The 49,784-nt window shown below is 57.7% G+C and carries 43 protein-coding genes (1 of these 43 only partly in view); 23 read left to right on the top strand and 20 right to left on the bottom strand.

What is annotated here, in order from left to right:
* The first annotated feature begins 246 nt into the window (after positions 1-246).
* The gene (tcdA, locus tag G5154_RS13185) at positions 247-1,083 is read left to right on the top strand and encodes a tRNA cyclic N6-threonylcarbamoyladenosine(37) synthase TcdA (RefSeq protein WP_421251002.1); all 837 of its coding nucleotides are present in this window, start codon (positions 247-249) and stop codon (positions 1,081-1,083) included.
* A 21-nt stretch (positions 1,084-1,104) separates the two neighbouring features.
* Here tcdA and G5154_RS13180 read toward each other — a convergent pair whose 3' ends face one another.
* Positions 1,105-1,539 carry a SufE family protein gene (locus tag G5154_RS13180; RefSeq protein WP_179902894.1) on the bottom strand — a complete coding sequence of 145 codons (435 nt, stop codon included), beginning with the start codon at positions 1,537-1,539 and terminating at the stop codon, positions 1,105-1,107.
* Between the two features lie 13 nt (positions 1,540-1,552).
* A complete protein-coding gene (locus G5154_RS13175; protein WP_421251003.1) occupies positions 1,553-2,773 on the bottom strand; it encodes an aminotransferase class V-fold PLP-dependent enzyme in 1,221 nt (406 codons plus the stop codon).
* 181 nt (positions 2,774-2,954) lie between these two features.
* On the opposite strand from G5154_RS13175, the gene rep reads away from it, so the two are divergent.
* Positions 2,955-4,967 carry a DNA helicase Rep gene (gene rep / locus G5154_RS13170; protein ID WP_042059755.1) on the top strand — a complete coding sequence of 671 codons (2,013 nt, stop codon included), beginning with the start codon at positions 2,955-2,957 and terminating at the stop codon, positions 4,965-4,967.
* Positions 4,968-4,969: 2 nt separating this feature from the next.
* Here the strand turns inward: rep and G5154_RS13165 are convergent, their stop codons facing one another.
* From G5154_RS13165 to G5154_RS13145, 5 genes are all read right to left on the bottom strand, one after another.
* Entirely contained in the window at positions 4,970-7,246 is a 2,277-nt protein-coding gene (locus G5154_RS13165; protein ID WP_421251004.1) for a putative bifunctional diguanylate cyclase/phosphodiesterase, read from the bottom strand.
* An 84-nt stretch (positions 7,247-7,330) separates the two neighbouring features.
* Complete coding sequence (locus G5154_RS13160) at positions 7,331-7,786, bottom strand: c-type cytochrome (protein ID WP_058056430.1); 456 nt, start codon at positions 7,784-7,786, stop codon at positions 7,331-7,333.
* 197 nt (positions 7,787-7,983) lie between these two features.
* A complete protein-coding gene (gene tdh, locus G5154_RS13155) occupies positions 7,984-9,012 on the bottom strand; it encodes an L-threonine 3-dehydrogenase (RefSeq protein ID WP_005340852.1) in 1,029 nt (342 codons plus the stop codon).
* Positions 9,013-9,067: 55 nt separating this feature from the next.
* Positions 9,068-10,258, bottom strand: coding sequence for a glycine C-acetyltransferase (locus G5154_RS13150; RefSeq protein WP_421251005.1), 1,191 nt, complete (start codon positions 10,256-10,258; stop codon positions 9,068-9,070).
* Positions 10,259-10,373: 115 nt separating this feature from the next.
* A complete protein-coding gene (locus G5154_RS13145) occupies positions 10,374-11,018 on the bottom strand; it encodes a TetR/AcrR family transcriptional regulator (RefSeq protein ID WP_005340848.1) in 645 nt (214 codons plus the stop codon).
* Between the two features lie 158 nt (positions 11,019-11,176).
* Between G5154_RS13145 and rfaD the strand changes: the two genes are divergently transcribed.
* From rfaD to G5154_RS13115, 6 genes are all read left to right on the top strand, one after another.
* Entirely contained in the window at positions 11,177-12,136 is a 960-nt protein-coding gene (gene rfaD / locus G5154_RS13140; protein WP_021230709.1) for an ADP-glyceromanno-heptose 6-epimerase, read from the top strand.
* A 64-nt stretch (positions 12,137-12,200) separates the two neighbouring features.
* Positions 12,201-13,385 (top strand): glycosyltransferase, encoded by a 1,185-nt coding sequence (locus G5154_RS13135; protein WP_421251006.1) that lies wholly within the window; start codon positions 12,201-12,203, stop codon positions 13,383-13,385.
* Complete coding sequence (locus tag G5154_RS13130; protein WP_421251007.1) at positions 13,382-15,142, top strand: polysaccharide deacetylase family protein; 1,761 nt, start codon at positions 13,382-13,384, stop codon at positions 15,140-15,142. The genes G5154_RS13135 and G5154_RS13130 overlap by 4 nt, the downstream gene beginning before the upstream one ends.
* Positions 15,143-15,145: 3 nt before the next feature.
* On the top strand, positions 15,146-16,351 hold the full coding sequence (locus tag G5154_RS13125; protein ID WP_411241689.1) for an O-antigen ligase family protein: 1,206 nt from the start codon (positions 15,146-15,148) through the stop codon (positions 16,349-16,351).
* Positions 16,348-17,016: a glycosyltransferase family 25 protein gene (locus tag G5154_RS13120; RefSeq protein WP_216979751.1), complete on the top strand. Its 669-nt coding sequence runs from the start codon at positions 16,348-16,350 to the stop codon at positions 17,014-17,016. The genes G5154_RS13125 and G5154_RS13120 overlap by 4 nt, the downstream gene beginning before the upstream one ends.
* Before the next feature lie 8 nt (positions 17,017-17,024).
* Entirely contained in the window at positions 17,025-18,098 is a 1,074-nt protein-coding gene (locus G5154_RS13115) for a glycosyltransferase family 9 protein (RefSeq protein WP_216979750.1), read from the top strand.
* Positions 18,099-18,125: 27 nt separating this feature from the next.
* Here G5154_RS13115 and G5154_RS13110 read toward each other — a convergent pair whose 3' ends face one another.
* Complete coding sequence (locus G5154_RS13110; protein WP_421251008.1) at positions 18,126-19,187, bottom strand: glycosyltransferase; 1,062 nt, start codon at positions 19,185-19,187, stop codon at positions 18,126-18,128.
* Between the two features lie 236 nt (positions 19,188-19,423).
* Between G5154_RS13110 and G5154_RS13105 the strand changes: the two genes are divergently transcribed.
* Positions 19,424-20,623 carry a 3-deoxy-D-manno-octulosonic acid transferase gene (locus G5154_RS13105; RefSeq protein WP_421251052.1) on the top strand — a complete coding sequence of 400 codons (1,200 nt, stop codon included), beginning with the start codon at positions 19,424-19,426 and terminating at the stop codon, positions 20,621-20,623.
* A gap of 48 nt (positions 20,624-20,671) precedes the next feature.
* Here G5154_RS13105 and G5154_RS13100 read toward each other — a convergent pair whose 3' ends face one another.
* The gene (locus G5154_RS13100; protein ID WP_005342503.1) at positions 20,672-21,211 is read right to left on the bottom strand and encodes a hypothetical protein; all 540 of its coding nucleotides are present in this window, start codon (positions 21,209-21,211) and stop codon (positions 20,672-20,674) included.
* Between the two features lie 179 nt (positions 21,212-21,390).
* Here G5154_RS13100 and G5154_RS13095 point away from each other — a divergent pair, with 179 nt between their 5' ends.
* From G5154_RS13095 to G5154_RS13075, 5 genes are all read left to right on the top strand, one after another.
* Positions 21,391-22,212: a helix-turn-helix transcriptional regulator gene (locus G5154_RS13095; protein ID WP_288728174.1), complete on the top strand. Its 822-nt coding sequence runs from the start codon at positions 21,391-21,393 to the stop codon at positions 22,210-22,212.
* Between the two features lie 40 nt (positions 22,213-22,252).
* Positions 22,253-22,888, top strand: a complete 636-nt coding sequence (locus G5154_RS13090) for a LysE family translocator (protein ID WP_421251009.1) — start codon at positions 22,253-22,255, stop codon at positions 22,886-22,888.
* 57 nt (positions 22,889-22,945) lie between these two features.
* Positions 22,946-24,076: an ABC transporter substrate-binding protein gene (locus G5154_RS13085; protein WP_368173774.1), complete on the top strand. Its 1,131-nt coding sequence runs from the start codon at positions 22,946-22,948 to the stop codon at positions 24,074-24,076.
* A gap of 390 nt (positions 24,077-24,466) precedes the next feature.
* Positions 24,467-25,123 (top strand): DUF3313 domain-containing protein, encoded by a 657-nt coding sequence (locus tag G5154_RS13080; RefSeq protein ID WP_421251010.1) that lies wholly within the window; start codon positions 24,467-24,469, stop codon positions 25,121-25,123.
* A gap of 278 nt (positions 25,124-25,401) precedes the next feature.
* Positions 25,402-25,914, top strand: a complete 513-nt coding sequence (locus G5154_RS13075) for a cupin domain-containing protein (RefSeq protein WP_019445003.1) — start codon at positions 25,402-25,404, stop codon at positions 25,912-25,914.
* A gap of 103 nt (positions 25,915-26,017) precedes the next feature.
* Here G5154_RS13075 and G5154_RS13070 read toward each other — a convergent pair whose 3' ends face one another.
* The gene (locus G5154_RS13070; protein WP_421251011.1) at positions 26,018-26,518 is read right to left on the bottom strand and encodes a DUF1993 domain-containing protein; all 501 of its coding nucleotides are present in this window, start codon (positions 26,516-26,518) and stop codon (positions 26,018-26,020) included.
* A 311-nt stretch (positions 26,519-26,829) separates the two neighbouring features.
* Between G5154_RS13070 and ydfZ the strand changes: the two genes are divergently transcribed.
* The 4 genes from ydfZ to G5154_RS13050 all read left to right on the top strand — a co-directional run bounded on the left by ydfZ (position 26,830) and on the right by G5154_RS13050 (position 28,968).
* Positions 26,830-27,027, top strand: a complete 198-nt coding sequence (gene ydfZ / locus G5154_RS13065) for a putative selenium delivery protein YdfZ (RefSeq protein ID WP_005357022.1) — start codon at positions 26,830-26,832, stop codon at positions 27,025-27,027.
* Positions 27,028-27,231: 204 nt separating this feature from the next.
* Entirely contained in the window at positions 27,232-27,669 is a 438-nt protein-coding gene (locus G5154_RS13060; protein ID WP_017788673.1) for a DUF2846 domain-containing protein, read from the top strand.
* Positions 27,670-27,879: 210 nt separating this feature from the next.
* A complete protein-coding gene (locus G5154_RS13055; RefSeq protein WP_204384868.1) occupies positions 27,880-28,410 on the top strand; it encodes an REP-associated tyrosine transposase in 531 nt (176 codons plus the stop codon).
* Positions 28,411-28,821: 411 nt separating this feature from the next.
* Entirely contained in the window at positions 28,822-28,968 is a 147-nt protein-coding gene (locus G5154_RS13050; protein ID WP_158653277.1) for a hypothetical protein, read from the top strand.
* Positions 28,969-29,433: 465 nt separating this feature from the next.
* On the opposite strand, the gene uvrD is transcribed toward G5154_RS13050, so the two are convergent.
* Positions 29,434-31,605 carry a DNA helicase II gene (uvrD, locus tag G5154_RS13045; RefSeq protein WP_421251012.1) on the bottom strand — a complete coding sequence of 724 codons (2,172 nt, stop codon included), beginning with the start codon at positions 31,603-31,605 and terminating at the stop codon, positions 29,434-29,436.
* A gap of 507 nt (positions 31,606-32,112) precedes the next feature.
* Here uvrD and G5154_RS13040 point away from each other — a divergent pair.
* The 4 genes from G5154_RS13040 (at position 32,113) to G5154_RS13025 (ending at position 36,848) form a co-directional block, all read left to right on the top strand.
* Positions 32,113-33,111, top strand: a complete 999-nt coding sequence (locus G5154_RS13040) for a BMP family lipoprotein (RefSeq protein WP_005340803.1) — start codon at positions 32,113-32,115, stop codon at positions 33,109-33,111.
* Between the two features lie 85 nt (positions 33,112-33,196).
* Positions 33,197-34,762 carry an ABC transporter ATP-binding protein gene (locus G5154_RS13035; protein WP_216952620.1) on the top strand — a complete coding sequence of 522 codons (1,566 nt, stop codon included), beginning with the start codon at positions 33,197-33,199 and terminating at the stop codon, positions 34,760-34,762.
* Positions 34,762-35,880 carry an ABC transporter permease gene (locus G5154_RS13030; protein WP_005357011.1) on the top strand — a complete coding sequence of 373 codons (1,119 nt, stop codon included), beginning with the start codon at positions 34,762-34,764 and terminating at the stop codon, positions 35,878-35,880. The genes G5154_RS13035 and G5154_RS13030 overlap by 1 nt, the downstream gene beginning before the upstream one ends.
* 2 nt (positions 35,881-35,882) lie before the next feature.
* A complete protein-coding gene (locus G5154_RS13025) occupies positions 35,883-36,848 on the top strand; it encodes an ABC transporter permease (RefSeq protein WP_021230728.1) in 966 nt (321 codons plus the stop codon).
* Positions 36,849-37,113: 265 nt separating this feature from the next.
* On the opposite strand, the gene G5154_RS13020 is transcribed toward G5154_RS13025, so the two are convergent.
* The gene (locus G5154_RS13020; protein WP_335832612.1) at positions 37,114-39,105 is read right to left on the bottom strand and encodes a bifunctional 2',3'-cyclic-nucleotide 2'-phosphodiesterase/3'-nucleotidase; all 1,992 of its coding nucleotides are present in this window, start codon (positions 39,103-39,105) and stop codon (positions 37,114-37,116) included.
* A 359-nt stretch (positions 39,106-39,464) separates the two neighbouring features.
* Between G5154_RS13020 and G5154_RS13015 the strand changes: the two genes are divergently transcribed.
* On the top strand, positions 39,465-40,406 hold the full coding sequence (locus G5154_RS13015; protein ID WP_337073684.1) for a hypothetical protein: 942 nt from the start codon (positions 39,465-39,467) through the stop codon (positions 40,404-40,406).
* 81 nt (positions 40,407-40,487) lie between these two features.
* Here the strand turns inward: G5154_RS13015 and mgtE are convergent, their stop codons facing one another.
* The 8 genes from mgtE to G5154_RS12975 all read right to left on the bottom strand — a co-directional run.
* Positions 40,488-41,912: a magnesium transporter gene (gene mgtE, locus G5154_RS13010; protein ID WP_113740193.1), complete on the bottom strand. Its 1,425-nt coding sequence runs from the start codon at positions 41,910-41,912 to the stop codon at positions 40,488-40,490.
* A 146-nt stretch (positions 41,913-42,058) separates the two neighbouring features.
* The gene (gene cysG, locus G5154_RS13005; RefSeq protein WP_421251013.1) at positions 42,059-43,459 is read right to left on the bottom strand and encodes a siroheme synthase CysG; all 1,401 of its coding nucleotides are present in this window, start codon (positions 43,457-43,459) and stop codon (positions 42,059-42,061) included.
* Between the two features lie 12 nt (positions 43,460-43,471).
* Positions 43,472-44,284: a nitrite transporter NirC gene (nirC, locus tag G5154_RS13000; protein ID WP_245132734.1), complete on the bottom strand. Its 813-nt coding sequence runs from the start codon at positions 44,282-44,284 to the stop codon at positions 43,472-43,474.
* 57 nt (positions 44,285-44,341) lie between these two features.
* Positions 44,342-44,659 (bottom strand): nitrite reductase small subunit NirD, encoded by a 318-nt coding sequence (gene nirD / locus G5154_RS12995; RefSeq protein ID WP_041202829.1) that lies wholly within the window; start codon positions 44,657-44,659, stop codon positions 44,342-44,344.
* Positions 44,659-47,205 carry a nitrite reductase large subunit NirB gene (nirB, locus tag G5154_RS12990; protein WP_421251014.1) on the bottom strand — a complete coding sequence of 849 codons (2,547 nt, stop codon included), beginning with the start codon at positions 47,203-47,205 and terminating at the stop codon, positions 44,659-44,661. Before nirB ends, nirD begins: the two co-directional genes overlap by 1 nt.
* Positions 47,206-47,501: 296 nt before the next feature.
* Complete coding sequence (locus tag G5154_RS12985; protein WP_421251015.1) at positions 47,502-48,590, bottom strand: ABC transporter permease; 1,089 nt, start codon at positions 48,588-48,590, stop codon at positions 47,502-47,504.
* A 3-nt stretch (positions 48,591-48,593) separates the two neighbouring features.
* Entirely contained in the window at positions 48,594-49,703 is a 1,110-nt protein-coding gene (locus G5154_RS12980) for an ABC transporter permease (protein WP_421251016.1), read from the bottom strand.
* Positions 49,700-49,784 carry the 3' end of an ATP-binding cassette domain-containing protein gene (locus tag G5154_RS12975; protein ID WP_421251017.1) on the bottom strand. 1,685 nt of this gene lie beyond the right edge of the window, so 85 of the gene's 1,770 nt are visible here — the last part of the coding sequence; the start codon falls outside the window, past its right edge — the gene reads right to left on this strand; it ends in the stop codon at positions 49,700-49,702. Before G5154_RS12975 ends, G5154_RS12980 begins: the two co-directional genes overlap by 4 nt.

Raw genomic sequence — 49,784 nt, 5'->3', positions numbered from 1 at the left:
TAGCGCCGATGGTAGTGTGGCATTCGCCATGCGAGAGTAGGACACTGCCAGGCACCCAATACAAGAAACCCCGCTCAATGAGCGGGGTTTTTTATTAGCTACAACTCAGAAAATCGTCTAATAATTGACCTTTATTCTCTCTTCTCTGCCATTGTCTCTGTTTGTCCTTCCCGATTTTCTCCGGTTCTGCCATCGCCGCTGGCGTTGGTTGTCGTTATAATGGCCGCCCTCAAGCAAGGTGGTGGTATGAAAGCAGAATATCTACAGCGATTCGGGGGCATTGCCCGTCTTTATGGTCAGAACGCACTGCGTTCCTTTAGCCAGGCCAAGGTCTGTGTTGTGGGGATCGGTGGCGTAGGCTCCTGGGTGGCGGAGGCGCTGGCCCGTGCCGGTATCAACCAGATCACCCTGATCGACATGGACGATATCTGCATCACCAACACCAATCGTCAGATCCACGCCATGCAGGGGACGGTTGGTCGCCTCAAGACAGAAGTGATGGCCGAGCGCATTCGCACCATCAATCCGGATTGCGATGTGATCGAGGTGGACGATTTCATCACTGCCGATAACCTGGCTGAGCATATCAAGCGGGAGTTTGACTATGTGGTGGACGCCATTGACTCGGTCAAAGCCAAGGTGGCGCTGATTGCCTTCTGCAAGCGCAACAAGATTCCGGTGATTGTAGCGGGTGGTGCTGGCGGGCAGATGGACCCGACCCAAATCACAGTGGCGGATCTGGCCAAGACCATTCAGGATCCGTTGGCCGCCAAGGTGCGCTCCGACCTGCGCCGGTTGCACAACTTCAGCAAGAATCCTGCACGCAAATTCGGAGTGGAGTGTGTCTTCTCAACCGAGCAGCTGAGCTATCCGGATGGCAATGGCGGTACCTGTCAGGCCAAAGCGGCCAGCGATGGCACCATGAAGATGGATTGCGCTTCCGGTTTTGGCGCTGTGACGCCAGTGACGGCAACCTTCGGGCTGGTTGCCGCGTCCCGGGTATTGAAGAAGATTGCCGAGCGGGGCGCCCGAGCCGAGAAAGAAGCCGGGAATGAAAACGCCGGGTCGATTGGTGAAGCCTAATCGACCTCTGCACAAGGCGGGTTAGACCGCTTGTTCCCGGATCGCCAGTACGATCGCTCTGAGCCCGTTACCTCGTGACGGGCTCAAGTGTTTCTCAAGCCCCAGTTCGCTGAAATAGCCTTCCATATCAAAAACCTGGATCGCCGCAGACGATTGGTGGTTGAGCGCCGCCAGCACGATGACGATAAGGCCCCGAACGATGCGGGCATCGGAATCACAGGCAAAGTGCCAGCAACCATCTTCGCTTTGTTCCCCCTTCAGCCAGGCCAGGCTTTCACACCCCTTGAGGCGGAACTCCTCCTGCTGCCATTCGCTGGGTAGCACCGGCAACTGCTTGCCGAGCTGGATGATGAGCCGGTACTGGTTCTCCCAGCCGTGAGCGGCGGCAAACTGCTGGCGGATGGTGTCGGCGTTGGGCTCAAGGCCAATCTGGGTATATCTTGCGAGGTCACTCATTCGGTTGTCTGCCTTAGAAGAAGTCACTGAGTTTGTGCAGGGCGGCCAGCAGGGTATCGACATCGTCCCGATTGTTGTAGCAGGCCAGCGAGGCGCGCATGGTGCCGCCGATCCCGAGGGATTCCATCAGTGGCATGGCGCAGTGATGGCCGACTCGCAGGGCGATCCCCTGCATATCGAGCAGGGTAGCAGCATCTTGCGGGTGGATGTCGTCGAGCAAGAAAGAGACCGCACCGGCGCGTTTGCCGGGTTCGCCGATCAGACGCAGCCCCGGCACCTGTTGCAGACCAGCGGCCAGATAGTCGGTCAGTGCCTGCTCATGTTGGGCGAGCCATTCCCTATCTTGCCCCATCACAAAGTCGATGGCGGCGGCGAGGCCGATAGCGCCAGCGATATGGGGGGTGCCCGCCTCGAATTTGAAAGGCAGGGTATTGAAGGTAGTGCCGCTGAAACTGACCCGATCGATCATCTCGCCACCTGCTTGCCAAGGCGGCATCCGCTCCAATAGCTCGGTGCGGCCCCACAACACACCGATGCCGGTCGGGCCATAGAGCTTGTGGCCGGAGAAGGCGTAGAAGTCGCAACCGATGGCTTGCACATCCACCTCGAGATGAGCCACTGCCTGGGCGCCGTCGATTAGCGTCACGGCGCCAACCGTTTTGGCGGCAGCCACTATCTCTTTGACCGGATTGACTGTACCGAGGGCATTGGAGACGTGAGCTACGCTCACCAGTCGGGTGCGTGGCCCCAGCATGGCGTGATAGGCGGCCAGATCGAGATCGCCTCGCTCATCGAGCGTGATAACCCGGATCTCCGCCCCGGTGCGCTGGGCGACCAGTTGCCACGGGACGATATTGGCGTGGTGCTCCAGCGTACTGAGGATGATTTCATCCCCCGTCTTGAGCTCGCTCATCCCCCAGCTCTGGGCAACCAAGTTGATCGCTTCCGTGGTGCCGCGGGTCCAGATCACCTCGCGAGAGTAAGGCGCATTGATAAAGCGGGCGACCGTCTCGCGGGCTGTTTCGAAGGCCCGGGTCGCGCGGCCACTCAGGGCGTGGGCGGCGCGGTGCACGTTGGCGTTGTCGGCCCCATAGTAGTGAGCGATGGCATCCAGTACCGCTTGCGGCTTCTGGGTGGTGGCGGCGTTGTCCAGATAGACCAGAGGGTGGCCGTTCACCTCCTGCGCCAAGGCCGGAAACTGGCTGCGCAGTTGGTCGTGCTGTTGCTGATTCATGCTCCCCTCATCATCCGGAAAAAGTCATCATCTCGAAAGGTCGGCCATGATCCTGAAAATAGCGCCCGAACACAAGGTGCGATAAGCCCGATGAGCGGCTGCCTGCTGTGCAGCAGGTACGGCTCATCGGGTGATTTCTGGTACAATGCCGCCCCTCATCATAAGCCAAGAGATCCGGCCCATGAAGCTCAACCCCAATCAGAACGAAGCGGTCAAGTATGTTTCCGGCCCTTGCCTGGTGCTGGCGGGTGCCGGATCGGGCAAGACCCGCGTCATCACCAACAAGATTGCCTATCTGGTGCAGCAGTGCGGCTACAACGCTCGCAACATCGCCGCAGTTACCTTTACCAACAAGGCGGCACGGGAGATGAAGGAGCGGGTTGGCCAGACTTTGGGTCGCAAGGAAGCGCGGGGGCTGATGGTCTCCACCTTCCATACACTGGGTCTCGATATCATTCGTCGGGAGCACAAGAGCCTGAATCTCAAGGCGAACTTCTCCCTGTTCGACGACACCGACCAGCTGGCGCTGCTGAAAGAATTGACTGAAGACGAGCTCGACAACGACAAGGACAAGCTCTCGGCACTGATCAGCCAAATCTCCAACTGGAAGAACGACCTCATCCTGCCAGCCCGCGCCATGCGCATCGCCCGTGGGCCGGAAGAGGTGCTGATGGCTCAGCTCTACGAGCGCTATCACCGCCAGATGGTGGCCTATAACGCGCTGGATTTTGACGACCTCATCGTGATGCCGACCCTGCTGCTCAAGAGCAATCAGGAGGTGCGTGAGCGCTGGCAGAACAAGATCCGCTATCTGCTGGTCGATGAGTACCAAGACACCAACACCAGCCAGTACGAGCTGGTGAAGCAGATCGTCGGCGAGCGTGCCCGTTTTACCGTGGTAGGGGATGATGACCAGTCCATCTACTCCTGGCGCGGTGCCAAGCCGCAGAATCTGGTTCTGCTGAGTGAAGATTTCCCCAGCCTCAAGCTGATCAAGCTGGAGCAGAACTACCGCTCCAAGCGGCGGATCCTCAAGTGCGCCAACATCCTGATCGCCAACAACCCGCACGTCTATGACAAGGCGCTCTTCTCCGAGTTGGATGAAGGGGTGAAGCTCAAGGTGCTGTTCGCCAAGAACGAGGAGCACGAGGCGGAGCGGATTGCTGCCGAGATGATGGGCCACAAGTTTATGAACCGCACCCGGTTCAAGGATTACGCCATCCTCTATCGGGGCAACCATCAGTCGCGCATCTTCGAGAAGGCGTTGATGACCAACCGGATTCCTTACCGTATCTCCGGCGGCACCTCATTTTTCTCCCGCACCGAGATCAAGGACATCATGGCCTACCTCAAGCTGCTGGTGAATCCGGATGAGGACACAGCCTTCCTGCGGGTGGTCAACCTGCCGCGCCGCGAGATTGGCCCCACTACCCTCGAAAAGCTCGGCCAATACGCCAATCAGCGGGGCAAGAGCCTGTTTGCCGCCAGCTTCGAGCTGGGGCTGGAGCAGCACCTCTCTGGCCGTGGCCTCACTGCATTACAGGCCTTTACCAACTGGCTGGTTCGCCTTGGCGATCAAGCGCTGCGGGGCAATCCGGTGGAGGCGGTGCGGGACATGATCAAGGAGATCCACTACGAAGAGTGGCTATACGAGACCTCCCCCAGCCCGAAAGCGGCCGAAATGCGGATGCAGAACGTCTCCACCCTCTATCGCTGGATCACCGAGATGCTGGAAGGGGATGAGCTGGAGGAGTCGATGACGTTGGCTCAGGTGGTCACTCGACTCACCCTGCGCGATATGATGGAGCGCAATGAGGGGGAAGACGATGCCGATCAGGTGCAGTTGATGACCTTGCATGCCTCCAAGGGGCTGGAGTTCCCCTATGTCTACATGGTGGGGATGGAGGAGGGTTTGTTGCCTCACCAGACCAGTATCGACGAGGATAACGTGGAGGAGGAGCGGCGTCTCGCCTACGTGGGTATCACTCGTGCTCAGACCGAGCTTACCTTCACCCTCTGCAAGGAGCGACGCCAGTTTGGCGAGTCGGTACGGCCAGAGCCGAGCCGCTTCCTGCTGGAGCTGCCGCAGGACGATCTGGAGTGGGAAAACCAGAGGAAGGTGACTGCCGAGGAGCGCCAGCAGAAGGGGCAGGTCGGTGTTGCCAACCTGCGGGCGCTGTTCAAGAAGGATTAACGTTAAGGATTGGCCGGGGTAAGCAGCGGCACTATGTCTGCTCCCGGCATCGGGGGAGAGATATAGCGCCCTTGCCCCATCCGGCAGCCAATATCGATTAGCTTCTGCAACTGCTGCTGGTTCTCGATCCCCTCGACTACAAGGGTGTAATCGAGATCCTGACAGATATCCCGCATGGCGCGGATCAGAGCCAAATCTTTGGGCGATTGCAGCATCCGCTGGGTAAAGCTGTCATCCACCTTGATGTAATCTACCGGGAAGTGGAACAGGGCGTTGAGGGAGGAGAAGCCGGTACCAAAGTCGTCCAGGCTGATCTGAATGCCCTTGGCACGCAGTTCATGCAGGGAGGCTAGCGCATCGGAATCCTGGCGTGATAGCTCCCGTTCATTGAATTCAAAGATCAGATAGCCAGGTGCTATCCCTTCCTCATCGATAATGTCCACCAACCGCATGATGTGTTCATGGTTGACCAGATGTTTGCCGGAGAGGTTGATGGCGACCTTGAACTTGCTCTGGCCCGAGATTGGCAGCCACACTTTCAGTTGCTGGCAGGTGTGGCGCAGGATCTGATAATCCAGCTCCAGAATAAGGCCACACTGTTCCGCCAGCGGAATAAAGTCGAATGCATCCTTGAGAATGCCCTCTTCGGTCAGCCAGCGCGCCATTACCTCCAGCCCGGTCAGACGGCTATCCTGTAGCCTGATAACTGGCTGGTAGTAGGGGACGATGCGTCCTTCCCGCAGAGCCCGAGCCAGCATCTCTTCCGGCGAGTTCCAGTTTTGATGAACACAATCCTCTGAATAGCTGACGATGCGGCTACGGCCATTACGTTTGGCCTGGTACATGGCCAGATCGGCCTGATGGAGCAACTGGCTGATATCCGATGTCTGTTCGGACACACTCGATACCCCCAGGCTGACGGTAATACTCAGCTCATTGCCGAGCAGCCGGAACGGATAGGAGAGACGGCTGATGATACGGTTGAGCACCGGGCTGATGTCATCTTCATGTTTGCTGCTATCAAGATAAATAACGAACTCGTCGCCCCCCAATCTGGCCACCATATCGTTTTGCCGGATGCAGGTCTGCAGGCGGCGGCTCACCTCTTTGAGCAGTTGATCGCCGGCACTGTGGCCCAGGGTGTCATTAATCTGCTTGAAGTGATCCACATCGATGAAGATCACTGCAAATCCCGGCGACTTGTAGCGGTTGTAGTGGGTCATGGCTTGATTAAGGTGGTTCATCAGCAGTGCCCGATTCGGTAGCTGGGTCAACGGATCATGCAGGGCATCAAATTGCAGCCTGCGCTCCAGCTCCTGATGCTGCTTGAGCTGCTTTTGCAGCCGAAGATTGGTCTGGCGTAGTTGCTGCAAGCGCTGGTTGATGGAGTCTTCACTATTGATGTCGTTGAGCTGCTGGCGGATCCGCCTCAGCTCCAGCAGCAGGGTCAGCTGACCACGCAGGAAGTCGAGAAAGAGCTTGTCGTCTGTCTCCAGCGGTTGCGCTGTGCTGATGATGAAGTGGGCGAAGTACTGTTGTTGCAGCCGTAGCGGCATGCTGTACCAGTAGATCGCCTCTCTGTTCACCTCGATATTGCTGGTGCTGTGGCACAAACTGCTGATGAATTCATCGCTTTGGCGAGGATGTACTGGATAGGTCTTCTCAAGAGCATGGCTGTGGACCCTGACTAGCAGCATATCCTCGATGGCAAGCATCTGGCGCAGCACAGCCTCCAGCTGGGAGAAGAGCGCCTGACCGGGCAAGGTGTTGGCGAGCCGCATGATGCGGCTGATGCTTTCAATTTTCTTTTTCCAGTTCGGGTCTTTGCGGATCAGGGGTGAAGGCAACTCGGTGAGATGGGAGCCCGCCTGGGTTTCGGTCAGCCGCTTGGAGAGACACTCCAGTAGCAGGCGCAGGGTCGGCAGGTCGGCTGGGGTACCGCGCGCCAGCAGCCACTGTATCTGACCATGCTCGATGGGGAAGACGCACCAACCTTCGGCTTCGTCCAACTGGGTGAGCTGATCGGTGATGCGGGACTGCTCCCGGCCCAGCTGTTGCTTGAAGATATCACTGACTTTGTAGGCGTAAAGCCAGTTAAGGCCGGTATCGGAGAGTCCCAGCATGCCGAAATGTTGTAGCGGGCAGAGTTGGTCAATCTGCTGGATCAGGGCATCGTAATCGTCAGATGTGGCGGTTTGTGGCGCCGGGAAGTCCATAATGGCAGAGACCAACGCCAACAGAGGAGTTGAGTAGTGGGGTTCGATGGATTGGGCCGACATGTGCAACTCCCGATATGTCTACCTTACAAGAGTAGTCGGAAGCCGATAGATTGAAAGGGCCGCAATTGCGGCCCTTTCAAATACTTACAGCTTGTCGATCATGTAGTGGATGGCGTTTTCAATCTCTTCATCACTACAGTTCGCACAGGTGCCGCGCGGAGGCATCATGCCGGACTTGCCGGTAAAGCCTTCAATGGCATGTTTCTTGAGAGTATCAATGCCCTGGGCGATGCGAGGATCCCAGGCTGCCTTGTCACCCCGTTTGGGGGCACCAGCGGCGCCGGTGTCGTGACAGGCAAAGCAGGCGCCCTTGTATACCGTTTCGCCATCGCGGGGACCGGAAGAGGCGGTCGCCGCCGGTGCAGCACTCGCGCCGGCAATACCTTCCAGATCCTTGGCGGTATAGACCTGACCGATTGGTTTGATCCGCTCGGCAATGGCCTCCGGTGACATCTCATCGGCAGCAAGCACTGCCCCAGACAAGCTGGCGGCCGTCATCCCGACAGCCAGCAAATAGCTCAGTTTTTTCAACACGCTCATATACTCCCAGCAGTCTTTTATTATCCATGTAAACGACGGGATTATAACCGAATAGTTACAGCCATTTAAACGCTTGTGTGTGAAGTGTTAAACACTCTGCGTACAAAGTTTTGGCTGATATCACGGCAATTTGGGTGGTGGAGATAAAAAGAAACCCGGCATTCGCCGGGTTTCGGGTAACCAAGGGGTGAAACGGCCTATTTATCCCAGCTCAGGATCACCTTGCCGGAGTGGCCGGAGCGCATCGCATCGAACCCTTGCTGGAATTCGTCGATGTGGAATCTGTGGGTGATGATGGGGGAGAGATCCAGCCCGGACTGGATCAGGCTGGCCATCTTGTACCAGGTCTCGAACATCTCGCGGCCATAGATCCCTTTGATAAACAGCCCCTTGAAGATCACCTTGTTCCAGTCGATGGCCATGGTAGAGGGGGGGATGCCAAGCATGGCGATCTTGCCGCCGTGGTTCATCTTGTCGAGCATCTCCTGGAAGGCGCTCGGGACGCCGGACATCTCCAGCCCCACGTCGAAGCCTTCGGTCATGCCCAGCTCGCTCATCACGTCGGCCAGCTTCTCCTTGGCCACGTTGACCGCGCGGGTGGCGCCCATCTTGCGGGCCAGCTCCAGCCGGTATTCGTTAACATCGGTGATCACCACGTGGCGCGCACCCACATGGCGGCAGACGGCGGCAGCCATGATGCCGATAGGACCCGCCCCGGTGATGAGCACATCTTCACCCACCAGATCGAAGGAGAGGGCGGTGTGCACCGCATTGCCGAACGGGTCGAAGATGGCGGCCAGCTCGTCCGGGATGTTGTCCGGCAGCTTGAAGGCGTTGAATGCGGGGATCACCAGATACTCGGCAAAGGCGCCCGGGCGGTTGACGCCAACACCAATGGTGTTGCGGCAGAGGTGAGTGCGGCCAGCGCGGCAGTTACGGCAGTGACCGCAGGTGATATGCCCTTCACCGGAGACCCGATCGCCGATGGCGAAGCCGCGCACCTCCTGACCGATAGCGACCACTTCCCCAACATATTCGTGGCCGACCACCATGGGTACCGGAATGGTCTTCTGGGACCACTCGTCCCAGTTGTAAATGTGGATATCGGTGCCGCAGATGGCGGTTTTGCGGATCTTGATCAGCAGGTCGTTGTGGCCGAGCTCGGGGGCCGGCACATCCGTCATCCAGATGCCGACCTCTTTGTGCAGTTTGGAGAGTGCTTTCATGGCTGTTCCTTCAATATGAATGCAGAAAAAAGGGGCTGCAGCCCCTTGATTCAAATCAGATAACGCCGAGTTCACGGCCGATGCGGATAAAGGCGTCGATCGCCTTGTCCAGCTGCTCGCGGGTGTGAGCGGCAGACATCTGGGTGCGAATGCGGGCCTGACCCTTGGGCACTACAGGGAAGGAGAAGCCCACCACATAGATGCCGGCTGCCAGCATGCGGCTTGCCATTTCGGAGGCCAGTTTGGCATCCCCCAGCATCACCGGAATGATGGCGTGGTCGGCACCGGCCAGGGTAAAGCCGGCGGCGCTCATTCGCTCGCGGAAGTAACGGCTGTTCTCTTTCAGACGTGCGCGCAGGTCGTGACCTTCCGCCAGCATGTCGATCACCTTGATAGTGGCGGCAACGATGGAGGGGGCCAGCGAGTTGGAGAAGAGGTACGGGCGGGAGCGCTGACGCAGCCAGTCGATCACCTCTTTCTTGCCGGAGGTATAGCCGCCGGACGCGCCGCCGAGCGCCTTGCCCAGAGTGCCGGTGATGATGTCGACCCGATCCATCACGCCGCAATATTCGTGGGTGCCACGACCGTTTTCGCCGATAAAGCCGACGGCGTGGGAGTCATCCACCATCACCAGCGCATCGTATTTGTCTGCCAGATCGCAGATGGATTTGAGGTCGGCGATGACGCCATCCATGGAGAAGACACCGTCGGTGGCGATTAGCTTGAAGCGGGCGCCATCGGCGTCAGCCTGCTTGAGCTGGGCTTCCAGCTCGGCCATGTCGTTGTTGGCGTAGCGATAACGCTTGGCCTTGCACAGCCGCACGCCGTCGATGATGGAGGCGTGGTTGAGGGCATCGGAGATGATGGCATCCTCGGCGCCGAACAGGGTCTCGAACAGACCGCCATTGGCATCGAAACAGGAGGAGTAGAGGATGGTATCTTCGGTGCCGAGGAAGGCAGACATCTTCTTCTCCAGCGCTTTGTGCTGGTCCTGGGTGCCGCAGATGAAGCGCACCGAGGCCATGCCGAAGCCGTGGCTGTCGAGTCCCTGATGGGCGGCAGCGATCAGATCCGGGTGGTTGGCCAGCCCAAGATAGTTGTTGGCACAGAAGTTCAGTACCTGCTCACCGCCGACGGCGATGCTGGCCTGTTGGGCGGAGGTGATGATGCGCTCCTGCTTGTACAACCCTTCAGCTTGCACCTGGTTCAGTTGCTCGGTCAGGTGACTATAGAATCCGTTAGACATCCTCGATCCTTATTGGCTATTTCAGCTGCGTATCAACAGAGGGCGACATTTTACTGCAATCTGTTGCGGTAAATTCAAATGATTGTGCTGATATTCAACAAATGTGAAACAGATCTCACCCAGCTGGTTGGGCCAGCTGACGGTAGTGTTGTTCCAGCTGCTGGATCTGTCCGGCAACCTGGGGCTGCACATAAGGGCGCAGCAGGAATAGCACCTTCAACACGCCCTGATAGAGCAGCGGCTTGGTGATGCGGGTGTTGGGGGCCTGGGCAATCTGGAACGGGATCCAGCAGGTCACCACCATCTTGATGGTCTGGCCCAAATCCGGCAGGTCTTCATCGCTGACATCGATAATGCCCCCTTCGCGCAGGCTTCTGAGCAGGGCGACCACGGAGGAGCGCATCTGCTCCTGGGCCTTGAGGTATTTCTGCTGCAGCGGTTCGTCACGGCTCAGGATGTCCGGCAGGTTGGCGTAGAAGAAGCGGAACTGCCACATCAGATAGAAGATGGCATCCAGATAGCCCATCAGATCCTGCAGGGTGATTTCACGGTTGCGGGTCGGCACGAAGCTCTCGCTCAGGTGACGGGCATACTGGTCGAAGATGGAGTGGATGATGTCTTCTTTATTGCGGAAGTGGTAGTAGAGGTTGCCCGGGCTGATGCCCATGTGCGCCGCAATATGGTTGGTGGTGATGTTGCGTTCACCCTGATCGTTGAACAGCTCGGTCGCGCTGTGAATGATCCTGTCTCTGGTTTTCATCACTCATTCCTCCAACAGGTTCCGCTCGGGGCAGTTTTGAACAAGGTCGAATCCCCGGACGGCCCGTGATAAACTTTTCGGCAATTTCAAATTGGCTCACTATACACAGCTTTAACAAGCAGTCACATGTAGCCATCAACGTACGAGAGGCAAACTCCATGATCGTAGTAACTGGCGGTGCTGGCTTTATCGGCAGCAATCTGGTCAAGCAGCTGAACGCTCAAGGACGGACCGATATCGTGGTCATTGATGACCTGACCGACGGCACCAAGTTCGTCAACCTGGTCGATCTGACCATCGCTGACTACATGGACAAAGACGAGTTTCAGGCTCGGATCGTCTCTGGTGACGAGTTTGAAGAGTGGGACAACGGCATCGAGGTGATCTTCCACGAAGGCGCCTGCTCTGCTACCACCGAATGGAACGGCAAGTTCATCATGGAGGTCAACTACGAGTACTCCAAGGATCTGTTCCACTACTGCATCGAGCGTGAAATCCCGTTTATTTACGCCTCTTCTGCCGCGACCTACGGTGGCCGCAACGACAACTTCATCGAAGATCCCAAGTTCGAACAGCCGCTCAACGTCTACGGCTACTCCAAGCAGCTGTTTGACCAGTACGTGCGCCGCTGGATGCCGGAGATCAACTCTCAGGTCGTTGGCCTCAAGTACTTCAACGTCTACGGCCCGCGCGAGCAGCACAAAGGCTCCATGGCTTCCGTTGCCTTCCACCTCAATACCCAGGTGAAGAAGGGCGAGAATCCCAAGCTGTTCGAAGGTTGCGATGGCTTCCCGAATGGTGGTCAGATGCGTGACTTCATCTATATTGACGACGTCTGCAAGGTAAACCTCTGGTTCTGGCAGAACCCGCAACACTCCGGCATCTTCAACTGCGGTACCGGCCGTGCCGAGCCGTTCCAGAACGTGGCCGAAGCGGTGATCAAGCATCATCAGAAGGGGGCCATCGAGTACATTCCCTTCCCAGATCACCTCAAGGGCCGCTATCAGAGCTTCACCCAGGCTGACATGACCAAGCTTCGCAGCGTGGGTTATGACGCCGAGTTCAAAACCGTTGCCGAAGGGGTAGCGGATTACATGGCCTGGCTCAACCGGGCTTAATTATTCGCTCTTGCGGAATGGCCGCCAATCAGGCGGCTTTTTCATTATTTTCTATGTGGTAAGCATGAAGAAAAAAGTTTTATTTATAATGGAAACATTGGGCGGAGGAGGCGCCGAAAAGGTCCTTGTTGAAACGCTTAAGCGTTTGGATTTTAGTAAGTACGCTATAACTTTGCTTTTATTGAGGCGTGAGGGTGTATATTTATCTCAGGTCCCCAAAAATGTAACAGTAAAATTTCTGTTGCCGACCGAACCATCGGGGTGGTTTCAGCGGAAAATTTTATTTTCTATTAAAAAACGTTGGTGGAATTTTGTTGTCAATACCAAATGCTTGGCCAGTTTCATATTTAGCGAACGATATGATGTCGGTGTGGCATTTTTGGAAGGCAATAGCTCGCTGTTGTTATCCCACCTGAATGCTATTGTACGAAAAATAGCGTGGGTCCATATAGACTTGATATGTCATCAAATTCTTCCCAGGAAAGTTGAACGAAAAGTTTATAAGGAAATGGATGAGATTGTTTGTGTCTCTAAAGGTGCACAAGATGCATTATTGAATTTGTATCCTGAGGTGAAATCATATACTCATGTGGTTTATAACCCTGTTGATATCGATGGCATAATGCAGAAGAGTCATGAGCCTATTACGAGTGAAGGGAAAATAAAAGTTATTGCTATTGGACGGTTATGCAATGCCCAAAAAGGATTCGATATATTACTTTCTGCTCATAAGATAAATATTGATGCCGGAGCTAATTATCACCTTACTATTTTAGGGGAGGGTGATGATAGAGCGGGGCTCGAGTTATTTATAAAAAACAATAATATTGGTAGCAGTACAAGTTTACTTGGATTCAAAGAAAATCCATATCCATTTCTTGCTGCTAGTGATCTATTTGTCATGTCTTCATACTATGAGGGTTATCCAGTTGTACTCGTTGAGGCGATGGCGTTGGGAAAGGCCATTGTGTCAACAGATTGTACTGGACCTAATGAAGCTCTTGATGGTGGAAAATATGGTGTTCTTGTTCCTGTCGGGGATGAACATGCGCTGGCATTGGCAATACGCCAAATGGTTGAAAATAAAAAGATGCTATCAACATATAGTTCCTTATCGAAGGAGCGAGCCAAGATTTTCAATCTGCGGGAGAGTATGAGACAGATCGAGCAGTTATTGGATGGTGAGAGCAAACACTCTTCCCATTGTGTGATATGTTCGGGTATTTTTGGCGGAGGGCGCACAGGATGAATGTATTGATGGCACTCTCCCAGCTCGAGGTAACGGGAGCTGAGGTCTATGCCACTACGGTCGGTAACGAACTGACTCGGCGTGGTCACAATGTTTTTTACGTTTCAGACACCCTGACCAAACCGACTCTTGGCCCCGTCTTCACGCTGAGATTCAACAAACGCAGCATTCTGCGACGCTTCTGGCACGTCTTTTACCTTATATACCTCATCAAGAAACACCATATTCAGTTGGTGCATGCTCACTCCCGCGCCTCCGGCTGGAGCAGTTATGTGGCTTGCAAGTTGACTGGCACCCCGATGATTACCACGGTGCATGGTCGCCAGCCGGTGCACGCTTCGCGTAAAGCCTTCCATGCCCTCGGCTATCGAGCGGTTGCCGTTTGTGAGGATATTGCCCATCAGATAGTCGACAATCTGGGGGTCGATCCCGCGATCGTGCAGGTGCTGCGCAACGGTATCGAAACCGACAAATTCCAGCCTGTGCCTGCGCCGGACAACCCAAAGCCGGTGATCGCCATCATTGGGCGCCTGAGCGGCCCCAAAGGGGAGCTCTGTTACCGCCTGCTCGACGAAGTGCTTGATCTGGATGCCTGTCGGGTGCGGATTGTCAGCGGTACCAAGGTGCCGGAGCGCTTTGCCCGTTTCGAAGGTCGCGCCGAGTTTGTCGGTTATGTCGATGATGTGCCCGCTCTGCTGGCGAGTTGCGATCTGGTGATTGGTGCCGGTCGGGTGGCGATGGAAGCACTGCTCTGTGGTCGGCCCGCCTTTGCCATTGGTGAAGCCAGGGCAATCGGTCTGGTGACTGAACAGAATCTGGATGAAGCGCTGGCTAGCAACTTCGGCGACATTGGACCCAAGGATCTGGCCATTGATTTTGACGCCCTGAAGGGAGAAATCGAATCTGCCCTGGCCAGCAAGACGGTGCCGGAAGTCATTCGCCAACGCATTCAGGATGAGTATGGCTTGCAGGGGGTAGTATCTGGCCTCGAAACCATCTATCAGGATGCCGTAGTCGAAACCCTGCGCCGGGAGATGCCGATCATCATGTACCACCGCTTTATCGAGCAGGATAGCGAGAAAGGAGTGCACGGCACCTGGATGCCGATCGCCATGTTCGAGAAGCATCTGCGACTGATGAAGTGGCTAGGCTACGAAACCCTGACTTTCCGCGATTTGGCGGACAAAGGTTTTATCCACCGTCTGCAATACGGCAAGAAGTACCTGATGATCACTGCCGATGATGGCTATCAGGACAATCTGACCCGCATGCTGCCGCTGCTGGAAAAATATGGTTATAAAGCCGTGGTGTACGTGGTTACCGGTGAAGGCTATAACCGTTGGGATGTGGAGCATCCGACCAATCCGGATACCAAGGTTTCATTGATGAGTGGTGAGCAGGTCAAGGCGCTGGCTGCCAGCGGTCATGTGGAAATTGGTGGTCATACTCTGACTCACCCCCGTTTGAGCAAGCTCACCCCTGAACAACAAGCCCATGAAATTCAGGAGAATAAACGCCAACTGGAGGCCCTGCTTGGCCATCCGCTGCTCTCGTTTGCCTACCCTTACGGAGATATGAACGAGAGTGCCAAGGAGCAGGCTATCGCCGCCGGGTATCGTTTTGCCGTTGCTACCAATAGTGGCCCCAAAGCAATGCACCAGGACCCTTTTAAGATCCGCCGGATTGCCATCTTCCCACGTACTGATGTATTCGGGTTGTGGCGCAAGATCCGCGGGAATTATGTATTCAGGAAGTAGTCAATGTCATCTGCCATGAGCGTCTTGTTCGAACGCCTGACCACTATATTATTTTCCACAACATTAGCATTTACTTTTTGTGGTCTTTTCCTATTGCCAAATGGAAAGAGTATCCTTGCTAATTTATTGGTAATCTCGATCGTGATCGGATTCATTAATCTTATCATATGGAGAAAATGGGATATAGGGTTAAAAGATCGTCGCATATTATGGCTATTTCTTGGATATGCCGGATTCATCTTTATTAACCGTATTATACATGGTGATCAGTATGGTGTGATGCGTAGTCTGGTGTATGTCGTTTTATTTGGTTTTTTGGTTCCTAGAAAAGAAATTGTTATAAAAATCAGCCAATACGCCATCATTATTGGTGGGATTAGTATGGGGTGTATAAGCCTATGGCAGCAATATCAAGGGGCGTCGAGGGTTGATGGATTTACCAATGCAATTCTATTTTCACAGGCATCTTTGGTTATTGCTTTATTGGCTTGGGGATTATGCAAAGAGATATATCTCCCAAGATGGGAGAAAGGGGCAGCATTATTGTCTATTTTGATGGCTCTTTACAGTCTCTATGCTTCGCAGAGCCGTGGTGTTTGGCTGGCATTTATAGCCGTTATTGGGTTGATTGTGCTTATCAAATCGATAAAAAAGCCGCTCAAATATTTCATCTTTTTGATTATGTTGTTGAGTGGCAGCACTGCGTTTTACCACCACAGCAATGTGCTGCAAGCACGGGTTCAGGCCAGTATTTCTGATCTCAAGAACGCAGAGGCAGGTTCTTATGGAACCTCTTGGGGGCTGCGTTTGGTAGCCTGGCAAGGGGCGTGGCAAGGTTTTCTCTCCGCTCCCATTTTTGGGGTGGGTACGGATGGGTTTGATGCCATAAAAAAATCATTAGTCGCATCTGGAGTTAGCTCTCCTTTATTACTACATCCGTCTTTAGCTCATTCTCACAATCAATATATGCAAAACTTGATTATTCGTGGTGCTGTTGGTGGTGTAGCAATTTTATTATTTTTGGGACTTCCCATATGGTGGGCTGCAAAGCTCTGGGGTGTAACTTCAATTGCAGTGTTACTACCAATTTCTTTAGCCATTGATGGTTTGAGTGATGTTCCTTTTGAGCATCAAAACATATTGTTTCTCTACACATTGGGGTTATTATTTATCTGGCTCCAGAATCAAGATAATAGAGGTGTTAGATGATTCCTATTTTTGTTATTAGTTTATTGCGCAGCCATGATCGGCGCTTAGCTATTGAAAAGCAAATGGCTCACTTGGGATTATCTTTTACATTTTGGGACGCTGTAGATGGAAAACAGCTAAGCGATGCGGACCTGGCTAATGTTGATATTAATTTGGCAGAGCAACTTTGTGGCCATTCACTAAGCTTGGGGGAGGTTGGTTGTGCACTAAGCCATATTAAATTATATGAGATGATGGTGAGTAAGAAAATCGAAAAAGCCATTATATTAGAAGATGACATATATCTTCATATGCATTTCAAAAGTATCATTGATGTGGCATTACAGAAAATGTCTTCGGATATAATATTTATCCATCATGGGAAGGCAAAGAAATGGCCTTGGACGCGAAAGCTACCTGAGGGATACCGCTTGGCAAGTTATTGTCGGCCTAGTAAAAAATCAAATAGAGGTATTATATCCACAGCTGGATATATTTTATCCTTAAATGGTGCTCGTAAACTTTTACAGCATGCTTACCCAGTTAGAATGCCTGCGGATTATCTTACTGGCCGCTTGCAGTGGAATAAATTGAGTGCGGCTGGCGTAGAACCTTGCTGTCTGGATGTAGGCCTATTTCAGTCTACTATTGATGACAGGAATTATGGTCAGCATATAGAAAAATAATGGAGGTGATGACTGTGATTAAATCCTTGCAGTTTTGGAGGGATATGCTTCGCCGTAAGCTAGGGATCCTGCTATTTGATCGTAGCCCATCGGCGACTTCGTCATCAAATGGTGTCACTGTTTTTGTCCGATGGGATGCAAAGCTTGGTGATGCAATCGTCTCCTCTTGGGTGGCACGGGAGATTAAAAATAAATTTCCAAATAGGAAGGTTTACGTTATCACAACCCCCACAATGGCCCCGCTGTTCAGAGATTTTTTTAATTTTGACTGTGTTTTTGAAATACCAAAGAGAGCTAGCTATATAGAGCTAAAAAATTTGGCCAAAGAGTTGGGTAACGTGGACTACCTCGTGCATTTTAGCCAAAAAATGAAGATGAAAGATCTTTATTTTGTTTCTAAAGTTGGCAGCAAACATGTAGCCGGGGTTGATGATGAGCTTGATTGTATTAATCTCAAGCTGGGTCAAAAAACGGCTGGGATGCACTTTTCAACAAAATTTAAGGTACTGTTGGAGCATATGGGTGTGGTTAACCCAGACACTAGCTATATTGTGCCTTATATCGAAGATTATGAAGATAGGGTCGAGTCTTGGTGGCCAAGTAATAAAACTTTGTGTTTCAATCCATATGGTAGCGGTACATCCCGTTGTTTCAGTATTGAGAAAACTATAGAGCTAGTCAACACAATGTTGGATTCATCAGACTATAATATTTGTCTATTATATCCACCGGGGCGTGAGAAGGACGTTAAATATATCATGTCTCGTGTTTGTGAGCCGACCAGGGTCGTTATTGACCATCATAGCCCATCCTTGGCTGCGCTTTTTGCACAGGTAAGGCATTGTGCCGGCATGGTGTCTGTAGATACAGCCACAGTGCATATAGCAACAGGTTTGAATAAACCGGTTCTTGGTATTTACAATGAAAATTTTGGGATGCCAGAAAATGTAGAGTGGCATCCAAACAATCCTCGCTCAAGTATTATCTATGCAGAAACAAAGTCCGGACAACAAGATGTGAATTATATAAATATTGCGGAATTTAGAGCGGTATTTGAAAAATGGTCTGCTGATTATCTCTAGAGAGTTGGGGAATACCCCAACTCTTGCTCATAGCGATATAAATTTCCTAGTTACACTTCCACTAGAAAAAAGTCGATAACTGTCTGGATTAACAATTGTTCTTTTATTATCAACAACTTTAATTGCCATAGCCAGTCCATTGATATCTTCTAGCGGTATTAGAAACTTATCAAGTGGTAACGTCAATATTTCAGCAGGTCCAGATGGACAATCTACGCTGATAACTGGTGTGTGGCAGATAAGTGCTTCAATAAGCACTGTTGGCAGCCCTTCAGCATCGGATGTCAGGATAAGTGCCTGCGCAGCTTTGATATAGGGATATGGATTCTTCTGAAAGTCGATTATCTTCACCTGGTTGGCAAGATTCATCTCCGCGATCATGGCTTCAATGTGAGGACGTCGCTCCCCTTTTCCCATCAGGACGAGTGGCGTAGCGACGCCGCTTAGCTGATATGCCTGCAAGAGGCGATCGTGGCGTTTTCGCTCTTCAAAGGTGCCGACATGGATAAAGTACTTGTCGAATGGCTTGCTGAAATGCTCATCGGCCAACGCCTGAATTTTCTCGATATCAAACGGATTGTAGATAACCTGACACGATTTTGGTGTGGCTCTTACATTGTGCAAAATGTCGTCCGCGATGCCACGAGATACGCAGATCAGTTTCTTGCCATTATAGAAACGCTTGAATTTTTCATATCCTTTGGCATTGTCTTTGGCAAAGCCGGTGACATTTCCGTGGATCCAGTAATAAATATTCAGTGTGTCAGGCAGGTGTCTGGTAATTTTGTCACATGAGCATGAGATAATTACGTCAGGCGAGATCTCTTTGACTTTTTTCAAGATCAGAGATGCTTGTATTTTTTCAATCGCCACATTGGATATGGCTTTAGTCAGCTTTGTGACAATGCCAAGATTAATCGGGTGAATGTTGTCAGGTAGCGTATGGTCTATTTTTTCCCGCAAGGTAAACAAGGTAACATCGATACCTGCATCTTTTAGCAAGGATGCGGTATTGAGCAGAACCTTTTCCGCACCACCACCATACAAGTCTTCAACAATGAATAAAAACTTTTTAACGGGTGGGGTCATAACTGCTCCGCGGGTCTCATAACTGACTGGTAAATCTACTAAAAATGTGAATCGTAAACGAGCAAAATCAGGTGGCAACTGTTAAAGTCGTTAGCAATTTTTTCAATAGGTGTGGATCAATGATTGGTCTTAGTGGGCGCTACCATAACGCATTATTCGCGGCCTGTATATTTGCCGGGCTGCTGCTCTCCTGGTTGTTTTCTGTTAATCAGCTCCTCACCGGCGACCAGACCCAGATGCTCTACAAGGGTTACCTTGGAGCCTATGAGGGGGTCTGGCTCAGCTATGGCAATGCGGCGAGTGCAGTGGGCAATGTGCCGGGCAGCTTGTCGGCATGGCTGATTGGTGGGCCGCTACTGCTGTGGGACTCACCTTACGCGCCTATGGTGCTGCTGTTGGCTATGCGGCTGGTCGGATTCCTGCTGTTTGATGCGGTGATCCGCCAGGTGTTTGATGACAGGGTGCGTTTGCTGTTTCTGGTTCTCTGCTGGCTCAACCCCTGGTTCCAATACGAGAGTCTGCTCTACAACCCCTCTTATCTGTTCCTCTTCTCGGCCATGCACTGCTGGTCTGCCTGGCATATGCGCGAGCGTGCCTCCTTCTGGCACACGATAGTGCACCTGCTGGCGATCGGTATGGCCATGCAACTGCACTACTCCTGGCCGCTGTTGGCTGTGATCTCCACTTACCTCTTCTGGCGCCGTATTCTCAAGGTGAGCTGGAGTGGGGTGGTGGTCGCTGCCCTGCTGATCGGTGCATCCCTGATCCCCTACGCCATGGAAGTGATGAACAATAGCCACATCACCCAGAACGTCGATCCCGAAGCGCGCCAGCGTTATATCGGCTGGGGTCTGGTGCATGTCTATCCGGTGCTGAAGTCGGTGATCTACTGGCTGCGTTACGGTTCCTGGCTGTTTGCCAGCAAGCTGGTCAACGACACCCAGTTCATCTGGCTGGCGGGTCATGAATATTTGCAGATGGCGGCCGTCTGGCTGTGGCGGGTGGTGATCTACGGGGTGGGCGCTGCGACCGTGTTGCTGGCGGCCAAGGCCAACTGGCAACTATGGCGCGATCTCAAGCCGCGCCTGTTGCGCAGCGACCGTGCGCCAGTGGACGGCACGAGCTGGCTCGGCCTCTATGCGCTGGCGGCTATATTGGCGGTGCTGGTGAGTGCGGCGCTCTCGCCCATCATCTTCAACTATTGGCACCTGATGCTGATATTCCCCTACGCCCTGTTCCCGATCCTGCTACTGCTGGTTAGCTGGAGCCGCAACCATCCCCAGTGGGTCGGCAAGGGGTTGCTGGCTGCCACCCTGTTCTGCACCGCGGTGAACCTTATTGCGGCGAGTGACAGCACCAAGTTCTCCTATCAGGCGGACTACAAGCAACAGGTGCAGGAGTATCTGCAGGAGATGAAGCTGCAGCCCAAGTTGTAAGTCATCACCAGTCAGTTCCCCCTTCTCGGGGAGCTGACCCTCGCTCACTTATTCGAAACGATCCATATGGGCGAAGTTTTTGGCTTCGGCAACCCAGCCTTCACGTCCCTGCTTGTCCCTGATCTTCACCCACCACTGGCTCTTCGGCGTGGCAACATATTTGATCTGGTTGCGCTCGTAGTCATAGTCCAGGGTATAGGTCTTGCCCTTGTACCAGAACTGCATCGCCCCTTCCCCGAGACTGGCCAGCGTATACAGCTGTTCGCCTGCTTTCAGCTTGAGCAGCGGGCCTTCACTCTTGTCGTTATAACCGAGTGTGACCGGTTTAAGAACCTTGACTATCCCCGGCTGTTCGACGATGACGACACCCGTCAGTCCCTCTACATGCTGGCCGCGTGGCACCTTGAACAGGATGTTGGCGGCCAGCGAAGGCTCTGCTCTGGCGACCACCTCCTGTTTGGTTGTCCATTGCTGATAGGTACAACCTTCAAAAGGGCATCGGCCCCAGTCGTAATAGGGAACCTGTGGCTTTTCATCTGCACTCACCGCCACTGCAAAAAAAGACAACAGCGCCAATAACACTCTCATGAGTTTACCTGTGATAGGGGGTGGTGAATGGAGCCGCCAATATACTCCAGAGATAAAAACAACATCAAAGTTAAGGTTGATTAGCGGTGAGCATAATTGCGAGGTTGAGCAGGACTACTGCACGGCCGAAATACAATAATCTACAAGCCCAAAGCCTGTTTCTGGTGTATCTATAACCCATGAATACCACCGATTCCCTCATCCGCTACTGGCAATCCCCGCACCTGCCGGGTGTCGAGCTGTCACACTCCCACCACAGGGCGTTCAGCTACGGCCGCCATGTCCATCTCGACTACCATATCGGGCTGGTGCAGCGGGGTGGCCAGAAGTTTATCCACAAGGGGAACAGTCACCATCTGGTGCGCGGGGTGCTCTCTACCGTCAACCCGGATGAGGTGCACGACGGCCTCAGCCTGCTGCCGGAAGGGTACGAGGTGCGGGTCTTCGCCATCGATCCGCAGCAGCTGGCGCTCTGGCTGCCAGAGCAGCCTGAACCCTTCTTCGACAAGGGATTGCAGAGCCGCCCCGACCTCTATCAGGGCTTTGCCCAGCTGCACGGCTATCTCGACAACCCCAAGGCCGATGGCCTGCTTATCGAGAGCCAGCTGCTCGCCCTGCTGGGAGAGCTGCTGCATCTGGCCCCCGAGGTACACCAGTTGGCGGATCCCCAGTTGCGATTTCTGCGCGACTACCTGATGGCTACCCTCGACGAACCCCACTCGCTGGAAGAGTTGGCGGGTCTGCTCGGGCTCGATCGCTTCGCCTTCTTGCGCCAGTTCAAGAAACGCAGCGGCATGACCCCCTACGCCTGGCTGAAACGGCTGCGGCTGGAGCAGGGCAAGCGGTTACTGGCGAGCGGCATGGCGGTGAGTGAGGTGGCGCTGGCAGTCGGCTTCTTCGATCAGAGTCACTTTCACCACGGCTTTCGTCAGGCATTCGGTCTGACTCCCGCCGAATTTCGTGCCCAGATGCAATCTTTTACAAGCCGCCCCCCCTGCTGATCCGCCATGCTGGCTCTCCGTCGTTAAAGCGAGAGTTGTTATGCTGACCAGTCTGTTCGTTACCCTCGGCCTGATGCACCTTATTGCACTGGCCAGCCCCGGTCCCGATTTCGCCCTGATCCTGCGCACCAGCCTGCACCGGCCGACCGCCCTTGGTGCGGCGCTGGGCATCTCGCTGGCGATCATGGTGCACGCCACCCTTAGCCTGACCGGGATCAGCATGCTGATCGTCAGCCACCCGCTGCTGTTTATGGTGATCAAGTGCTGCGGCGCCCTCTATCTGGGCTGGTTGGGGTGGGGCGCCTTGATGGCGGCTCGCCAGCAGAGCAGTACCGTGATGGCCAACGCCGCCAACGAGCTGCATGGTTGGGGCAGGGGCGTGCGCACGGGCCTTGCCACCAATCTGCTCAACCCCAAGGCGCTGGTGTTCTTTATCGGTCTGCTGGCCGCCATGGTGACACCAGAGGTGGACGGGATGACCCGCAGCCTGCTGGTGGGCGAGCTCTTCATCATCTCCCTCTGCTGGTTCGGGCTGCTGGCGTGGAGCCTCTCCACCGATCGCGCCCAGCGCCTGCTGCTGCGGGTGCAGCGGCCGCTCAATCTGGTGACCGGCGTGCTGTTTGCTGTGGTCAGCCTCTCCATTCTGGCCAGCATGGGCGCTGAGCTGGTGGCCTGACGAGTCGGCGCATGGGCCTATACTCCAACAAGGTTTGCCTGTCAGGAGTGCCCGACCATGCGTCTACTGCCTCTTTGCTGGTTGCTGGGGATGACCCCGGCGCTGGCGGCCCCGGTTCAGCTCAAATTGCTGGAGTGGGGCTATCTGCCAGCGGGTTATGAACAACAGTTTGCCGACTACGCCAAAGCCCATGGGGTGGAGGCGACGGTCAGCCGGATCGAGCCGCTGCTGACTGATTTCGACAGCGTCTACCGCGCCCTGCGCACCCGCAGCGCCGATGTGGTGCTGCCGACCAGCTACTTCTACAAGGCCCATCACCAGCCGCTGTTCAAGCTGCTGCTCCCCATCGATTTCAGCCGCCTGCAGCACTACCCCGAGGTGAAGCCCGCCCTCAAGAACACCGAGTATGACAAGCAGGGGGAGCGCAACTACTCGGTGCCCTTCTCCTACGCCATGTTCAGCCTCGCCTATGACAGCAAGCAGGTGCCGCAAGCGCCCACCAGTTGGCAGGTACTCGCCAACAGCTCGCCGTCGGGCCAGTTTGCCGAGTTCTGCGACCAGTTCGAGCCGCTGCTCTTTTCGGTGCTGCTCTCGCTGGGCAAGTCGCCCGCCCTGTTTGCCAGCGGCGAGATGCTCGCCGACAAGACCTTGCAGCAAGAGGTGGAGCAGCAGCTCTCACAGCGGCTGCGAGCCAGTCGTGGCTTCTGGTTCAATCAGGCCAACCGCTGCGAGGATCTGCGCCAGCAGACCTTTGCCACCACCTGGGGGCTGGAGCTGGTGGAGTGCAACAAGCAGAACGATCAGCAGTGGCGGATCGCCATGGTGCAGGAGGGGGCCATCTATGCCCTCGATGCGATCTCCATTGCCCGCCATGTCGGGGATGATCCTGCACGGCTCAAGGCCGCCTACCTGCTGGTAGATTTTCTGCTGAGCGCGCCGCTGCAGCGCCAGATGCTGGTGGGCACACCCACCATCTCGGCCAGCAATATTGCCTCCCGGCCGCCCCTCAGCCCGCAGGAGCAGGCGGTGCTGCCGGATCGCCCGCTGCCGGAGTTTGACGAGCGGCTGCTGGTGCCCGCGTTGCCCGCCCATATCAAGAATCGCTACAAACGGATGGTGCAGCAGGCGATCGTCGCCAGCGGCAAAGAGGGGCTGGTCAAGCAGTGCCCCTGGGATCTCGATAACTGATGAATGAGCCTGCCGCTTCTCCGGCGGCAGGCAAGTTTGCGCAAGATGGCTGATGATCGGTCATCGCCCGTTCCAGGGCATTCCCCCGTTCAACTCACGCCGCTCGCTGGCCCCCATCGTTTGAAAAAACTGAGCGCTTTTCGCAGCCCCATTTAGCCGGATTAAACAACCGAACCCTCGCCAGATTGCCGTTCATACCCTGGCTGACCCTGTACAAAAGTGCCTCAATGGTGACAACTTGGATGTGAGCTGAACAATCCTGAACTGTCCCTTGTGGGAAGGTGATGAATAGGTTATTTGTCTGTGACATTGGCGGCATCCGGCACGGGTTCTCCAGCCATGTGGTGCGAAATCCACAGCAAAAACAAACAGTAAAATGCAGGAGCAAATATGAAAAAGGTCGTGATGGTTGCCGTGGCTGCGGCCCTTCTGGGTGGTTGCGCCGTCAAGAATCAGGTATCCCACAGCTTGCAGGCGATCCCGCTGACTGCCTTCCAGCCGAGCGAGAGCAACCCCAATCAGCGCGTCTACAAGGAGCCGGGCGTTGACCTGCGGCAATACAATGAGGTGCTGCTCGATCCGCTGCAGTTTATCCGGCAGGAGAACGGTCAGTGGTATCTGCTGACCGCCAATGAACAGAACCAGATCGGCCGCTACTACCACGACAAGTTCCAGAGCGAGCTGATCAAGCAGGGCGTCAAGATTGCCACCGCCCCCGGCCCGAAAGTCATGCGGATCCAGGCCGCCGTCACCAACTTCGACCTGACCCGCCCCGACCCTAAGCTGCGTGACCTGCTGCCGGCCAAGATCGCCATCAACGTCACCCGCGAAGTGATCGGCAAGGAGCCCTACCTGCTCAAGGTGGGCAGCATGGCCCAGTTGCTCGACTCCCAGAGCGGCAAGCTGCTGGTGCGGGTGATGGATGCCCGCGAGAGTCCGGATACCACCCACAAGGATGAGCCCATCACCGCCGGGGAGATGGAGAAGATGATCGACCAGTGGGCGGCCAGCCGCGCCAAACAGCTGGCGGACAATCTTGGGAAATAAGAGCGGGAAATAAGAGCGGAATGTCAGCCTCAGAAAACGGGTGCAGACAGATCGAGAGAGGGAGCCAGTGGCTCCCTCTTTTTGTCTCTATTTTTGCCCGCGCAACTGCCGGTCGCATGGCTGCGCAGCCCTTGCAGGATGGGAATTGACCCGCAGCCGAGTCCGTCTTTTCACCATCTGCTGCGAAGTGGGCTGACCGATTTCTGCTTTTCTCGCCCGCATTCTGGCAGTTAGGATGACCCTTCTCGTGACTGCATCCTCATGGAAAAGGAACCGCTATGAATCGCCACCCCTGCATCAAACACTGGAGCGAGCTGCAAGAGCAGACGCCGCGCTACTACTCCGGCAGTCAGGAGCCCTTGTCGCGCGGCTGCGCCCTCGGCAAACACTTCGGCTTTAGCCGCATCGGCATTCACCACGAGATTGTCGAGCCCGGCCACCGCACCAGCTGGCCCCATGCCGAGAAGACTGAAGACGAGTTTGTCCACGTGCTGGAAGGGACGCCGGATGTCTGGCTCGATGGCGTGCTCTATCGGCTGCAACCGGGCGACTCGGTCGGCTTCAAGGCCGGTGATGGGCTGGCCCACGCCTTTATCAACAACACCGAAGAGACTGTCCGGCTGCTTTGCATTGGCGATACCGATCGGGAGGACAACCGCATCCACTACGCCGTGCACCCCGAGCGCAATATCACCCTCGGCAAGCTGCACTGGGATGATGTGCCCGAGCGCGAATTGGGTGATCACGACGGCCTGCCTGACAAACTTCGCGAGAGCAACGGCCCCTTCTAGGGCGCTTGCCCTTCTGCGCACCAGCCCTGCACCACCCGACATAAAAAAGCCTGCCGCATGGCAGGCTTTTGCTCTCTGTTTGCCGCCTGTGGCGGCGCGGCGCTTATTGCAGGTTGAGCCCGCCCAGATAGTCGCGCTTGCCGAGATCGACCCCGGCGCGGCGCAGCAGGGCGTAGGCCATGGTGAGGTGGAAGTAGAAGTTGGGAATGCCGTACTCATGGACGCAGGTATGGCCATCCATCCCCTTGCCGCCCGCCCAGTGGGGCACGTAACGGCCGCTGGCGTACTGGCTGTAGTCCGCGTCCAGCTTGCCTTGCAGATAGGTGATGGTCTTGCCGATATGGGCGCGCAGATCGGCCATGGTTTTGGGGTCATCTCCCAGCACCGGCAGCTCGCTGTGGCTGGCGGTGGCGACCACGGCGCGGGCCGAATCGCAGCAGATCAGCACCTGCATGGACAGCGGCAACATATCGACGATCAGCCGCTCGCCGAAGAAGTTCTCCACGTTGAACTGCTTCGCCGTGGCGTGGGCCTCGGCCTTGACCAGACAGTGGTCGAGGTTGGTCAGCATCTTGATGAACTGGGCGGTAATGTCGCGATTCATGAGCACTCTCCATCTTGTTGGAACAGCGGCCCGCTTGCGCGGCCACAGTGAATGAGACTGGCTAATCGGCCACCAATATACCCCAACCGCTGCCGGGTTCGAGCCTACCACGACGAAAAGGGCAGGGCAGCGCTACTTCGCGCGACAGCCGTTGGCCAAGGGGCCATGCTCGCTTTTTGAACCTGTGAGTCCCTTATCGCCCCTTTTTTGATCTGTGACATAAATCACCTTTTTTCAGGGGCGTAGGCTGAATGCCGTTGTCCTGGACAGACGCCTGCGCATCCGCCAGGACACAATAAAAGGAGAATGAGATGAAGATCTATGACCGTAACCGCAATGTGCTGAACCAGGGTCAGCGCGTGATGATTGCCGCCACTGGCGCAGTCGATTTTCTGAAAGAGGCCCACACCGACAATATGACCCCCTATCAGGCGGAGCATGAGAAGTGCGTGCTGCTGGCAAACTCCGGTGAGCGCTACGCCCCCATCGAGTTGATTAGACTAGGCTGATCCATTTCCCTGTCACCCTACTCTTTACAATTCACCCGGCCGCCGCGCCCCATCTGGCGGCCGGGTTTCTGATTGCCCCCCCTTCATCCCACCAAATGCATGAAAATTGAGGCGGGTCACACCCCGACCGATTTGAGCGATTGTCAGCCTGCGCAGGCTCATGCGAACCTTTAGACCCCGTTAACTCACTAAAAAATAACGACTATGTTCAGGCAAATAATGATGAGTGCCGCCCTGCTGTCAGCGGCGCTGCTTTCCGGTTGTGCTTCCGTACCCATGGCCGATGCCACCGCAGATGCGCAGGCCAAGCAGTTTGTGGCGCCCAAGGATGCGGCCAACCTCTATATCTATCGCAACGAGACCTTCGGGGCGGCCGTCAAAATGCCGCTGCTGGTGGATGGTATGGCGGTCGGCGATACCGTGGCCCACACCTACATCCTCAAGCAGGTGACACCGGGCAGCCACACCATCACCTCCAAGTCGGAGAACGATGCCACCCTGACCCTCAGCACCGAGGCGGGTAAAAACTACTACGTCTGGCAGGAGGTCAAGATGGGCCTGCTGATGGCTCGCTCCAAGCTGAGTCAGGTCAGTGAAGAGGAGGGCAAGCAAGGGGTGATGGAGAGCAAGTTGGTTAAGTGACCAGAGGCTTCCACCAAAAACAAGGCGTAGCTCCACCAGTTACGCCTTTGCCCGAAAGTGGGTGTTCCAGATTTCCTGTCCATGTAGGTTCGATTAGCGAAGCGTAATCGGACGATCGCGTAATGGAATATCCGCACCATCACAGCCCGCAAGCAGATCGACGTGAGGCAAGACTATGCTTGGCTTTTCGGTCTCAACGAGGGGAAAAGGATGGCCAATTGGCGGCGGGCATGGTGGCCCGGAGGAACCTGGTTCTTTACCGTCAACCTGCTGGAGCGGCGCAACAACCGGTTGCTGGTGGAGCAGATCGACCTGCTGCGCCACAGCGTTGCCAAGGTGCAACAGGCTCACCCCTTCGCCATTCACGCATGGGTGGTGTTGCCCGACCATCTCCACTGCATTCTCTCTTTACCGGAGGGGGACACCGATTTCCCCCTGCGGTGGCGGCTGATCAAAAGCCACTTTTCCCGTGCCTTGCCGCTGAACGAGCGGCGCAGCCAGACCCGGCTACGCCACGGGGAGCGGGGCATCTGGCAGCGCCATTATTGGGAACACCTGATCCGGGATGAGCAGGATTACCGCCACCATATGGATTACGTCCATATCAACCCGCTCAAGCATGGTCATGTCACACGGGTGGCCGATTGGCCGTATTCCACCTTCCATCGTTACGTGGCGAGCGGCATCTATCCGCCGGATTGGTGCGGGTCGGTGGATGGGGTGCTGGGGGGATTGGAGTAGACCTCTAAAAGGGTTGCTCCGTTGTTAGTGTCCGATTACGCGAACGTCTTACGCGATCGTCCGATTACGCTTCGCTAATCGAACCTACGGTCCTGCGTCATTTAACAATATGAATATATTGTGGTTTTGTGCTTCTCTGAACGTTGGTGTATCACAAATAGTGATATATTTTCATTGACGGCTAGGTCACGATTGTCCATGATTCCGGTTACACATTTGACTCACAAATTGTAAGTTAAGGGTGTAAAAAAGGGCCCGAAGGCCCCTGGTTAGATCTGGTAGTACTGCACTTTGATTGCCTCTGGACTGGTACTCCAAGAGTAATCGTTGTAATCGTGCGGGACTGCACTAAGCAGAAGTAAAAACACAAATCCTACAAGCTTTTGCCTTAAAGCGTCTAGGAACCCTGATATGAGCCACCTGATCCACTTTGGAAGGGTGGCTTTATCATTTGTAGCCTTTGGTGTTGAACGACGTGAACGTCGTGGTCTTTTTGGCATGGATAACCTCCATCATTTGCCATGGGATGGACATAGTTTTGCCCGGGAAGGGTTTTGATACTTCGTTTATCACCATGAGTTGCTCCTCATTTGATGTAAAACCACTATATGTGGTGCTCCTGCCGCTTCGTAACACAAGATAATGGTGCAGAGACATAGTTGCAATGTGTGGATAACTGGCGTGCTGTGGATAAATTGTGAGTCCCACTCTGTCTGTGAGTATCCACTCACACTGAGCGGGTTTTCATCCGTCCGCTCCGCTAAATACAAGTCTCCCGATCAAGGATGGAAAATTTAAATAACTTTTTTTGCTTGCGAAAAGGGTGCTTTTTTAATAGCAAACTTAAGTTGAATATACCTTGTCCAATATGGGACAAATATTGTTCTTCCACAGCTTAAACACAGCTGTAGGTTCGAATAGCGAAGCGTATTCGGACGATCGCGTATTTAAAGTTGTCGCGATGGGTCATATAAAAATCAACCCGGCCTAAGCCGGGTTGGTTATTTCAAAAGGCAGGAAAAATCAGAGCGCTTCCAATCTGGCATACGCCGTCACCAGCCACTTGGCGCCGACGTCATCGAACTGGATCTGCACCCGGCTCTGCTGGCCGACCCCTTCGAAGTTGAGTACTACCCCTTCCCCGAATTTCGGATGGAGCACCCGCTGGCCGAGCTTGATGCCGCTGGCGTCGAAGCTCTGCTGCACCTCGTTCTGGCTAAAGCGGCCGTACTGGGTGGGGCGGCTGACCTGAGTGCGCAGCCGGATCTCTTCCAGACACTCGGCGGGCATCTCGCGGATAAAGCGGCTCGGCTTGTGGAACATCTCGCGGCCGTAGATGCGGCGGCTCTCGGCATAACAGATGTAGAGCTTCTCCATGGCGCGGGTCATGCCGACGTAACAGAGGCGGCGCTCCTCTTCCAGCCGGCCCGACTCCTCGGTGGATTGCTGGCTGGGGAACATGCCTTCTTCGACGCCGACCAGCAGTACCAGCGGGAACTCCAAGCCCTTGGCGCTGTGCAAGGTCATCAGCTGCACCGCGTCGGCATATTCGTCGGCCTGATTCTCGCCGGATTCCAGCGCCGCGTGGGCGAGGAAGGCGGAGAGATCGCTCATATCTTCCAGCTCGTCCGGGCGCTGGTACTGGCGGCAGGCGGTGACCAGTTCGTCCAGGTTCTCTACCCGCGCCTGGGATTTCTCGCCCTTTTCCGCCAGATACATCGCCTTGAGGCCGGAGTTCTGGATGGCGATATCCGCCTGCTGGTGCAGCGGCAGCAGGGACACCTGCTCCTCCAGCGCATCGATGAGATCGACAAAGCCGCGCACCGCATTGCCGGCGCGACCGGTCAGCACCTTGTCGTTGAGCAGGGCCTTGGCCGATTGCCACAGGTTGAGCCCCTGATCCCGGGCGTTGCCGCGCAGGATCTCGAGGGTGCGATCGCCGATGCCGCGGGTCGGGGTGTTGACCACCCGCTCGAAGCTGGCGTCGTCGCCGCGGTTGTTGATAAGCCGCAGGTAGGCCATGGCGTCTTTGATTTCCTGCCGCTCGAAGAAGCGCAGGCCGCCGTAGATGCGGTAAGGCATGGCGTCCTGCATCAGCGCCTCTTCCAGCACCCGCGACTGGGCGTTGGAGCGATAGAGGATGGCGCAGTCGGCCAACAGGCCGCCCTTTTCCTTCCAATCCTTGAGGCGGCCGACCACGAAGCGCGCTTCGTCCACCTCGTTGAAGGCGGCGTAGAGCGAAATCGGCTCGCCCTCGGCCCCTTCGGTCCACAGCTCCTTGCCAAGGCGCTCGGCGTTGTTGGCGATGACGCTGTTGGCCGCTTTGAGGATATTGGCGGTGGAGCGGTAGTTCTGCTCGAGGCGGATGGTCTCGGCCCCCTGATAGTCGGTCAGGAAGCGCTGGATGTTCTCGATCTTGGCGCCGCGCCAGCCGTAGATGGACTGGTCATCGTCGCCGACGATCATCACCTTGCCGCTGTTGCCCGCCAGCATCCGCAGCCAGGCGTACTGGATGCCGTTGGTATCCTGAAACTCGTCCACCAGAATGTTCTGGAAGCGGTCGCGGTAGTGCTCGAGGATGTGCGGCTTGTTCAGCCACAGCTCGTGGGCGCGCAGCAGCAGTTCGGCAAAATCCACCAGACCGGAGCGATCGCAGGTCTCCTGATAGGTCTTGTAGATCTGCTGATAGGTGCGGGTAACGGGGTCGCCGTAGAGGTCGATGTCACCGGGGCGCAGCCCCTCGTCCTTCTTGCCGTTGATGTAGCCCATCACGGCGCGCGGGGCCCAGTGCTTCTCGTCGAGGTTGAGCGCCTTGAGCACCCGGCGGATCAGCCGGTACTGGTCGTCTGAGTCGAGGATCTGGAAATCCTGCGGCAAGCCCGCATCCAGATGGTGGGCCCGCAGCAATCGGTGGGCGATGCCGTGGAAGGTGCCGATCCACATGCCACGCTGCGAGCTGCCTAACACCTTCTCGACCCGGCCGCGCATCTCGGCCGCCGCCTTGTTGGTAAAGGTGACCGCGATGATGGAGAAGGGTGAACAGCGTTCCACCTGCATCAGCCAGGCGATACGGTGCACCAGCACCCGGGTCTTGCCCGAACCGGCACCGGCCAGCACCAGCAGGTTGCTGCGGGGCGCCGCAACGGCATCTCTTTGCTTGTCGTTGAGCCCGTCGAGCAGGGTTGAAACGTCCATCACCACTCCTGTTTATTTATACAGGCGGGGATTATACGGCCATCCCCCCTGCCAGACCAAATCCAAACTCGGGGGGAGGGGCGAGATGGGGGCTTGCAGGGGCGCCGGTGCGGCCAATTTTGGCTGGCGCAGAGAGAACTGGACGGGGAGGTTTCCAGCTGTAGCCAACTCTTGCTCGCGCGGTTTGTGGGGATTTTGCGAGCCGGATCACGGGCTTGCCGGGGGGCTGGATGAATAACAGGGGAAAACGGTTTACAGTAACTTGCTGAACAATAAGAGAAATGTCGTTTGGGTCTTTTGGTTGTTAGCATAAAAAACTGAAAAGTAGCTAAAAAACAACTGCTTATAAGGTTATTTGCTTAGAATTCAAACCGTTAACGCAAACGTTTTTCCCTTATCATTTGCTTGACCCGCATCGGGGCTGACTTAGAGTAAGCCTGCGTGCTAGATAGCCTGCTCTGACAGGCAAGCAAGTTCCCTCACTTAATAACAATCAAGGATACGATCGTGACTAAAGTGCTCAAGCTGGCCACCGTGGCCTCCCTCACTCTCGCTGCTCTCTCTGCTCAGGCTGCTTCCGAGCCAGCCGTCATTTATGACACCGCGGGCAAGTATGACAAATCATTCAACGAAGCCGTGTTCCGTAACGGCGTCGAGCTCTACAACAAGGACAAGGGCGTCAAGGTCAAAGAGTTTGAACCCCAGAACGAAGCCCAGCGCGAGCAGGGTCTGCGTCGTCTGGCCAGCCGTGGCAACGGCCCGATCGTGGCGGTCGGTTTCAATATGGGTTCTGCGGTAGAGAAGGTTGCGACCGAATTCCCGAAAACCCAGTTCACCATCATCGACATGGTGGTCGACAAGCCGAACGTCCAGTCCGTCATCTTCAAGGAGCATGAAGGTTCCTTCCTGGTGGGCGCACTGGCTGCCATCGCTTCCAAGAGCGGCAAGGTCGGCTTCGTGGGCGGCATGGATATCCCGCTGATCCGCAAATTCCAGTGCGGCTACGAGCAGGGTGCCAAGTTCGTCAATCCGAAGATCGAAGTGTTCCAGAACATGGCGGGCTCTACCCCGGCCGCGTTTGCTGACCCGGCCAAAGGTGCCGAGCTGGCCAAGTCCCAGTTCGCCAAAGGTGCTGACGTGGTTTACGCCGCAGCTGGCGGTACCGGTATCGGTGTCTATCAGGCAGCCAAGGACAGCGGCAAGTTCGCCATCGGGGTGGACTCCAACCAGAACCACCTGCAACCGGGCACCATGCTGACCTCCATGGTCAAGTCTGTGGGTCTGGCCGCTTACCAGACCTGGGATGACGCTGCCAAAGGCGAGTGGAAGCCGGGTATCAAGAACCTGGGTCTGGCCGAAGGCGGTGTGGATTGGGCGCTCGACAAGGACAACGAGAAGCTGATCACCCCGGAAATGAAAGCCAAGGTGGATGCCATCAAGGCCGAAATCATCGCTGGCAAGGTCAAGGTTCATGACTACATGAGCGATAACACCTGCAAATACTAATTAGATAGTTGCTACGACTCTCAACGCACCACCGGCCCGCACGGGCCGGTTTTTAGTCTTATTTCATGAAACGCAGGGCTGCATCATGGACCAGACAGATCGCTATGCCATCGAATTAAGAGGTATCGATAAGCGGTTCGGCGAAGTGTACGCCAACAAGCTGATCGACCTTAAGGTTCGCAAAGGCAGTATCCACGGCATTGTCGGCGAAAATGGCGCCGGTAAGTCCACCCTGATGAGCATCATTTATGGTTTCTACCATGCCGACAAAGGCGAGATGCTGATCGACGGGAATCCTTTCAAACCCCACGGCTCACAAGATGCGATTGCCGCAGGCGTGGGCATGGTTCACCAGCACTTCATGCTGGTCAATAACTTCACCGTATTGGAAAACGTCATCCTCGGCGCTGAGAACGGCTGGCACCTTCAGCAGAGCGTGGCGTCAGCCGAAAAGCTGCTGGGCGAACTGGCGCGGGATTATGGCCTCGACGTGCCGCTGCACGAGAAGGTCGAAGATCTGCCGGTTGGCTTGCAACAGCGGGTCGAAATTCTCAAGGCGCTCTATCGCGGCGCCCGCATCCTGATCCTCGACGAGCCGACCGGGGTACTGACCCCGCAAGAGGCGGATCACCTGTTCGAGGTGCTGAAAAAGCTGCGGGATCAGGGGGCAACCATCATCCTTATCACCCACAAGCTGCGGGAGATCCTGGCCATTACCGATCAGGTTTCCATCATGCGCCGTGGCGAGATGGTGGCCCACGTCGCCACCAGGGATACCGACAAGGAGCAACTGGCCGAACTGATGGTGGGCCGCAAGGTGCGCCTCAAGGTCGACAAGGGGCCAACCCAGCCCGGTGAAGCCAAGCTGAAGATCGAAGGGCTCAGCTACGTCGACGCCAGCAAGGTGGAGCGGGTCAAGTCCGTCAGCTTCGAGGTGCGGGCCGGTGAAGTGGTCGGCATCGCCGGGGTCTCCGGCAACGGCCAGTCCGAACTGCTCAGCCTGCTTGGCGGCATTCTCAAGCCGAGCAAGGGCTGCTTCACCATCAGCAGCCGCAGCGGCGTGCACAAGGTGAGCGCGGAGCACCCGGCCGATCCCGAGCTGGTGCGCAACTACGGCCTCGGTCATGTGCCGGAAGATCGCCACAAGATGGGGCTGATCAACCGCTTCGAGGCGAAAGAGGCCTTTATTCTCGGTTATCACCGTCGCCCGCAATACAACAAGGGGTGGCTGCAGAACAAGGAGGCGATCCAGCAGGATTGTCAGGCCAAGATGGAGAAGTGGGACGTGCGCCCGCCCCATCCCGATCACAAGACCGCCAACTTCTCCGGTGGCAACCAGCAGAAGCTGGTGATTGCCCGTGAAGTGGAGCAGGACCCGGATGTGCTGTTGATCGGCCAGCCGACCCGCGGGGTCGACATCGGTGCCATCGAATATATCCACCAGCAGATCATCGCCATGCGCGACAAGGGCAAGGCGGTGCTGCTGGTCTCGGTGGAGCTGGACGAGATCATGAGCCTCGCTGACCGGATTCTGGTCATTGCCGATGGTCGCATCGTCGGCGAGCTGGATGGTGCCAAGGCGGATGAGCGCACCATTGGTCTGATGATGGCAAACATAGTGCCGGACGAAGTTGCCAAGGAGGCCCACTGATGAGCCAAGTACGTATTCCTGCCTGGGTCTCCGTAGGCGTCTTGTCTGCGGTCAACATCCTGCTGGCCTTCCTGGTGTCGGCCATTTTGTTCTACTACCTCGACATCAACCCGGTCGATGCCGCCAAGATCATGTGGTACGGCGCGTTCGGCACCGGTGAAGGGGTTGGCTTCACCCTCTACTACGCAACCGGCTTTATCTTTACCGGTCTGTCGGTGGCGGTCGCCTTCCACGCCGGCCTGTTCAATATCGGTGGCGAAGGTCAGGCCTATATCGGCGGGCTCGGTGTCGGTCTGGTCTGTCTGATGCTCGGCGATGTGCTGCCGTTTGCCCTGCTGTTGCCGCTCTCCATCATTGCCGGTGGTTTGTTCGGTGCGGCCTGGGCCTTTATTCCGGCCTGGCTGCAAGCCAAGCGCGGCAGCCATATCGTGATCACCACCATCATGTTCAACTTCATCGCCGCCTCGCTGATGGCCTATCTGCTGGTGGAGGTGTTCAAGCCGCCCGGCTCGATGGCGACCGAGAGCAAGGTGTTTGCCGAAGCAAGCTGGCTGCCCAAGATGAGCGGGCTGGCGAACCTGTTCGGGATGGAGATCCCCAATAGCCCGCTCAATATCAGCTTCTTCTGGGCGCTGATCTGTGCGGCGCTGGTGTGGGTCTTTATCTGGCACACCCGCTGGGGTTACGAGATCCGCTCGGTCGGCGCCAGCCAGAGCGCCTCCGCCTATGCCGGTATCTCCTATCCCAAGGTGGTGATCCTGGCCATGGTCATCTCCGGCATGCTGTCGGGCTTCTTTGCCCTCAACGTGCTGCAGGGTGAGCTGCACCAGATCAAGCTCAACTTCGTGGAAGGGTTCGGCTTCACCGGTATCGCGGTGGCGCTGATGGGGCGCAACCATCCGGTTGGCGTCATCATCGCCAGCCTGCTGTTCGGTTTCCTCTATCAGGGGGGCGCCGAGCTCAGCTTCGAGTTCGGTGTCGACCGCAACATCGTAGTGGTGTTGCAGGGTCTGGTGATCCTATTCTGTGGCGCCCTTGAGCACATGATGCGTCCGCGCATCGAGCAGCTCTATCTGGCGTTTGCCAACCGCTCAGCCGCGCAAGCTAAAGGAGTCTGATCATGTTTGAAATTCTGATCCTGATGCTGGATGCGACCATCCGTACCGCGCCGCCGCTTATTCTGGCCGCCATGGCGGGCATGTTCTGCGAGCGCTCCGGGGTGGTCAACATCGCGCTGGAAGGCAAACTGCTGGCGGCGGCGTTCGCCAGCGGTGCGGCGGCGGCGGTCTCCGGTTCTGCCTGGATAGGTCTGGGTGCCGGGGTGGGTGTCTCCATCCTGTTTGCCCTGATGCACGGCTTTGCCACCATCACTCACCGCGGTGATCAGGTGGTGAGCGGCATGGCCATCAACATTCTGGCGGCCGGTCTGACCGTGACCCTGGGCCGTTACTGGTTCGATCAGGGTGGCCAGACCCCGGCGCTCTCCGGTGATGCCCGTTTCGCCCCCATCGATCTGCCCTATGCCAAGGAGCTGTGGGATGTGCCGGTGATCGGCCAGCTCTACAGCGAGCTGTTGAGCGGCCACTCCCTGCTGGAGTACGTGGCGTTCGCCTGCGTACCGCTGGCCTGGTGGGTGATGTTCCGTACCCGCTTCGGTCTGCGTCTGCGGGCGGTGGGTGAGGCACCGGCAGCGGTCGATACCGCCGGTATCTCTGTGGTGCGGATGCGCTACACCGCGCTCCTCATCGGCGGCCTGTTGGCCGGTATCGGTGGCACCTATCTGGCGGTGGCCCAGACGGCCCAGTTCATCCCCAACATGAGTGCGGGCAAGGGCTTTATGGCATTGGCGGCGCTGGTGTTCGGCAAGTGGCGCCCCTGGAATGCCATGGCAGCCTGTCTGCTGTTCGGCTTCCTAGATGCGGTCGCCATCCGGCTGCAAGGGGTCAGCATTGGCGGCTTCGCCATTCCGGTGCAGGCCATCGAGGCACTGCCCTACATCCTGACCGTGTTCCTGCTGGCCGGCTTTATCGGCCGTGCGGTGGCGCCGAAGGCGCTCGGCACCCCCTATGTGAAGGAACGGGAGTAGCGCCCTCTATCGCGATACTCCCACCCACGCAAATAACTGCAGGCCCACTTCGGTGGGCCTGTTTTTTTATGGGCGGTATGGGGCAGACCAACCGGGATCTGGATGGTGTGATAGAGGGAGGCGATGGCGTGAAGGGATAAAGGGGTTGCGTGAACTGCTGCGGGGAGCGGCTGGCTTACAGGTGCATATCCCGCTGCCAGTACATCAAAAACCCCCTCGTATCAGGAGGGGGTTGCAGAGGTTATTGCCGGATTAACCCTGAGACTCAGGGTGCCAGCACCAGCTTGTAGACACCAAAGCCGGGGTGTTTGGCATCGGTGGGCGGCAGGGTCTCCACATAGTTCAGCTTGCCACCGGTCAGGGCTTGCGCCTCGCTGCGTGGCGAGCTGTAGATGCGCAGATCCAGATTGGCGGGCAGGGGGGCCAGCTGCCAGTTGTTGTCTGCCGGGGGCTCGAAACCGGCCGGATTCTTCTCTGCCAGATCCTTGAGGTATTCGGAGAGCACTTCGCGGGTTTCGAACTGATCTTCATGGACGATCACCTTGGCGTTGATGCCCGGGAAGTTGCCACCACCGCTGGCGCGGTAGTTGTTGGTCACCACGTAGAACATCTGGGCCGGGTCGATTGCCTTGCCCTGATAGGTGAGGTTGGTGATGCGATAGCTGTCGCTCACCTTGTTGCCATCCACATCGTAACGGGCAGGTTTGGTCACATCGACCTGATAGTTCACCCCGTCGATCACGTCGAAGTTGTAGGTGCGGTACTTCTCGTTCACCAGCCACTGGGTGGCGGTGCTGGCGGCATCGATCTTGTTGAACTGGACGGCGCTCTTCTCCAGCCACTCCTGTACGGTCGAGCCATTGATGGCGACCACCTGCAGGGTGTTGGGGTAGACATAGAGGTCGGCCACGTTGCGCAGGGAGATATCGCCAGCCGGTACATAGGTGAAGTCGGTCGGGCCGTTGCGACCGCCACGGAATGGCGCGGCGGCGGAGAGGATGGGCCATTTCTCCTTGAGCTGACCATCCTGTTGCAGCTTCTTGGCGTGCCACAGCTGGGCGTCGCTGACGATCTGGATGGAGGGGTCATCCTGCACCAGCGCGAAGAAGCTGTGGATTGGCTTGGTGATCTTGCTGAGGGGCTCGTCCAGCCACTGGTTGGCCTGCTCGTGCTCGGCAATGACCTGATCGACCACCGCCTGATCTTCGGTGCTGGTGGCGCTACTGTCGATCTTGCGCAGCTGGGACTGGCTGGAGGCCACTTCCCAGCGACCCTCTTTCCAGGTCATGTGCAGGTCGATGATGCCAAGGTGGTTGCCCCAGACGCCCGGCATCACGGTCGGTACGCCCGCCAGGGTGCCTTTCTCGTTGTCCACGTCGGTCATGTTGGGGTAGTCGCCCGGGAAGGTGCGGTGGGCATGGCCCAGCAGCAGGGCATCGACCCCTTTCACTTTGGCCAGCGGCAGGGCAGCGTTCTCCATCATGGGTTCGCGCGGGTCACCTATGATGCCGGTGTGGGCCACGACCACGACGATGTCAGCGCCCTTGGCGCGGATTTCGGGTACATAGTGCTCGGCGGTCTCGACCATATCGGCCACCACCACCTTGCCTTCCAGATTGCGCTTGTCCCACTGGGTGATCTGGGGCGGAGTCAGGCCCAGCACACCGACCTTGATGGTCTGGGTATTGCCGTTGGCATCCTTCACCTGACGATCCAGCACCACATAGGGTTTGAACTTCTGCTTGCTCCAGTCGATGGTGCCCTTGCCATCACGGCTGAAGGCATCGGCCTGGAAGACGTTGGCGTTGATGTAGGGGTAGTTGGCCCCTTTCAGGGTCTCTGAGAGGAAGTCGAGACCGAAGTTGAATTCGTGGTTGCCCAGGTTGCCGACATCATAGCTCATGGTGTTGAGCGCCTTGATGGCGGGGTGGGTCTGCTTGCTCAGCCACTGCTGTTTGACCTGCTGGTCGTGGATGTAGTCGGCCAGCGGGGTGCCCTGGATCAGGTCGCCGTTGTCGATCAGCAAGTTGTTGGCGTTCTCTTCGCGGGCCTTGCGGATCAGCACTGCGGTGCGGGCAAAGCCCAGCGAGGCATCCGGCTTGTTCTGGTAGTAGTCGTAGCTCAGCAGGTTGGAGTGGATATCAGAGGTTTCGATCAGCCGCAGGGTGAGATCACCGGGGGCCTGAGAGTTGTTGTCATCACAGCCGGACAGCAAAAAGATAACTGCCACCGCGCTCAGTTTGAGGGTGGTTTTCATTGTTGGATTCTCTTGTTATGGGTATGCCAGCGTGGTGCATTCTATCGACAGCAAAAGAATCCGATTGTGAGCAGGCTGGCAATTCGGGCTAATTACCCTCCTGTTAATAGAGTTATGGCTCTGATTTTCATCTGTTTTTTTGTCTTTATTCCGGGCCGCTACTTTCGCTGCTTTTCCGCCGTGAGTCACCCTGTCGTCACCGCAGTGAGGTCGGAGCAAGCGGCGCGGCCAAGTGCTCCTGCGAGGCTGTAATGGTTGGTTACAGATCTCCATTCGACTGATAGATGACCTTTCCCTTAAATTCAGCGGCGATTGATTGCATCTAAAAATTACAAAGCGACAGCAAGGAATAAAACCTCATGAAAATGCACAACAAAGCGCTGCTGGCCATCGCCTGCGCTGCGGCCCTGTCTGCCTGTGACAGCGAAAAAGCTGCCAACAGCATTGCCAAGCGGGTGCCACTGGCCCTGCCGGAGGCGGGTCTTTACCAAGCGAATCTGATGAGCCGCGACGGCGACAAGGCGACGCCGCGCATGATCAAGGATCTGGATGGTCTGGCGCTGGTCTACCCGAAGGGTGAAACCGTGCAGTACTGGGGTGTCTGGGTGGATCATCAGGTGGGCAAGGTCGAGACCAACAGCCAGTGGCTGGGTCAGGCTGACCAGAAAGCCGACAAAGACGGGATCTACCCGGTGCAGTTGATCCGCAACAGCGAACGGCTCGGCACCAGCACGGCGCTCAGCTCGGTGACCAACGACCACAACCTCATCACCTTCCAGGATCAGCCGGTCATCGATCTGCAGGGTAAGGAGATCAAGCGCTGGGTTTTTGATTTCACCCGAACCGGCACCACCTTCTCCGACAACTCCCCCATCTATTCCGGTTTCAGCGGTCATGTGGCGGTGACAGCCCTGACCACCAAAGCGGTGACCACGGCCAGCTGGAGTGCCACGGGCAGCGATGGCTTCAGCAGCGACATGGTGGGCAAGGTGGATACCACCAACAACGGCGGCAAGCTGACGGTAGCGATCGAGTTCCCGGCGGCAGGTTGTACGCTGGTGGGCGAGGGGAGTGCCACTGCAGGGTTGAGCAAGCTGACTATGACCGGGTTTGGCAAGTGCAACTTCAAGCAATCCGCTGCCGCCACGCCGATCGAAAACCTCTGGAATGCCGCTCTGGCCCGGGCGATGGATAACCGCGTCGCCTATGTCACCACCTTTACCACGGATGCCAAAAAAGAGGCGCTGGTCATCGGCTTCCCCGACACCAATGGCTTGCTGATCACTGCTGACAAGCGATAAGCAGCCCAACGGCAGGGGCGGGCAAACGCGCCTGAAACAACAAGGGAGCCAGTGGCTCCCTTGTTGTTTTCAACGCACGGTTTACAGCAGGAACAGGGTCGCCAGCCCGAGGAAGATAAAGAAGCCGCCGGTGTCGGTGATGGCGGTGATCATTACGCTGGCACCGACTGCCGGGTCGCGGCCGAGGCGGGTCATGGTCATGGGGATGATGACTCCCATAAGGGCGGCCACCAGCAGGTTGAGCATCATGGCCAGGGTCATCACGGCGCCGAGCGCCGCATCCTGATAGAGCAGATAGGTGGCAATGCCCATGGTGCCGCCCCACACCAGCCCGTTGATAAAGGCGACGCCGAGTTCCCGCAGCAGCAGGAAGGAGAGGTTGCCCGCCTGAATGTGCTGCAGTGCCAGCGCCCGCACTATCATGGTGATGGTCTGGTTGCCGGTGTTGCCGCCGATCCCGGCGACGATGGGCATCAGGGCCGCCAGCGCCACCAGCTGGGAGATGGTGTGCTCGAACAGGCCGATCACCCGCGAGGCGACAAAGGCGGTGCAGAGGTTGATGGCAAGCCAGGCCCAGCGGGTCTTGACCGCCTTGGAGACAGGGGCGAACACATCTTCATCCTCGCTGATACCCCCCATCCGGCGCAGGTCGGTGTCACTCTCCTCATAGACCAGATCCACCACCTCTTCGACGGTGAGGCGGCCCATCAGCTTGCCCTTGCCATCCACCACGGCGGCGGAGAGCAGGTCATCCCGCTCGAAGGTGCGGGCGGCCGCTTCGTCGTTATCCTCCGGATCGAAGGTGACCGGATCCCGCTCCATCACGTCGCTCACCAGGGTGGCGGGCTTGTGCAGCAGTACTGTGGTGAGGGCCAGCTCCCCCAGCAGGTGGTTGCGCCGATCGATGACGAACAGCTTGTCGGTGTTGGCGGGGATCTTGCCGCGCAGGCGCAGATAGCGCTGCACAGTGGCGAGCGTCACCTCGGGGCGGATGGTGATGATCTCGAAGTCCATCATGGCGCCGACGGTGTGCTTGCCGTAGCGGATCACCTCCCGCACCCGATCCCGGTCGGCGGGGGCCATATAGGTGAGCAGCCGCCCCATCAGGTTGCGTGGCAGGTACTGGCCCAGATAGATCTGATCGTCGATATCCAGGGTGCGCAGTGCGTGCAGCAGCTCCTTGTCGCTCATCCCGCTGATGAGGCTGTCCCACACCGTCTCCGACGCTTCGACCAGGATCTGGCCGCGCTTCTCCTCCTCCACCAGCGCCCACAGGGCATGACGCTCATCGGGCGGCAGCGATTCCAGCGCATCGGCGACGTCGGCGGCGGGCAACCCGTTGACCAGCGCAGTGAGTTCGCTGGTCTGATCGCGCTGCTCGGCATCCTGCACCACCTGCGGATCGAGCAGGCTGTCGGTGAGGGCATCATCGCGCAGCAGCAGGGTGAGAATGCGGGATCTGTCATCCGCGCGCTGCCGGGCGCTGTTCTTGATGGGAAGAGACATGGGATGAATTCCTGAGATGGTAGCCAAGGGCTCAATGCCCATAGGATACCAGACTTAAAACAACAGGTTATGACCGTGATGGGAGAAGAGAGAGGTAAAAGTGAGGCCACCTGCTGGTGGCCTCATGATCGTTTGCCGAGGATCCCTCAGGCGAGGGCGCGCTGAGCCTGTGGTGCCGCGCCAAACCAGGCGAGCCGGTCGGCCAGGGTCACCACCGAGCCCACCATGATCAGCGCCGGACTCTCGACCCCCACCGCCAGCGCGGGTAGCTCATCGAGGGTGCCGCGAATGACCTGCTGGCAGGGTTGGGTGCCGCGCTCGATCAGCGCCACCGGGGTGTCGCCTGCCTTGCCGTGGGCCAGCAGCTCTTCACGGATGGTGGCGCAGGATGAGAGCCCCATGTAGAACACCAGAGTCTGTTTGTCCTTGGCGAGCAGCGGCCAGTCGAGATCCCGGGCGCCCCCCTTGCCGTGGGCGGTGACGAAGCGCACGCTCTGGGCGTGGTCGCGATGGGTCAGCGGAATGCCGGCGTAGGCGGCGCAGCCGCTGGCCGCGGTGATCCCCGGTACCACCTGAAAGCCAATGCCAGTGCCGACCAGCGTCTCCAGCTCCTCGCCGCCACGGCCGAAGATAAAGGGGTCGCCCCCCTTGAGCCGCACCACCCGTTGCCCCTTCTTCGCCTCCTCCAGCAAGAGCTGGTTGATCCCCTCCTGCGGCACGCAGTGGTTGCCCGCCTGCTTGCCGACGAAGATGCGCTTGGCATCCCGGCGCACCAGTGCCATCACCTCGTCGGAGACCAGTCGGTCATAGACCACCACGTCCGCCTGCTGCATCTGGCGCAGGGCGTGCAGGGTGAGCAGACCCTGATCGCCGGGGCCGGCTCCCACCAGTACCACCTCGCCTCCGGTCTGGCTCCCGTCGGCAAACAGGTTGTCGGCCAACTGGTGGGCAGAGGCGCTATCGCCTCGCGCCAGCGCCTGACCGAGCCGATCCGCCCCGAGCAGCCGCTCCCAGAAGCGGCGCCGCTCCCCCATGGTGGCGAAGCGGGCCTTGACCCGCTCCCGCAGGCTGCCGGCGAAGGCCGCCACGGCCCCCAGATGCTGCGGCAGCAGGGCTTCCAGTTTTTCCCGCAGCAGCCGGGCCAGCACAGGTGCCTTGCCGCCGGAGGAGATGGCCACCATCAGCGGTGAGCGATCGATGATCGACGGCATGATGAAGCTGGAGCGTTTCGGGTCATCTACCACGTTGGCAAAGATCCGCGCCTGATTGGCGCTTTGGTAAACCAGTGCATTCACCTCGCGCCGATCGGTTGCGGCCACCACCAGCCACTTGCCCGCCAGTTGTTCCGGCACAAATTCGCCGGCCAGCCACTCGATGCTGCCGTTGGCAGCCAGTTCCGCCAGCTCGGGGGCGAGCTCGGGCGCGACTACTGTGAGATGGGCACCGGCATCCAGCAGCAGGCGCGCCTTGCGCTCCGCTACCTCGCCGCCGCCGACCAGCAGCACGGGTTTGTTATCGAGTCGGCAAAAGATGGGCAAGTAGTCCATGGGGCCTCCGGATCAGGCGGTTCGGGTCTGGTTGGCGGTGCTGGTGGTCTCGCTCACTGCGACCGGGCGTTCAGCTTTCGGGGTGGCATACCAGTAACCGAGGCCCATAAAGAGGACGCCGGAGACGGTGTTGCCCAGCGTCACCCACAGCAGGTTGTGGCCGATGCCGCCCAGGGTGTAGGCATCGGAGTGGGCGCCAAACCAGGAGAGGGCGAACAGGGTCATGTTGGCGATAGAGTGCTCGTAGCCGGAAGCGATAAAGGCCAGCAGGCACCACCAGATGGCGATGAAGCGGGCCGCCCCTTCGGTGCGCAGCGCCATCCAGATGGCGAGGCAGACCAGCCAGTTGCAGAGGATCCCCTTCATAAACAGGGTCAGCGCCGGAGCCTGGGTTTTGGCCAGCGCCACCTTGTGGGCCAGACTGCCTGCGTCCGGCAGCAGGCTGCCGCCGTAGGAGTAGATGAGCGCCACCACGATGGAGCCAATCAGGTTGCCGGCCCAGGTCTGCGGCAGGATGCGCAGCAGGTCGGCCATGGTGATCTTGCCCGCCTTCACCCCGAAGGTGAGGAACATGGTGTGGCCGGTAAACAGCTCGGAGCCGGCAATGATGACGAGCGTCAGGGCGATACCGAAGGTGGCCCCCATCACCAGCGGCCGGATGGCGGGATCCACCAGATTGCCGAGGGTGAAGATGAGGATGATGCCGAGGCCCACATAGGCCCCCGCCATGGCGGAGCTGAGCCAGAAGCCGAGCTTGTCGCTGCGCTCGAAGCGGTTGATGCGGGCCGCGTTGGCGGCGCACTTGTTGATGGTTTCCGTGTACATCTTGTGAGTCCTTGAAAGGGCTGCCCTCAGGCAGCCCGAAAGAGAGTGAAATCGGCTTTAGACGGCGACCCAGACCTGCTGGTCGCGCACTTCAACGGGATAGCTCTGCACCGACATCGCAGGGTTGTCGAAACAGTGGCCATCGCTCAGGCGAAAGCGCTGCTTCTTGAGCGGGCTGGCCACCCAGAGTTCGCCGTCGTGTTCGCAGATCAGGCCCCGCGACAGCACGTTGGCGGCGAAGAAGGGATCCCGGTTGTCGATGGCGAACACCTCGGCCGCCGCGCTCGGGCGGAACAGGGCGATCTGGCGACCTTCAATGAGTGCGCAGACTCCGGTTCCCGGCAGGATGTCGTTGAGTTGGCAGGCAAGTTTCATCATTTGGTTTCCACCTCGATCTGGTAGACGGGGATGCGCTCGGCCGGAGTGGCGGGTCTGTGCTGGTCGCGTTCGCTGACGAACTGAACGTCCGGATCGCGCTTGTCGCTGTTGATGAAGTGGCTGAATCGCTTGAGTGCCTCCTCTTCGTTGAGGGTGCGCGACCATTCGCACTCGTAGCTGTCGATAAGGGTCTGGATATCGCGCTCCAGCGTCTCGGCCAGCCCCAACTTGTCGTCGACGATCACCTCGCGCAGGTAGTCGACGCCCCCTTCCAGATTGCCGAGCCAGACCGAGGTGCGCTGCAGTTTGTCGGCGCTGGTGACGTAGAACATCATAAAGCGGTCGATCAGCTTGATGAGGGTCTCTCGGTCGAGGTCAGACGCCAGCAGGTCGGCGTGGCGCGGCTTCATGCCGCCGTTGCCGCCCACATAGAGGTTCCAGCCCGCGTCGGTGGCGATGATGCCGACATCCTTACCTTGGGCTTCCGCACATTCGCGGGTACAGCCGGAGACGCCGAACTTCATCTTGTGCGGGGTGCGAATGCCCTTGTAGCGGTTCTCGAGGAAGACCCCGAGGCCAACGCTGTCCTGCACGCCGAAGCGGCACCAGGTGCTGCCGACGCAGGTCTTGGCCATGCGCAGCGCCTTGGCGTAGGCCTGACCTGTCTCGAATCCGGCAGCCAGCAGCTTGCGCCAGATGGCGGGCAGATCATCCTTCTGGGCCCCGAACAGACCGATGCGCTGGGCGCCGGTGATCTTGGTGTAGAGCTTGTAGTCGCGGGCCACTTCGGCCACCGCCAGCAGCCCTTCCGGGGTCACTTCGCCACCGGCCATGCGCGGGATGACGGAGTAGCTGCCGTCCTTCTGCATGTTGCCGAGGAAGATATCGTTGGTGTCCTGCAACGGGATGTTGCGCGGGCTCAGCACATGCTCGTTCCAGCAGGAGGCGAGGATGGAGCCGACGGTCGGTTTGCACACCTCGCAGCCATAGCCCTGACCGTGCTTGGCCAGCAGTTCGTCGAAGCTCTTGATCCCCTCCACCTTGACCAGATGGAACAGCTCCTGACGGGAGTGGGGGAAGTGGGCGCAGAGGTGGTTGTTGACCTCGATGCCCTGCTTAACCAGCTCGGCGTTGAGTACCTGACTGATGAGCGGCACGCAGCCGCCGCAGCCGGTACCTGCCTTGGTCTGCTGTTTGATGGCGGCAAGGGTGGTGTGACCTTCGGCCACAGCCTTGGCGATGTCGCCCTTGGAGACGTCGAAGCAGGAGCAGATCTGGGCGCTTTCCGGCAGGGCATCTACCCCCAGCGTCGGTTTGGCACCGGCGTAGGCGGGCAGGATCAGGGTATCCGGGTGGCTCGGCAGCGGCAGGGCGTTGAGCATCATTTGCAGCAGGTTGCCGTAATCTTCCACGTCACCCACCAGCACGGCGCCGAGCAATCGGCTGTTGTCCTCGCTCACCACGATCTTCTTGTAGACGCCGGCCTGATCGTCCTGAAACACATAGCTGTGGCTGCCCGGGGTGCGACCATGGGCATCGCCGATGGAGCCGACGGAGACGCCGAGCAGCTTGAGCTTGGCGCTCATGTCCGCCCCTTCGAAGCGGCTGTCGCCGCCGAGCAGATGGTCGACGGTGATCTGGGCCATCTTGTAGCCCGGTGCCACCAGCCCGAAGAAGCGGCCCTGCCAGGCGGCGCACTCGCCGATGGCGTAGATGTCGGGGTCGGAGGTGAGGCAGTGATCGTCGATGACGATGCCGCCGCGCTCGGCGATGGCGAGATCACCGTAGCGGCCGAGGGTATCTTGCGGGCGGATGCCGGTGGAGAAGACCACCACGTCCACTTCCAGCTGACTGCCGTCGGCAAAGGCGAGGCGGTGTTTCGCCTGCTCACCGCCATGCATCAGGATCTCGCTGGTGCTCTTGCTGGTGTGTACCTGCACGCCCATGGATTCGATCTTGCGGCGCAGCAGCTGGCCGCCCTGACCGTCGAGCTGCTCGGCCATCAGTACCGGAGCAAATTCCACCACATGGGTTTCGAGACCCAGTGCCTTGAGGGCACCGGCGGCTTCGAGGCCAAGCAGACCACCCCCGATCACCACCCCGCTCTTGCCGCTCCTGGCGGCGTTGCGGATGGCTTTCAGATCCTCGATGGTGCGGTAGACGAAGCACTCGTGGTGCTGGCTGCCCGCAATGGGCGGCACCCAGGGGTAGGAGCCGGTGGCCAGCACCAGCTTGTCGTACCCGACCACAGTGCCCTTGTTGGAGTGCACTTCGCGGTTGGCCCTGTCGATTTTTTTCACCGCTTCGCCGAGCAGCAGGCGGATGCCGTGCTTGTCGTAGAAGCCGGGTTTGACGAGGGAGAGATCTTCGCTGGTGTGATGGGAGAAGTAGGAGGAGAGATGGACGCGATCGTAGGCGGGACGGGGTTCTGCACCGAAGACGGTGATCTCGTAGCGGCCCGGGTCGGCCCGCTCGATCAACTCTTCGATGAAGCGGTGCCCCACCATGCCGTTGCCCACAACGACCAGTCTGACTTTGCTCATGATTGCCTCTAGTTTGGAGTAATAAAACATCATTCTGGGGCTAGGCTACCCAGTCAGTCGGGGCGGGCAATTGATGCAAATCAAGTGTCTATTTATATATCTCGTCAGGGGTAATTCGATAAAATTCAAAGATATACAAAAATAGGTATACCAGTTGATGATTTCTGCGTTAGCTCGGGGTGAGAGGGGGTGGAGGGAAAGCCCGGTTTACCCACGGCCGGGGAGTGAAAACTTTTGGCGGAAAATGGCCGGCCTCGCTCTGGGCGAGACCGGCATCAGCTGAACAAGGCGGCGCGTCAGGCGATATGGCGGCGGAACATGGCGAGCGCCAGCGACAGGGTGATGCCGGCGATGGCGAGCAGCGGCCAGAGCAGGGGCCAGGCGGCCGACCAGTCAAACCCCTTGAGGAAGACCCCCTTGAGCAGCACGATGAAGTGGGTGAGGGGGTCGATGGCCGCCAGCCACTGGAACACCTGCGGCATGTTCTCCACCGGCGAGATGTAGCCCGAGAGGATCACCGCCGGTACGGTGAAGGAGAAGACTCCGAGAAAGGCCTGCTGCTGGGTCGAGCAGAACGACGAGATGAAGAGCCCGATCCCGGCCAGTGCCAGCCCGTAGCAGACCATGCCCGCCATCAGCAGGCTGAGGCTGCCCGCAAAGGGGAGGTGAAAGACAAAACGGGCGGCCAGCGCGACTATGCACCCTTGCCCCACCGCCACCATGATGCCGGGCACCGCCTTGCCCGCCATGATCCAGCCTGCGGTGAGGGGGGAGACCAGCAGCTGATCGAAGGTGCCCTCTTCCCGCTCCCGCGCGACCGAGAGGGCGGTGACGATAAGACAACCTGTGGTGGTGATGATGGCCACCAGGGCCGGCAGGATATGCCAGTGGAATTCGACGTTGGGGTTGTAGAGGTTGCGTACCGCCAGCTCGGGTTGCCCCTTGCCCTCACTTTGCCAGCGGGCGATCACCTGACTGATATAACCTGCCGCTACCTGACCACCGTTGGAGCGGCGGCCATCGATAATCAGCTGCACCTTGGCTGGTTCGCCGCGCGCCAGCCGGCGCGAGAAATCCCCCGGAATAATCAGCCCGAGCAGTGCCTGTTGCCCGGTGATGGCCTCGGTCATGCCCGCCTCGCCTTGCACCGGGATGATGGTGGTAAAGGCGGGCATATGGGTGAGGCGCTCCAGCAGCTCGCGGCTCTGGGCGCCGCCATCCTGGTTGTAGATGGCCAGCGTGTTGCCGGTTACCTCCAGAGTGGCGGCGAACGGGAAGAGGGCGGTTTGCAGCAGCACCGGCATGATGAGCAGAAAGCGCCCCTGGGTATTGCCCATCAGGGCCTGCAGCTCTTTTCGGATCAGCCACCAGAGTCGGATCAGCATGGGTTACTCCAGAGTGCGCCGCGTCTTGCGGGCGGTCAGGACCAGCCAGAAACCGGCCAGCAGCAGCAGACAGAAACCGTTGACCAGCAGGATCGAGAAGACGCTGCCCGCCTGATAGAGGGTCTGCAAGGAGCTTGCGAAGTAACGGGCCGGAATGAGGTGGGTGATGGCCCGAAGCCAAGGCGGCATGCTGGCGATCTCGAACACGAAGCCCGACAGCATCACGGCGGGTAGAAACGCGGCGATCAGCGCTGCCTGTGCGGCATTGAACTGGCTGCGCATCACGGTGGAGAGAAACAACCCGAGCCCGAGGGCGCTGCCGAGAAAGACGCTGGTGACCAGAAAGAGCAGCAGCAGGGAGCCGCGCCATGGCACACCCATTACCGCCACCGAGAAGAGCAGGCAGAGCAGCATGGCAATGATGCCGAGGCCATAGTAGGGCAGCAGCTTGGAGAGCAGCAGCTCCCCCTTGGTGACCGGGGTGGCGAGCAGCGCCTCCATGGTGCCGCGCTCCCACTCCCGCGCCACCACCAACGAGGTGAGCAGGGCGCCTATGATGGTCATCACCACCGCAATGGAGCCCGGCACCAGAAAGTTGCGGCTCACCAGCGCCGGGTTGAACCAGGCGCGGCTCTCTATCGACACCGGCATGGCAACCCCCTCGCCAGCGAGCCACCCCTGCCAGATCCCCTGCACATAGTTGGTGACGAAGTTGGCGGTGTTGGGCTCGGAGCCGTCGGTCAGCAGCAGCGCCTGCGGCGTGCCATTGCCCTGACCGGCCAGCGCGCGGGAGAAGCCGTCATCGATCACCAGCAGGCCGCGGATCTCGCCACGGGCCAGACTGGCGAGCAGGGACTCCTTGCTCGGGCCGCTGTGGATCTCCAGCGCGGTAGAGCCGCGCAGGGCCTGCTCCAGCCGCACCGCCGGAGCGCCGCTGTCGGTACGCCAGATGCCGAGGCGCAGGTGGTCCACATCCAGATTGATGGCGTAACCCATCACCACCAGCAGCACCACCGGCATGATGAAGGCGATGAGGATGCTGCTCGGGTCACGGACGATTTGCAGCGTCTCCTTGCGGCAGAGGGCCAGCAGTCGCCGACGGTTGATGCTCATGCGTCCTCCTCGCTGGCCCGCTCGACCAGGGTGATAAAGGCCTCTTCCATTGTTGGCAAAGAACAGGTCGGCAAGGAGCCG

The sequence above is a fragment of the Aeromonas sp. 600527 genome, assembly GCF_049175415.1.
Classification (GTDB): domain Bacteria; phylum Pseudomonadota; class Gammaproteobacteria; order Enterobacterales; family Aeromonadaceae; genus Aeromonas; species Aeromonas veronii_A.
This window is presented reverse-complemented; position numbering and strand designations above follow the sequence as displayed.

Bases quoted from the DNA above. Each gene is read 5' to 3' on its own strand.
- tcdA (WP_421251002.1), top strand. From the start codon at position 247: ATGAAAGCAGAATATCTACAGCGATTCGGGGGCATTGCCCGTCTTTAT.
- G5154_RS13180 (WP_179902894.1), bottom strand. From the start codon at position 1,539: ATGAGTGACCTCGCAAGATATACCCAGATTGGCCTTGAGCCCAACGCC.
- G5154_RS13175 (WP_421251003.1), bottom strand. From the start codon at position 2,773: ATGAATCAGCAACAGCACGACCAACTGCGCAGCCAGTTTCCGGCCTTG.
- rep (WP_042059755.1), top strand. From the start codon at position 2,955: ATGAAGCTCAACCCCAATCAGAACGAAGCGGTCAAGTATGTTTCCGGC.
- G5154_RS13165 (WP_421251004.1), bottom strand. From the start codon at position 7,246: ATGTCGGCCCAATCCATCGAACCCCACTACTCAACTCCTCTGTTGGCG.
- G5154_RS13160 (WP_058056430.1), bottom strand. From the start codon at position 7,786: ATGAGCGTGTTGAAAAAACTGAGCTATTTGCTGGCTGTCGGGATGACG.
- tdh (WP_005340852.1), bottom strand. From the start codon at position 9,012: ATGAAAGCACTCTCCAAACTGCACAAAGAGGTCGGCATCTGGATGACG.
- G5154_RS13150 (WP_421251005.1), bottom strand. From the start codon at position 10,258: ATGTCTAACGGATTCTATAGTCACCTGACCGAGCAACTGAACCAGGTG.
- G5154_RS13145 (WP_005340848.1), bottom strand. From the start codon at position 11,018: ATGAAAACCAGAGACAGGATCATTCACAGCGCGACCGAGCTGTTCAAC.
- rfaD (WP_021230709.1), top strand. From the start codon at position 11,177: ATGATCGTAGTAACTGGCGGTGCTGGCTTTATCGGCAGCAATCTGGTC.
- G5154_RS13135 (WP_421251006.1), top strand. From the start codon at position 12,201: ATGAAGAAAAAAGTTTTATTTATAATGGAAACATTGGGCGGAGGAGGC.
- G5154_RS13130 (WP_421251007.1), top strand. From the start codon at position 13,382: ATGAATGTATTGATGGCACTCTCCCAGCTCGAGGTAACGGGAGCTGAG.
- G5154_RS13125 (WP_411241689.1), top strand. From the start codon at position 15,146: ATGTCATCTGCCATGAGCGTCTTGTTCGAACGCCTGACCACTATATTA.
- G5154_RS13120 (WP_216979751.1), top strand. From the start codon at position 16,348: ATGATTCCTATTTTTGTTATTAGTTTATTGCGCAGCCATGATCGGCGC.
- G5154_RS13115 (WP_216979750.1), top strand. From the start codon at position 17,025: ATGACTGTGATTAAATCCTTGCAGTTTTGGAGGGATATGCTTCGCCGT.
- G5154_RS13110 (WP_421251008.1), bottom strand. From the start codon at position 19,187: ATGACCCCACCCGTTAAAAAGTTTTTATTCATTGTTGAAGACTTGTAT.
- G5154_RS13105 (WP_421251052.1), top strand. From the start codon at position 19,424: ATGCTCTACAAGGGTTACCTTGGAGCCTATGAGGGGGTCTGGCTCAGC.
- G5154_RS13100 (WP_005342503.1), bottom strand. From the start codon at position 21,211: ATGAGAGTGTTATTGGCGCTGTTGTCTTTTTTTGCAGTGGCGGTGAGT.
- G5154_RS13095 (WP_288728174.1), top strand. From the start codon at position 21,391: ATGAATACCACCGATTCCCTCATCCGCTACTGGCAATCCCCGCACCTG.
- G5154_RS13090 (WP_421251009.1), top strand. From the start codon at position 22,253: ATGCTGACCAGTCTGTTCGTTACCCTCGGCCTGATGCACCTTATTGCA.
- G5154_RS13085 (WP_368173774.1), top strand. From the start codon at position 22,946: ATGCGTCTACTGCCTCTTTGCTGGTTGCTGGGGATGACCCCGGCGCTG.
- G5154_RS13080 (WP_421251010.1), top strand. From the start codon at position 24,467: ATGAAAAAGGTCGTGATGGTTGCCGTGGCTGCGGCCCTTCTGGGTGGT.
- G5154_RS13075 (WP_019445003.1), top strand. From the start codon at position 25,402: ATGAATCGCCACCCCTGCATCAAACACTGGAGCGAGCTGCAAGAGCAG.
- G5154_RS13070 (WP_421251011.1), bottom strand. From the start codon at position 26,518: ATGAATCGCGACATTACCGCCCAGTTCATCAAGATGCTGACCAACCTC.
- ydfZ (WP_005357022.1), top strand. From the start codon at position 26,830: ATGAAGATCTATGACCGTAACCGCAATGTGCTGAACCAGGGTCAGCGC.
- G5154_RS13060 (WP_017788673.1), top strand. From the start codon at position 27,232: ATGTTCAGGCAAATAATGATGAGTGCCGCCCTGCTGTCAGCGGCGCTG.
- G5154_RS13055 (WP_204384868.1), top strand. From the start codon at position 27,880: ATGGCCAATTGGCGGCGGGCATGGTGGCCCGGAGGAACCTGGTTCTTT.
- G5154_RS13050 (WP_158653277.1), top strand. From the start codon at position 28,822: ATGAGCCACCTGATCCACTTTGGAAGGGTGGCTTTATCATTTGTAGCC.
- uvrD (WP_421251012.1), bottom strand. From the start codon at position 31,605: ATGGACGTTTCAACCCTGCTCGACGGGCTCAACGACAAGCAAAGAGAT.
- G5154_RS13035 (WP_216952620.1), top strand. From the start codon at position 33,197: ATGGACCAGACAGATCGCTATGCCATCGAATTAAGAGGTATCGATAAG.
- G5154_RS13030 (WP_005357011.1), top strand. From the start codon at position 34,762: ATGAGCCAAGTACGTATTCCTGCCTGGGTCTCCGTAGGCGTCTTGTCT.
- G5154_RS13025 (WP_021230728.1), top strand. From the start codon at position 35,883: ATGTTTGAAATTCTGATCCTGATGCTGGATGCGACCATCCGTACCGCG.
- G5154_RS13020 (WP_335832612.1), bottom strand. From the start codon at position 39,105: ATGAAAACCACCCTCAAACTGAGCGCGGTGGCAGTTATCTTTTTGCTG.
- G5154_RS13015 (WP_337073684.1), top strand. From the start codon at position 39,465: ATGAAAATGCACAACAAAGCGCTGCTGGCCATCGCCTGCGCTGCGGCC.
- mgtE (WP_113740193.1), bottom strand. From the start codon at position 41,912: ATGTCTCTTCCCATCAAGAACAGCGCCCGGCAGCGCGCGGATGACAGA.
- cysG (WP_421251013.1), bottom strand. From the start codon at position 43,459: ATGGACTACTTGCCCATCTTTTGCCGACTCGATAACAAACCCGTGCTG.
- nirC (WP_245132734.1), bottom strand. From the start codon at position 44,284: ATGTACACGGAAACCATCAACAAGTGCGCCGCCAACGCGGCCCGCATC.
- nirD (WP_041202829.1), bottom strand. From the start codon at position 44,659: ATGAAACTTGCCTGCCAACTCAACGACATCCTGCCGGGAACCGGAGTC.
- nirB (WP_421251014.1), bottom strand. From the start codon at position 47,205: ATGAGCAAAGTCAGACTGGTCGTTGTGGGCAACGGCATGGTGGGGCAC.
- G5154_RS12985 (WP_421251015.1), bottom strand. From the start codon at position 48,590: ATGCTGATCCGACTCTGGTGGCTGATCCGAAAAGAGCTGCAGGCCCTG.
- G5154_RS12980 (WP_421251016.1), bottom strand. From the start codon at position 49,703: ATGAGCATCAACCGTCGGCGACTGCTGGCCCTCTGCCGCAAGGAGACG.